The sequence below is a fragment of the Xenorhabdus sp. TH1 genome (genome assembly GCF_037260955.1).
GTDB lineage: Bacteria > Pseudomonadota > Gammaproteobacteria > Enterobacterales > Enterobacteriaceae > Xenorhabdus > Xenorhabdus griffiniae.
The window spans coordinates 1,702,023-1,759,693 of the sequence record NZ_CP147734.1; the positions used below are offsets into that span (position 1 = coordinate 1,702,023).

The 57,671-nt window shown below is 52.8% G+C and carries 5 protein-coding genes (2 of these 5 cut by a window edge); all 5 read right to left on the reverse strand.

Going from position 1 to position 57,671, the window contains the following annotated elements:
* Positions 1-15,747, reverse strand: the 5' portion of a protein-coding gene (locus WDV74_RS07820; RefSeq protein WP_338885385.1) for a non-ribosomal peptide synthase/polyketide synthase. The gene continues 6,918 nt to the left of window position 1, outside the view; only the first 15,747 of its 22,665 coding nucleotides appear in the window; it begins with the start codon at positions 15,745-15,747; its stop codon lies off the left edge, out of view.
* Between the two features lie 296 nt (positions 15,748-16,043).
* Complete coding sequence (panP, locus tag WDV74_RS07825; protein ID WP_338885387.1) at positions 16,044-17,717, reverse strand: pyridoxal-dependent aspartate 1-decarboxylase PanP; 1,674 nt, start codon at positions 17,715-17,717, stop codon at positions 16,044-16,046.
* Positions 17,718-17,763: 46 nt separating this feature from the next.
* Positions 17,764-32,328, reverse strand: coding sequence for an amino acid adenylation domain-containing protein (locus WDV74_RS07830; RefSeq protein WP_338885388.1), 14,565 nt, complete (start codon positions 32,326-32,328; stop codon positions 17,764-17,766).
* A gap of 11 nt (positions 32,329-32,339) precedes the next feature.
* A complete protein-coding gene (locus WDV74_RS07835; RefSeq protein ID WP_338885389.1) occupies positions 32,340-39,017 on the reverse strand; it encodes an amino acid adenylation domain-containing protein in 6,678 nt (2,225 codons plus the stop codon).
* Positions 39,017-57,671, reverse strand: partial view of a non-ribosomal peptide synthase/polyketide synthase gene (locus WDV74_RS07840; RefSeq protein WP_338885390.1) — the 3' portion only. It continues 4,112 nt past the right edge of the window; 18,655 of the gene's 22,767 nt are visible here — the last part of the coding sequence; the start codon falls outside the window, past its right edge — the gene reads right to left on this strand; the stop codon is at positions 39,017-39,019. Before WDV74_RS07840 ends, WDV74_RS07835 begins: the two co-directional genes overlap by 1 nt.

Below are 57,671 nucleotides of genomic sequence, written 5' to 3' on the forward strand. Positions count from 1 at the left end.
GCGCAGTTCAGTGGGGTTGAGTGTGACGTCCGGTTGTGGAATAAGGTAAGCCACCAGACGCTCATCGCCGTTTTCCTCTTCGCGGGCGATCACTACCGCTTCCCTCACGCCTTCACAGTCAACCAGCCGGTTTTCAATTTCGCCCAGTTCAATGCGGAAACCACGTATCTTGACCTGAAAATCATTGCGGCCAAGGTATTCGATATTGCCATCGGGCAGCCAACGACCGAGGTCACCGGTCTTGTACAGGCGGGCATTTGGCGCGGTTGAAAAAGGATCGGGAATAAAACGTTCTGCCGTCAGTTCCGGCCGGTTGAAGTAACCGCGGGACACACCCGCACCGCCAATGTAAATCTCACCGTTCACCCCAAGAGGCACTGGCTGTCCCTGGGCATCCAGGATATAAATCTGGGTATTGGCGATCGGTTTTCCGATGGGAATGTTGTCAACAATACTTGCCTGATGACGGGTATCAAACGTGATGCAACCCACCACCGTTTCAGTGGGGCCATATTCGTTGATAATGCGTGATCCTGGTGACAGATCACGCCAAAGTGCAACGACGGATTGAGGAAGTGCCTCCCCGCCGACGATGAAGCAACGGGCAGGACATGTCCGTTTTTCCGCCAGTAATCCCTTGCCTATTGCCGCGAAATGGGTTGGGGTGACATTAACCAGTGTGGTGGGTGCCATTGAGGGGGATAACAATGCGGGCACCAATTCAGTCAGCGTCTGTCCTTCACGGATAAGGTGCAGTTTGCCGCCGCACAGCAGGGGTAAATAGAGGCTGGAGACGGTGGCGTCAAAAGCAAACGGGGATGACACGATGCTATCGGTCGGTCTGGTTGTGACATAATAACTCAGCCCCCATTGCAGGTAATTTCTGAACCCGGCGTGTTCAACCATGACGCCTTTGGGTTGACCCGTTGAGCCAGAGGTATAAATCACATAGGCCAGGTGATGTGGAGCCAGCCCTAGCGTTTGTGGATCAGGGTTATCTTCCATACCCTTGTCGAAAACCAGATCATCAAGTAACACAAGCGGCAGGCGGTTGCCTAGCTTGTCAAGTAGTGACGTCTGGGTCAGTAATACCACTGGTGTCGCATCATCCAGCACATAGGCCAGCCGTTCGGGCGGATAAGTGGGGGAAAGCGGGACATAAGCCCCACCGGCCTTGAGGACAGCCAGCAGGCCAATCACCATTTCCGGGCTACGTTCGACACAAATGGCTACCCGATCATCGGGACGTACCCCCAGCCCAATCAGGTGATGGGCTAACTGATTGGCACGGCGGTTTAATTCACCATAGCTCAGCGTCTGGTTTTGATAGACGACAGCGATCGCGTCGGGACATTGTGCGGCCTGCGCTTCAAACAGCAGGTGGATAAACACCTCCTGTGACAAATCCATTTGAGTGGCATTGAAATCCACCAGCAGTTGTTGCCGCTCCGCCGCCGGTAAGATGGAGATATCCCGTATTGCTTGTTGCGGGTTGTGAACCAAGGCATCGACCAAACCGCGGATAGCTGTCGCCAGATAGGCGTTGATGCGTTCTGGCATAATTTCGGTTATGGTCAAGGTAGTGAGTAGGAAATCGTCCCCTAAATCATCGACTGATAAGGAGATAGGATAGTTAGTGCTCTCTTCTGCGGACAAAATACGTATGCCTGTCCAAGTGGCATCAACCTCTTCTGTTGCATTTAAAGCGCTATGACGATAATTCAGTAAGGTACTGAACAGCGGCATGGGTTGCTCCACACCACTGCACTGTTGTGCCAGCACTAATGGGGCTTGTTCATGCTCCAGCAAGGCGGTCAGATTGTGATAGGTATCCTGCACGATGTCTTGTACCGTGTGTCCATCCAGCGAGATGCGCAGGGGCAGGGTGTTAATAAACATGCCCAGTATTTGGTCCGCCCCGGCACCACCTTGCAGACGTCCCGATAGCACGGAGCCAAATACCACGTCATCACGACCACTGGTCTGAGCCAACACTTGCGCCCATGCCACATGGAATAGCACACTGGGGCTGACGCCTAACCGACGCGCCTGCGTGCGAATGGCTTTGGCCAGATCAGGGGTGATAGGGAGACGAGCCTCAGCCACGCAGTCGTTGTCAGGATGCACCTTGAGCACCCCAAAGGGTGCGGTGGGTTCATCAATATCCGCCAGTTGGGTGCGGAAATAAGCCTCATGATCAGCGGTCGGGGTAGCCAGGGTTTGAGCGATAAAGTTGCGGTAAGGCAGTACCGCTGGCAGCCTCTCCGTCTTGCCCTGCAAGATAAGCGCGATTTCCGCCAAAATCAGCTCTAAGGTCAGATGGTCACTGACCAGATGATGGAAGCGTAGCGCCAGCAGCCATTCATCCTGTGCCGGATTCGGGGCGATATCGGCGGCAAACAGGGGCGCCTGATTTAAATTGATACGGTGCTGGCGTGGATCGGTATGGCGCTTGAGTTGGGTGACAACGTCACCCGTTGTAGTGGGGGTGAAGATGTTAACCTTAAGCGGTGCCTGACGCCAAACCACTTGCACCGGTTGTGCCAGTTCTCGCCAGCAAACGGCGGTACGCAGAATATCATGGCGGTCGATAACCCGTTGCAACGCCGCTAAAAAGGCATTGAGGCGCTCACGGGTATCGAACGCGAGCACGCTTTGCAGCAGATAATTATCCCCCTGGGTCTGTAACAGATGATGGAACAAAATCCCTTCCTGTAACGGCGCGAGGGGATAGATATCCTGCACATTGGCGCCGCCACCCGGAACAGTCGTCACGATGGCATCAATTTCAGTCTGGGACAGGGAAACCAAAGGCAGCATGGCGGGGGTAATGTCTGTGCACTCTTCAGCGATGAGATTGGGGGGCACGACAAAGGTGTTGGCATCACGCCGGACAGTCTGCGCCATATCAATCAGGACAGGGGCGACGAAAACACTGCGAACGTCGAGCTGCCAGCCCAGATTGCGCAGTTCTTCGATCAGGCTGACAATCATCAGTGAATGGCCACCGAGTTCGAAGAAGTGGTCATGGCGCCCAACTCGCTCCAGCCCCAATAATTTTTGCCAAATCTGGGCGAGGGTAATTTCCATCTCACCGACAGGGCTTGCATAATGGCGTACCACAATGGCGGATGAATCGGGAGCAGGCAAAGCCTGACGGTCAAGTTTGCCATTGGGCGTTAAAGGGAAAGAGGCCAACGTGACAAAAGCGCTGGGTAACATATAGTCGGCAAGGTGTTGGGCGAGTTGCTGGCGCAGTTCAGCCGGCACCAGCTCCACGCCCTCCCGTGGTCGCAGATAGGCTACCAGCCGTTTCTGATTTGGCTCATCTTCACGGGCCAATACCACGGCTTCGCGCACGCCATGACATTGTTCCAGTTTTGCCTCGATTTCCCCCAATTCAATGCGGAAGCCCCGCAGTTTGACCTGAAAATCATTGCGGCCAAGGTATTCGGTATTGCCATCGGGCAGCCAGCGACCGAGGTCACCGGTCTTGTACAGGCGGGCATTTGGCGCGGTTGAAAAAGGATCGGAAATAAAACGTTCTGCCGTCAGTTCCGGTAGGTTGAAGTAACCGCGGGACACACCCGCACCGCCAATGTAAATCTCACCGGCTACCCCAAGAGGCACCGGCTGTCCCAGGGCATCCAGGATATAAATCTGGGTATTGGCGATCGGTTTTCCGATAGGAATGTTGTCAACGATACTTGCCTGATGGCGGGTATCAAACGTGATGCAACCCACCACCGTTTCAGTGGGGCCATATTCGTTGATAATGCGTGATTCTGGTGACAGCTCACGCCAAAGTGCAACGACGGATTGGGGAAGTACCTCCCCGCCGACGATGAAGCAACGGGCAGGACACGTCCGTTTTTCTGTTAGTAATCCCTTACCTATTGCCGCGAAATGGGTTGGGGTGACATTAACCAGAGTGGTGGGTGCCATTGAGGGGGATAACAATGCGGGCACCAATTCAGTCAGCGTCTGACCTTCACGGATAAGGTGTAGTTTGCCGCCACACAGCAGGGGTAAATAAAGGCTGGAGACGGTGGCATCAAACGCAAACGGGGATGACACGATACTGTCGGTCGGTCTGGTCGTGACATAATAACTCAGCCCCCATTGCAGGTAATTTCTGAATCCGGCGTGTTCAACCATGACGCCTTTGGGTTGACCCGTTGAGCCAGAGGTATAAATCACATAGGCCAGGTGATGTGAAGTCAGCCCCAGCGTTTGTGGATCAGGGTTATCTTCTGTCCCCTTGTCGAAAACCAGAGCATCAAGTAACACATGTGGCAGGCGGGTGCCTAGCCTGTCAAGTAGTGACGTCTGGGTCAGTAAGACCACCGGTGCGGTATCGTTCAGCACATAGGCCAGCCGTTCGGGCGGATAAGTGGGGGAAAGCGGGACATAAGCCCCTCCCGCCTTAAGGACAGCCAGCAGGCCAATCACCATTTCCGGGCTGCGTTCGACACAAATGGCAACCCGATCATCAGGACGTACCCCCAACCCAATCAGGTGATGGGCTAACTGGTTGGCACGGCGGTTTAATTCACCATAGCTGATCGTTTGTTCCTCAAATACAGTGGCGATAGCTTCAGGATGTTGTGCGGCCTGCGCTTCAACTAGTTGGTGGATCAACGCGTCTTGTGGGAAGTTCTGCTGGGTGGCATTGAATTCCATCAACAGTTGCCGCCGCTCCGATTCTGGCAGCAGGGGCAGGGCACCAATAAGTTGTGTCTCATCCGCCACCATAGCGGTCAACACATTTGTCAGGTAACCAACCAAACGCTCAATGGTCGTGGCATCGAATAAGTCAGTGGCGTAGGCCAGTTCACCGACCAGGCGGCCGTCCTCATTTTCGGCCAATGACAAGGTCAAATCAAAGTGAGCACTATAGTGTTCCTGCTCAATGTGGGTGAGTTGTAGCTCAGGTAACGCTAACGCTTGTCGTGAGATATGTTGTGGCGTGTTGTTTAAGGCCAGCATCACTTGGAAGATGGGGCTGTAACTCAGGTTGCGTTCAGGCTGGAGCGCTTCCACCACCTGTTCAAAGGGCAGATCCTGATGAGAATAGGCCGCGAAAGCGTGTTCCCGCACTTGGGCGAGCAAGTCAGCAACACTACTGGAATTATCCAGCGTGATACGTAAGGCCAGTGTATTGACGAAGAACCCGATTAATCCTTCCAGTTCATGATGTGGGCGGTTAGCAATCGGGGTGCCGATGACAATATCCGCCTGTCCACTCAGCCGAGCCAATACGATACTCCAGGCACTGAGTACGGTCATAAATAAGGTGGTGCGATGGCGCTGTCCAAGACGCTTAAGCGAAGTCAATAAGTCTGCATCAACATTGACAGGGAGCCGGCTACCAACATAGGACTGCACCGCTGGGCGGGGTCGGTCGGTTGGCAATGTCAATAAAGCCGGCGCACCTTCAAGCTGGGAACACCAGAAGTCGCGTTGTTTCGCAATGGCACTTTCTTGTAACCATTCTCGCTGCCAGACGGCATAGTCGGCGTACTGAATCGGCAAGGGTGGTAAGGGATCATCTTGGCTGTCGAGGGCGGCGCGGTAAAGGGCGCTGAATTCACGCAGCAATACGCCGATGGACCAGCCATCAGAGATAATATGATGCTGGGTGAGCAGCAAGATATGTTCCTCATCGGCCAGTTGCAGCAAATGCCCCCGCAGTAGCGGGCCTTGAGTCAGGTCAAACGGTGTTTGGGCTTCGAGATCGGTTAATTCCGCGATACGGTTGCTATGGGCGTCTGGCGTTAATGCGCGCAAATCCTGGTAAGACAGGGGAAAACCCCTATCAGCCGGATCGATTTGCTGGCAAGGCTGGCCGGAAACCAGCACAAAGCGGGTACGCAGGCTTTCATGGCGGGCGACCAGAAGGTCAAGGGCACGGGTTAAGGCTGGGCGATTAAGTTGTCCGGTCAAGCGCAACGCCATCGGGATATGGTAGGCCAGGCTAGCCGCTGGATCGAGCTGAGCGAGGAACCATAAACGTTGTTGAGCAAAGGACAAGGGCAGTGGTTGGTGACGGTCAGCGACAGGGATGGTGGCCTGTGTGGTGGTTGACGCATCAGCCAGCGAGTGAGCCAGATCGCGCAAAAGCGGTTGGTCAAAGAGTTGCTGCAACGGTAACTCGCGTGCCAATTGTTGACGAATGCGGGCTGCCAATTGGATGGCAAGCAGGGAATGGCCACCGAGTTCGAAGAAGTGATCGTAACGGCCGACATGTTCCAGTCCGAGCAGATCTTGCCAAATCTCGGCCAGGATGATTTCTGTTTCACCCACGGGGGCTTCATAGCGGCGCGTGACCACTGCGGATAAATCCGGTGCCGGCAGAGCCCGACGATCCAGTTTGCCGTTGGGGGTGAGCGGGAAAGCATCCAGCGTGATAAAGGCACTGGGTAACATATAGTCAGCCAGATGCTGGGCGAGTTGTTGTCGTAACTCAGCCGGAACCAGTTCAATGCCTTCTTGCGGTAGCAGGTAGGCTACCAGTCGCTTTTGTCCGGGTTCATCTTCGCGAGCCAATACCACGGCTTCACGCACGCCGTCACATTGGGTCAGTCTGGCCTCGATTTCGCCCAGTTCGATACGGAATCCGCGCAGTTTAACCTGAAAATCATTGCGGCCGAGGTATTCGATATTGCCATCGGGCAACCAGCGACCGAGGTCACCGGTTTTGTACATGCGGGCATCTGGCTCTGAAGAGAACGGATCAGTCAGGAAGCGTTCGGCGGTGAGTTCAGGACGATTCAGATAACCGCGGGCAACGCCGTCACCGGCGATATGGATCTCCCCCGCTACACCGACAGGAACTGGTTGTCCTTGCGTATCCAGAATATAAATCTGGGTATTCGCAATCGGGTGGCCTATCGGGAGCTTACTATCAACATCCTGATCTGCCCTGGTTGGAATTTCATAGTTGGTGGCAAACGTGGTGGTTTCCGTTGGTCCATACACATGCAGTAAGTGTCTGGGAGGGAACTCAGTTCTGAGGCGAATGGCCGGACGGATATCCGCCTGTTCCCCGCCAAAAAGGACATACCGTAAGCCGGATAAGGCCGGCCCAATCAAGTTTGCATATTGGTTAAACAGGGCGGTAGTCAGAAAGAGGGCACTGACCCCTTCCGTTGACAGACGCTGGCCAAAAAGGGTCGGTTGCAGCAAGGTTTTCTCCGGGATGAGCAGAATACGCGCCCCATGAACCAGACCCGCCCACACTTCCCACGTGGCGGCATCAAATGAGACATTGGCGCAATGGGCAATACAGTCGTCAGATCCTATATCGGCAAAACCATTATTGATGATAAGGCTAACGACATTGCGGTGCTCAACCATCACGCCTTTGGGTTGTCCGGTTGAACCTGACGTGTAAATCACATAGGCCAGATGACGGGGTGTCAGCCCCAATGCCAGTGCGTCAGGATTATTCGTTGGCTGGGTGGCCCATATCGGCTGCTTATGGTCAAATAAAGGATCAAGTAAGACCGTCGGTACGGTATTGGGCAGCTTGTTGAGTTGGGTTTTCAGGGTCAATAACACCACCGGTGCGGCATCATTGAGCATATAGGCCAGCCGTTCAGTCGGGTAGTCTGGGTTGAGTGGGGCATAGGCGCCACCGGCCTTAAGAATAGCCAGTAAGCCGATCACCATCTCCAGACTGCGTTCGACACAGAGGGCGACCCGATCATCTGGACGTACCCCCAATGTAATCAGGTAATGGGCTAGCTGATTGGCACGGCTGTTTAACTCACCATAGCTGAGCGTTTGCCCCTCAAAAACAACGGCAATCGCGTCGGGATGCTGGGCAGCCTGCACCTCAAACAGGTGGTGGATCACCGCCTCTCGCGGGAAATCGGCTTGAGTGGCGTTGAAGTTTATCAGCACTTGTTGCCGTTCTGCTTTCGGTAAGATAGGGATAGCCCGAAGCGCTTGTTGCGGGTGATGAACCAGGGCATCGATCAAACCGCTGATGGCTGTGGTCAGGTAGGTATTGATACGTTCGGGCGCAATATCCGTGACGGTCAGGGCGGTCAGTTGGAAATCATCCCCAAAGTCATCGACTGACAGGGTAATAGGATAATTGGTCTGTTCCTCAGCCGAAACCAGGCGCAGGTGCATTGCTGTCCATATGGTATCATTGGTTTCCCCTTTATCAGCCTGGCTATGGCGATAATTGAGCAGGGTGCTGAACAGCGGCAATGGTGGTGCCACGCCACTGCACCGTTGGGCCAGCGCTAACGGGGCCTGCTCATGCTCCAGCAAAGTGGTCAGATTCTGATAGGTCTCCTGCACGCTTTCCTGTACCGTGCGCTCGCCCAGAGAAATACGCAGGGGAAGCGTATTGATAAACATCCCCAGTATGCGATCAGCCCCTGCACCGCCTTGCAGACGACCTAACAGTACGGAGCCAAATACCACGTCATCGCGGCCGCTGGTGTGGGCCAATACCTGCGCCCAGGCCACATGGAACAGCACACTGGCACTGACACCCAGCCGACGCGCTTGAGCGCGGATTGCTTTTGCCAATGTGGGGTCAAGCAGCAGGCTATGTTCGTTGATGGCACTGTTATCGTTGGGTACGCCGAGTATCCCAAAGGGGGAGGTGGGTTCATCAATATCCGCCAGTTGGCTATGGAAATAGGCTTCATGTTCTGCCGCTGGTGTGCTTAATGTTTGGACAATAAAGTTGCGGTAGGGTAGCGTGGGCGGCAATGTTTTAGCGTTACCCTGTAATATCTGGACAATCTCGGCGAAAATCAGATCTGAGGTCATATGGTCATTGACCAGATGATGGAAGCGCAGGGCCAGCAACCACTCATTTTGTGCGGGATCATGGGCGATATCGGCGGCAAAGAGGGGCGCCTGGTTCAAATTAATACGATGCTGGTGTGGATCAGTGTGAGCCAGTAACTGCGCTGGAATATCATCCGTCGAGATCGGGGTGAGTTCATCGACAGTCATTAATGCCTGACGCCAGACCACCTGCACCGGCTGCTCCAGTCCTTGCCAATAAATTGCGGTGCGCAGGATGTCATGACGATCAATAACTTGCTGCAAAGCTGCCAGAAAAGCATCAAGATATTCGCGAGTATCACAGGCAAGTACAATCCGTAATAAATAGGCATCACCTTGTGTCTGTAACAGATGATGGAACAGGATCCCTTCCTGCAACGGGGCCAGTGGGTAAATATCCTGTACATTACTCGCCCCGCCGTAAACGGTATCAACGATGGCATTAATCTCAGCTTGGGAAAGCGAAACCAATGGCAACATATCAGGAGTGATAGCCGTACAGCGTTCAGGAATAAGATTGGGTGGCACGATAAAGGTATTGGCATCACGCTGGATAGCTTGAGCCATATCGTTCAGGATTGGGGCGGCGAATACACTGCGAACATGGAGTTGCCAACCCAGATTGCGCAGTTCTTCGATCAGGCTGATAATCATCAGCGAATGGCCGCCGAGTTCAAAGAAATGGTCATGGCGGCTGACTTGTTTCAATCCCAATAGTTTTTGCCAAATTTGCGCCAAGGTAGTTTCTCTTTCACCAATGGGCGCAACATAGCTGCGAGTAACGACTGCCGATAAATCGGGGGCAGGCAAGGCCTGACGGTCTAGTTTTCCGTTTGACGTTAGAGGAAAGGCGTCCAGTGTGACAAAGGCACTGGGTAGCATATGGTCAGCAAGGTGTTGGGCGAGTTGCTGACGCAATTCAGCGGGCACCAATTCAGCTCCTTCCTTTGGCAGCAGATAGGCGATAAGTCGTTTCTGATTTGTTTCATCTTCGCGAGCAATGACCACCGCCTCACGTACCCCGCCACATTGCGTGAGTTTAGTTTCGATTTCCCCTAACTCAATACGGAAGCCTCGCAATTTGACCTGAAAATCATTGCGACCGAGATATTCGATATTGCCATCGGGCAACCAGCGGCCGAGGTCACCAGTCTTGTACATCCGCGCATTGGGGGTGGCAGAGAATGTGTCAGCGAGGAAGCGTTCAGCGGTGAGTTCAGGGCGATTGAGATAACCACGCGCCACACCGACACCGGCGATATAAATTTCCCCCGCCGCACCGCGCGGAACGGGTTGGCCGTGTGCATCCAGAATATAAATCCGGGTATTAGCGATTGGGCGGCCAATCGGTGGCGGATTATCCTCTGTGGAGGAAACACAGGGATAGAGTGTGGCACAGACCGTGATTTCCGTTGGCCCATAGGCATTAAGCATTTGCCGCCCAGGTGACCAGCGTTTGACCAGAGTTGACGGACACGCCTCTCCCCCCACCAGCAAGGTTTGCAGGGTATCGGGCAGGGAATCCATCGCGGCTAACGCAGTGGGTGACAAGAGAACATGGCTGATAGCCTGCTCGGTTAAGTAGCTGGATAGTAGGGCTCCGGGCAGCAGATCGGCTCGTTTGGCCAGATAGAGACGTCCACCTGCCATTAAAGCCATACAAGATTCCCAAATACAGGCATCGAAACTGTTTGAAGCGAACTGTAAGACGCGACTATCTGGGGTCAGTGCCAGCACATGTTGTTGGGTGGCGATCAAGTTGCACAGGCTAAAATGTTCGATCATTACCCCTTTCGGTTGACCGGTCGAACCAGAAGTATAAATCACATAGGCCAGATGATGTGATGCCAAACCCAATGCCTGCGCGTCTGGATTGCCGGTAGGTTGAGTTGACAGGCACGGTTCAGGGTTATCCAGCAAGACGGTGGGTAGGGTATTAAACTGAGCGAGCCACTTTGACTGGGCTAGTACCGATTGGGTCAGTAAAGCCACGGGTGCCGCATCTTCCAGCATATAGAGCAGTCGTTCGGCCGGATAAGCGGGATCAAGCGGCACATAAGCCCCGCCGGCTTTAAGGATAGCCAGTAAGCCGACCACCATCTCCAGACTACGCTCGGTACAGAGGGCAACTCGATCATCAGGGCACACCCCCAACGTAATCAGATAATGGGCTAATTGATTGGCACGGTAGTTTAATTCACCATAGCTCAATGTCTGGTCTTCATAGATCACTGCAAGGGTATCGGGATACTGTGCGGCTTGCGCTTCAAACAATTGGTGAATTAGCGCGTTTTGCGGGAAATCGGTCTGAGTGGCATTAAAATCCACCAGCAGTTGTTGCCGTTCTGATGCGGGTAGCATTGGTAACGTGGCAATGAGTTGGGCGTCATCTGCCACCATGGCGGTTAGCACATTGTTGAAATAACCAGCTATCCGCTCAACCGTGGCGGCATCGAATAAATCGCTGGCATATTCCAGCTCACCGACTAAACCGGCTTCGGTTTCGGTCAGTGACAAGGTCAGATCAAAGTGAGCGCTGGGGTGCATTTGTTCAATGGGCGTACATTGGATCTCGGGCAATGCCAACGACTGGGCGGGGGTGTTATTTAAGGCCAGCATCACCTGAAATATTGGGCTGTAGCTAAGATTGCGTTCGGGCTGGAGCGCTTCCACCACCTGCTCAAAGGGCAAATCTTGATGGTCATAGGCGGCCAGTGCCCGCTCCCGAATTTGGGCCAGTAAATCGGCCACACTGAGATCATTATTGAAGGTAATACGTAAAGCCAGTGTGTTAACAAAGAAACCGATTAACCCTTCCAATTCATGATGCGGACGGTTAGCGACAGGGGTGCCGATAACGATATCATCCTGCCCGCTAAGTCGGGCCAGTACCAGACTCCAGGCACTGAGTACCGTCATAAACAAGGTGGTGTGATGGCGCAATCCCAGTTTTTTCAGTGAGTCCAATAAGCCTGCTTCAATGTGCACAGGGACTCGGCTGCCAACAAAGGATTGTACTGCCGGACGCGGCCGGTCGGTTGGGAGGGAGAGTAAGGCCGGTGCGTCTTCAAGCTGGGTGCACCAGAAATCACGTTGTGCCGTGAACGCCGCCTCTTCCTCTTGCAGCCAGTGGCGCTGCCAGACGGCATAGTCGGCATACTGGATCGGCAGGGGCGGTAAGGGTGCGTCTTGACCATCAAGGATAGCGCGATAAAGCACATTGAGCTCATGCATCAGCACACCGACGGACCAACCATCAGTGATAATATGATGCTGGGTAAATAGCAATATATGCTCTTCATCGGTCAGTTGCAGTAAATGACCCCGTAGCAGCGGGCCTTGGGTAAAGTCAAAAGGCGTTTGAGCATCGCGTGCCGTTAATTCCGCAATACAATTGCTCTGTGCTTCAGCGGGTAATGAACGCAGATCCTGATAAGTCAGGGTAAAACCGATATCCGCCGAATCGATGTGCTGGCAAGGTTGGCCGGCAACCAGCGTAAAGCGGGTACGCAAACTTTCATGGCGGGCGATTAATTGGTTGAATGCACAAGTTAAGGCTGGGCGATTAAGCGGCCCAGTCAGGCGCAATGCTACAGGAATATGGTAAGCCAGGCTGGCAGCCGGATCGAGTTGACCGAGGAACCAGAGCCTTTGTTGAGCAAAGGACAGGGGCAATGGCTGGCTGCGCTCAGCGACCGGGATCACGATCTGTGCCATTGTCGAAGCGCTTGTGAGCGTTTGAGCCAATTGCATTAAAACCGGTTGCTCGAAAAGTTGCTGTAACGGCAACTCGCGCGCTAATAATTGGCGAACCCGTGCCACTAATTGGGTAGCCAGCAGGGAATGACCACCGAGCTCGAAGAAATGATCGTGACGACCGACTTGTTCCAGGCTCAACAACTCTTGCCAAATTTGAACCAGAGCGGTTTCTATTTCACCGATGGGCGCTTCATAGCTGCGAGCGACGATTGCTGATAAATCAGGTGCAGGCAGAGCGTGACGGTCGAGTTTACCATTGGGCGTCAATGGAAAGGTGTCCAAGGTAACAAAGGCACTGGGTAACATATAGTCAGCGAGGTGCTGAGTCAGTTGCTGGCGCAGTTCAGCCGGCACCAGTTCAACTCCCTCCTGTGGACGCAGATAGGCCACCAGCCGTTTCTGGCCGGGTTCATCTTCGCGCGCCAGCACGACCGCTTCGCGTACGCCGTCACATTGCCTCAGTTTGGCTTCGATTTCCCCCAGTTCGATACGGAAGCCCCGCAACTTGATCTGAAAATCATTACGGCCAAGGTATTCAATATTACCCTCGGGCAGCCAGCGGGCCAGGTCGCCGGTTTTGTACATGCGGGCATCTGGCTCTGAAGAAAACGGATCGGGCAGGAAGCGTTCGGCGGTCAGTTCAGGTCGGTTCAGGTAACCGCGGGCTACGCCGTCACCGGCAATATGGATTTCACCTGCTACCCCGATAGGAACGGGTTGACCCTGCGTATCCAAAATATAAATTTGGGTATTCGCGATGGGGTGGCCAATGGGGAGCTTTCTGCTTTTACCTTCAACGTCCTCGTTTTCCATAACAGGAATTTCATAGGCGGTGGCAAACGTGGTTGTCTCGGTTGGCCCATACACATGCAGTAAGTGTGTGGGGGGATGCTCGGTTCTGAGACGAATAGCCGGACGGTTATCCGCCTGTTCACCGCCGAACAGGACATAGCGTAAGCCAGAGAGGGATGGCCCAATGAGATCCGCGTATTGGTTAAACAGGGCGGTGGTCAGGAACAGGGCACTGACACCTTCCGATGACAGACACTGACCAAACAGCGTGGGCTGGAGCAAGACTTTTTCCGGGATAAGCACAATGCGCGCACCATGCACCAGCCCCGCCCACACTTCCCAGGTGGCGGCGTCAAATGAGACATTGGCGCAATGGGCAATACAGTCGTCAGGGCCAATCTCAGCAAAGCCACTGTTAATGATAAGACGCAGGACATTGCGATGTTCGACCATCACACCTTTAGGTTGCCCCGTTGAGCCGGAGGTGTAAATCACATAAGCCAGATGGCGTGATGTTAGCCCCAATGCATGGGCTTGCGGGTTGTGAGTCGGTTGTGCCTCGAATAACGTTTCCTGCGCATCAAGCACGATGACCGGCACCGTAGCAGGGACGCTGTCGCGCAATCTGTCGCATTGTGCGGTTTGGGTGAGTAACACCACTGGGGTGGCATCGTCCAGCATATAAGCCAGCCGTTCGGTAGGATAGGTCGGATCAAGCGGCACATAGGCACCACCGGCCTTAAGGATGCCCAGTAAACCCACGATAGCGTCCAGACTGCGCTCAGCACAAATTGCTACCCGATCATCCGGCCGCACGCCCAACTCAATCAGATAATGGGCCAGTTGGTTGGCACGGCGGTTAAGCTCGTCATAGCTCAGGGATTGCTCGGCAAACACGACAGCGGTTGCATTGGGTGTTTTAGCAATTTGTGCTTCGATCAATTGATGGATCAATGTCTCTTGGGGGAAATCCGTCTGTGTGGCGTTGAAATCCACCAGTAATTGTTGCTGCTCTGTTAGCGGTAATAGCGGTAAGCATCGGATCGGGGTTTCCAAAGACGTCAGGGCGGCTTCGATTAACACCATAAGACGTGACTGGAGGGCTGTCGCTTCAGCACGGCTCAGATAATTGGGGGAAAAATTAAACTCAAGTGTGACCAGTTTCTGCTCATCCTCGCTGTTAGCGAAAGCATATTGGTGAAGCGCAATAACAAGCGGGAATGGGGCGCCACGTTGTATTTTTGAGTATTTGAGTGTGGCATTGGGGATATCGGCGTTCACGTCTATCTGTTCAAATGACAGCATGATATCGAATAACTGGGTTCGTCCGGTCTGCTGCTGGATTTGTGTGAGCTGGTTGATTTCCGAGAGTGGCAAACGTTGATGTTTGTAGCAACGCCTTAATTCTGTTGCTGTTTTCCCCATCACATCAAGGAAAGTGTCATGGGGCGAAACGGTGATCCCGACTGGGATCACCGATGAAAACATCCCTGCCGTATGTTTTTGTTGGCTGTTTTTACGGTTATCTACAGGAATGCCAATAACAATATCTTCATCTTCTGTCAGTGAGTAAGCCGTGCGTGAAAAATAGCAGGCCAGTGCGGCATACATAAAATGCAGGACAGACAATCCATGTGTAGCGACGGTGTCTTCTATTCGCTGGAAAAGCGTTTTATCCAGTGGCCAGGTTAGCGGCTCGGCATGTTCATCATCTGCTGTTTTCTCTAAATTTGCGGGCTGAATTAAGGCGGGCGGTAAATTTTTATAGCGCTCTGACCAGAATTGCTGATCTTGCTGATAACGTTTTGAGTTTAAATAGGCGTTATCTTCATGAATAAAGTCGAGATAAGAGGGCGCCGCTTTTGGCAATTTCTTTCCTCTGCTGAGCCGAGTATACGTATTGGCTATTTCTGCGGAAATCAGTCTTAACGTCGTCGTATCGCCAATAAGATGATGACAGCAAAACTGGCAGTACCAACGGTTATCACTTACCCGTAACAGGGCAAAACGCCATAGTTCACTGTACAAATCAAACGGCCGCTTGAAGGCAGTACGGATATATTGTTCAGCTTGTTCTTCTGCGTTGTCATGATCTGAAAAATCGTGGATTGTCACGGATACAGGCAAAGCATCGGTGAGTGCTTGCTGTGGTAATTCCTCAGTTTTAACGAGTCGTAAACGCAATACATCATGGCGACAAACAACGGTCTCAATAGCGCGTACTAACAGTGCGTCATCCAACTTTCCCTCAACAAGGAGCACTGAACCTAAGTTATAGCAGATACTATGGGGGCGGCAGAGCTGGCTGAGCCAGACGACTTGCTGGGAAGAATTGAGTGGGAATTTTATATTATTGCTACTATTGCGTGACATAGGCATTGCTTAACTCCTGCTTGTGATACTAATTAGCTGGACTAATCAATTTAATTTGAGTTATGTAACAGAGCTGCACGCTAGAATATGATTGGTTAACTAACTCTTTCATAAACGGATGCTTTGTTTTTTTAATTTTTGTTATAAAAAGAAGGGATTTGTGTATTTTTGATTTTTTGTATAAAAAATATTGATATAAGTATGGTGATAGGGAGTTTGCCATTGACAACACGATATGAAACCTGATTTCTCCCCGCTTAGCGGGGAGATATAAGACGCATCTTGAAGTGAGATTGGTATACTCAACAAATTAAGTTGTGTAGCGTTTGCCAAAACGGGCTTTGTTGTGCTAGCTGACGCTGCTCTTCAAGCATATTTTCGAGTATTGCCAACGTGGTCAGAGGATTTGCCAGCACGACCCGCAAAACGGTTGTGGGCTGTCGATCCCACTGCACGGGTTTGAGACTGGTATGTGAGACAAAAGATTTTCCGGCGGACCACTGCACCGCTTGGATATTCTGGTTCAGTGCATTAATTGCTTCATGCAATTGCTGTTTCACCTGGCCTGAACTTTCCCGTAGTGCCTGTAATACCTTTGGCGGCACGTATCGGTAGGTCAACAGGCAAAGCTGTGGTTCACTGATCAACTCGAAATCTTCTTGCTGGCGGATGAGATTGGCGAATTGTTGTGCTTTCTCGATGCTTGCATCGATCAGGCCAGCCAATCTTTGGCGGCCAAGCAAGTGGAAGTTACTATGTAACATCAGCGACATTGCACTGCGTGAACCTTCCAAAGTATGGCGCCCCAGATCCTTTGACCCCTTGCGTACAATATAATTAGCATGTTGGGCGATGGCGTTGGTCAGGGTAGGCTGACGGAACAACACCATACCTGCTCCCATAGGCACATACATTTGTTTATGTGCGTCGATCGTGACGGTATCAGCACGTTCGATACCCGTAAATAAGTGCCGGTAGCGTTCGGACAACAAGCTCGCTCCGCCCCAGGCGGCATCGACATGAAAATGACACTGTTCCTGTTCAGCGATATCCGCCAGAAGATCCAGCGGGTCAATGGCACCGGTTTCTGTGGTGCCAGCTATTCCGACAATCGCCATAGGCTTGATATTGCGCTGGCGCAGCTTTTGCAATTGTGTGAGCAGAGCATCAATGCTGATCCGCCCCTCTCTGTCGGCATCCACTTTTACCAGGGCATCCTGCCCTAATCCAAGAATATCCACCGCTTTTTTCAGCGAATAGTGTCCGAGTTCCGATACCAAAATAGCTAAGCCACTATAGCCATAATGTATCAGCCCCCTGGCTAATCCCTCACGTGCCAGACCAGCAAACTCCCCGTCGGCGGGCATAAGCTGGTTTCGGCACGCCCACATGGCGGTTAAATTAGCCACGGTTCCACCAGAACAGAAGGTCGCCAGCGCATGATCACTGTTGTGAAGCCACTGTTTATAGAAAGTTTCATCACCGTGATATACCAGCTTGTGCATCATACCCAGAACCTGCCGTTCCAGCGCAGTTAAAATATGCGATGTTTCCAGTTTGACCAGATTCTGATTCAGGGCTGTTACTATCTTGCCAAGAGCAGGCAAATGTTTGGGGAGAGCCGATGTCATGTGACCGACAAAGGCCGGTGATGATACAGGCACAACCTGATTGAGGATATTTTCGCTCAGATACTGGGTATATGCCCCAGCATCAACCGGAGATTCTGGGATAATCACGGAGGAGAACTGACTTTCAAGTTCCGTTAGTTCGCGCATGGGTTTGTTTAATTCGCGCAGACAATAAGCGACAGGGTCACTAGCAATTTCCGTTTCCAGTCCGGCCAGATCTTCGTCACCGACACCGAAAATAAACTGGTTGAGCAGTGCTTGCCATTCTTGCTCATCCAGACAGTGCGTGTTAAGTGTTTTTTTATCCGTTTCGTCGTGATCCAGGTTGTCAGGAAAATACAGCATAGTTTGCCTCTTTAGAGTCATTAATAATATCGGTCATGTTTTTCTCTCACTTCTGCCATAGGCGGGTTACCCATTGCCCGACATGGGGGGCGGATAGTAGGGTCATATGATTGCCGGGCACAACCATCGTATTGAGTTCTGCCACCAGAAGACGCCATTGGGTTTCGCGACTTCTCCTTTCATCCTTATCGCCTTCCTCAGCGTTAACCAGATGGACAAGTCCCTTATAACGGGCGCGAGGAATATAACGGGTGTTCAGGTTAGCTTGCATAACGCGAATAATCCCTTGCAACAGCGATATTGGTGTTTTGGCCGGGAACAGGCCGGCCTTAACCAACGCACTGTGCAGATATTGAATTTGTTCATCCGCGGCCAGGTTAGCAAAATCTTGCCGGGCGAGCGGAAGCGGCTGATTTAATATCATATTATAGATATCGATTAACTCCATGATTGTCTCAATACGGTTGACTGACTTGAGAGCTTTTCCTTGCTGGTCAGGTTCATCGGTATCAATAAGAATCAGAGTGGATACCTGTTCTCCTTCCGCTTGCAATTGCAAGGCGATTTCAAAGGCAATCCAACCGCCAAAAGAGTGGCCTAGCAGGTGATAGGGACCATAAGGTTGGAGTTGTCGGATTTTCTGGATATAAGCACGGGCTGCGCCTTCGACACTGCGGTAAGGGGAATGATGTTCAATCGTGAACCCACGCGCCTGTAAAGCGTATACCGGAAGTTGTGCTGGGAACGATAGGGCCAGTTCGAGCAGGCTGGACGGGCTGGCGCCGGCACCCGGCAGGCAAAAGAGCGGCGATACGGATGGCGTGCCCTGCTGGATCATAACCAGTGGGTCGAAGGAAGGCATATCCGGTAAATTTTCAGTGATTGAATCCACGATTTGGTTGAGCAGAGGCGAATGCATTATGGAAAAATGCGTCCCGCCGATAGGGTGGAGCACCGAATCGTGGCCGACAATGCCATGCCAGCCGCGCCAACTGTCGCCGTTAACTAACTCTTCCGCCGTATAGAGGTGGACAGGTAAGGTGGATTTTTGCGCGATGTATCCTTGACCAAGCTGTGTAATCATCTCGGCGGTATAGAAACGCAGAAGAATATCTTCGCGCGTGATACCCGCCGACAGCCATTGGCGTTCGATACAGTGATCAAGCACTTGCTCCAGATTACTGAGGCTGTGCAGCTCTGCTAACGCTTCCTCATCGCCAATCATTTTTTGAGTACGCAGTGCATTAATGATTAAGTCTATTCGCCTTGCTTCCTCGTCTACGTCTACAGAGAAGTCATCACTGTCTTTATGGGTATGATAATAGGAATCGATCATACCAAGAAACGCGACTGTCTCACCGTCACGGGTTAATTGTTGGGCTATTTCATAGGCAATCAACCCGCCAATCGACCAACCCATCAGACGATAAGGTCCCTGGGGTTGGAGGCGGCGAATGGCCTGAATATGGCAGGCGGCAAGTGCTTCAATCGATATTGGAGGGTGTGCCAATGTATGGATGCCAAGCGCCTGTAAAGCATAGACGGGAAGCTCAGGGGGGAGTAAGGCAGCCAGGGGAGAATACACCAGGGGATCGCCGGAAGTTTCGTGCACTAAGAATAAAGGGAGCAAGGAACCTGCCGGGCTGAGTGGGACAGGGTTTGCATCAAATGGGGATACAGGCATGACGAAGTGCTCCTTAGTAGCCAGGGCCAGATCACATAAGGTTGGATGGGCGAACAGGGTAGCCAGTGAGACCTGCATATTTTGTTCACGCATACGATTCAACAACTGTATAGCGAGCAGCGAGTGCCCGCCAAGCTCAAAGAAATGATTGTGACGACTGATTTTTTCCAGTCCTAACAAATCCTGCCAGATTTGGGCCAGAGCGGTTTCTGTCTTGCCGATAGGCGATTCATAGCCACGCACTGCGAAAGCGGACTGATCGGGAACAGGTAACGCCTGTCGGTCGAGTTTGCCGTTAGGGGTTAGCGGAAAAGTCGTTAACGAGACAAAGGCGCTGGGCAGCATATAGTCGGCAAGATATTGGGCAAGTTTCTGGCGCAGTGTGGTTGGCAGCAACTCAATTCCTTCCTGCGGCCGTAAATAGGCGACCAGCCGTTTTTGACCGGGCGTATCTTCACGAACAATCACCACCGCTTCGCGTACCCCGTCACATTGGCTGAGTCTGGCTTCGATTTCTTCCAGTTCAATGCGGAAGCCACGCAGCTTGATCTGAAAATCAGTGCGGCCGAGGTATTCAATATTGCCATCGGGCAGCCAGCGGCCGAGATCGCCGGTTTTGTACATGCGGGCGTTTGGCTCTGAAGAGAACGGATTAGTGAGAAAACGTTCGGCCGTCAGTTCAGGGCGATCCAAATAACCGCGAGCCACACCAGCGCCCGCGATATGGATTTCACCAGTAACACCGATGGGAACGGGTTGACTATGTGCATCCAGGATATAAATCTGGGTATTGGCAATCGGGCGGCCGATAGGAATAGAACGAGTTGCATCAATAAGAGCAGTCATTTCGTAGGTTGCAGCAAACGTCGTGGTTTCCGTTGGGCCATAGCCATTAATGAGATGTGCAGGTTGGGATTTAGCCAATTGCACCTGCTGTATCTTCCTGGGATCGAGCACATCGCCGCCAATAAGCAGGTAGCGCAATTGCCCTAACAGGGGCTTGAGGCTATCGGAATAGGCGTTGAACAAGCCCACCGTTAACCAAAGGGCGGTAACGTGCCCCTTAATTAGGGTAGCGCAGAAATGAGCCGGCTCGAGTAGCACAGATTGTGGAACGATGTACAGACATCCTCCATTGAGCAGGGCAGACCAGATTTCCCAAGTTGAGGCGTCAAAAGCGATATTGGCACAATGAGCGACACAGTCGTGCGCACCGATATCTGCGTAAGCATTATTAATCACCAGCCGATTGATACTGCGGTGCTCGACCATCACCCCTTTCGGCTGGCCGGTTGAGCCAGAAGTGTAGATCACATAGGCCAGATGGCGTGACGTGAGACCCAGTGTATGTGCTTGCGGGTTGTGGGTCGGTTGCGTTGCCAAACATGGATCTGGTGCATCAAGCAATACTTTGGGTATGGTGTTGTCCAGTCGGTTAACCTGTGTTGTTTGCGTTAGCAAGGCCACGGGTCTTGCATCCTCAAGCATATAGATCAGCCGTTCAGTCGGATAGTTTGGATCGATAGGGACGTAAGCCCCGCCAGCTTTAAGGATACCCAGTAAGCCGACGATTGTGTCTAAACTGCGTTCAGCACAAATCGCTACCCGATCATCCGGGCGCACACCCAGCGTGATCAAATAATGGGCTAGGCGATTGGCGCGGCGGTTGAGTTCACCATAGCTCAGTGTCTGGCCTTCATAGACAATAGCAAGAGTATCAGGATGCTGTTCTGCATGAGTTTCAAACAGTTGGTGGATCAGGGCATCTTGCGGAAAATCCGTTTGAGTGGCGTTGAAATTTATCAATAGCTGTTGCTGTTCTGATTCCGGCAGCATCGGCAAGGCAGCAATGCGTTGTGTTTCATCTGCCACTATCGCCATCAGTATATTGGTTAAGTAACTGACCATACGCTCAACAGTTGCAGCATCGAACAGCGCGGTAGCATAGGACAAGGCGCCGGTTAAACCTGCTTCAGTTTCTGCCAGTGATAATGTCAAATCAAAATGAGTGGTGTGATACGTCTGTTCAAATGGTGTGAGCTGTAGTTCAGGCAAGATGAGAGTTTGGGCTGGCGTGTTATTTAAGGCCAGCATCACCTGGAAGAGCGGGCTGTGGCCCAGGCTACGTTCAGGTTGAAGGGCTTCTACCACCTGCTCGAAAGGCAGATCCTGATGGGCGTAGGCGGCCAGCGCCCGTTCGCGAACTTGTGCAAGCAGATCAGCCACACTGAGTTCATCATTGAATGTAACGCGCAAGGCTAGCGTATTGACGAAGAACCCTATCAACCCTTCAAGCTCATGATGCGGGCGGTTAGCGACTGGAGTACCAATAACGATATCATCTTGTCCACTGAGTCGGGCCAGCACGATACTCCAGGCACTCAATAGGGTCATAAACAGCGTGGTGTTATGGCGCTGTCCAAGCTCCTTTAGTGACGTCAATAAGGTGGTATCAAGCTGGAAAGAGATTTGGTCACCGATATAAGTTTGTATGGCTGGGCGTGGCCGATCGGTGGGTAACGTCAGTAAGGCCGGTGCGCCTTCAAGCTGAGTACACCAGAAATCACGTTGTGCAGCGAGGGTGGTTGCTTTTAACTGTCCATGTTGCCAGACCGCATAATCAGCATATTGAATGGATAGTGGTGGTAAAGGATCTTCATTGCCATCAAGTGCCGCACAGTAGAAAATCCCCAATTCTCGTACCAGCACGCCAATAGACCAACCGTCGGTAATAATATGGTGTTGTGTGAGTAGCAGCACGTGTTCCTTATCCGCCAGTTGCAGCAGTTGACCGCGGATCAGGGGGCCTTGAGCAAAATCGAAAGGCGTTTGGGCTTCAAGGGTCGCGAGTTCAGTTACCCGCTTGATATGCAAAGCGGGATCGAGTTGACGCAAGTCCTGACAGGACAGGGCAAAACCGATATCCGCCGGGGCGATTTGCTGGCTGGGTTGGCCTGCAATCAGCACAAAGCGGGTGCGCAGACTTTCATGCCGAGCCACCAGACGATCAAACGCCGTCATCAGGGCATGGCGATTGAGTGAACCGGACAAGCGTAGCGCCGCAGGGAGATGGTAGGCTTGACTCGCTGCCGGATCGAGCTGACCGAGGAACCATAACCGCTGTTGGGCAAAGGATAAAGGCAAGGGCTGGCTGCGATCAGCTGGGGAGATCACGGCTTGTGTGAGCGTGGCCGTTTCCGTTAGCGTCTGGGCCTGCGCCAGCAGGACGGGTTGAGCAAACAGGGTTTGTAACGGTAATTCCCGTGCCAGTCGCTGACGGATACGGGCGACAAGCTGGACGGCAAGCAGAGAATGCCCGCCCAGCTCAAAGAAATGATCATGGCGGCCAACCCGTTCCAGCCCCAGCAAGTCCTGCCAGATTTTAGCCAGTGCGGTTTCTGTGTCACCGACAGGCGCTTCATAGCGGCGCGTTGCCACGGCTGACGCATCCGGTGCAGGCAGGGCTTGACGGTTAAGTTTGCCATTGGGCGTGAGTGGGAAAGTTTCCAGTATCACAAAAGCACTGGGTAACATATAGTCGGCCAGGTGTCGGGCGAGTTGCTGACGCAGTTCAGCCGGCTTCAGTTTAGCGCCCGCCAGCGGCCGCAGATAAGCCACCAGCCGTTTCTCGCCAGGCTCATCTTCGCGGGCAATCACAACGGCTTCGCGCACCCCGTGACACTGCATCAGCTGTGTTTCGATTTCCCCCAGTTCAATACGGAATCCCCGTAGTTTGACCTGAAAATCATTGCGGCCAAGATATTCGATATTGCCATCAGGCCGCCAACGGCCGAGGTCGCCGGTTTTGTACATGCGGTCATTGGGATTTGGGGAAAACGGGTCAACAAGGAAACGCTCAGCGGTCAGTTCCGGCCGGTTTCGATATCCACGGGCCACCCCAGCGCCGGCGATATAGATTTCTCCGGTCACGCCCAAAGGTACGGGCTGGCCGCTGCCATCAAGGATATAAATACGGTTGTTGGCAATCGGGCGACCGATGGGGGGCAGTGTTGGCCATTGCGCTATCGCCTTATCCAATGAATATGCCGTGACAACGTGGCTTTCTGTCGGGCCATAGTGATTATGTAACCGGCAATCAGCCCGTTGCAGGAAACGCGCAATGGCCGGTGTAATACGCAATTGCTCGCCGGCGGTGATGATATGCGCCAGGCAGGAAAAATCCTCTTCACTGTCACTGGCGGCTTCAGCCAGATGCTGGAGCGCAATATAGGGCAGAAAAACGCGGTCAATCTGTTGTTGCTGAATCAGCCGGAGGAGCTGTTGCGGCGCCCGCCGTTGGGTTTCATTAACCAGAACCAGACAGCCGCCTTCACTCAGGGTGGTAAAGATTTCCTGAAAAGCGACATCAAATCCCAGCGCGGCAAATTGCAGGGTTTTGCCCGTGCCGGCGGGGTGTGAGTGCCATTGCAGTAAGTTTGACAAAGCGGCCAGCGGCATTTCTACGCCCTTGGGTAATCCGGTGGAGCCAGACGTGTAGATCACATAGGCCAGATGGTGGGGTGTCAGCCCCATATTCTGCGTGTCAGGATTGTCAGTCGGTTGTTCTGCGAGAGACATTGCCGGCGCATCAAGCAGCAGGGTGAGATAACCGGTGTCTGTACTGTCCAGGGTGTTAGCTAACGTGCCCTGGGTCAGCAGAACCACGGGCGCCGCATCGTTGAGCATATAGGTTAGCCGTTCAGTCGGGTAGGCCGGATCGAGCGGGACATAGGCGCCGCCAGCCTTAAGGATAGCCAGTAAGCCGACCACCATATCCAGACTGCGCTCGACACAAATCGCCACGCGCTTGTCTGGACGGACGCCCCGCGCAATCAAATAATGGGCCAACTGATTAGCGCGCCGGTTCAGTTCGCCATAACTCATCGTTTGTTCTTCAAATACCACAGCGGGCGCATTGGGTTGTTGCGCGGCCAGTGCTTCAAACGGGGGATGGATTAAGGTCTCTGGCGAGAAATCCATCTGTGTGGCATTGAAATCTGCCAGCAATTGTTGTTCCGATTTTGGCATTATCGGCAGAGTGGCAATGCATTGTGTTTCATCAGTAACCATGGCCGCCAATATATTTTTCAGGTAATCAACCATCCGCTCAACCGTGGTTGAATCGAATAAATCAGCAGCATAGGTTATAGCGCCGGCTAAACCTGATTCGGTTTCAGTAAGTGATAATGTGATGTCAAAATAGGCACCATGGTGAGCCTGCTCAATTGAGGTGAGCTGCAAATCAGGTAATACCAGATTCTGGGCGGGTGTGTTATTCAAGGTCAGCATTACCTGAAAAATGGGACTGTAGCTTAAGTTACGTTCAGGCTGGAGTGCCTCCACCATCTGTTCGAAAGGCAGATCCTGATGAGCATAGGCGGCAAGTGCTCGTTCGCGAACTTGTGCGAGCAGCTCCGTGACATTGAGGCCAGCATTAAATGTGACACGTAAGGCTAGCGTATTGACAAAGAAACCTATCACGCCTTCAAGTTCATGGTGTGGGCGATTGGCGACTGGAGTGCCGATAACGATATCGTTCTGACCACTGAGTCGAGCCAATACGATACTCCAGGCACTCAATAGGGTCATAAACAAGGTGCAGTTATGGCGTTGTCCAAGTTCTTTAAGTGATACCAATAACGCGGCATCAAACTGGAAAGAGATCTGGTCACCCGCATAGGTTTGTATGGCTGGGCGCGGCCGATCGGTGGGTAGCGTCAGTAAGGCTGGCGCGTCTTTAAGCTGGGTACACCAGAAATCACGTTGTGTTTCCAGAGGCGTTTCTTTTAGCTGAGCATGTTGCCAAACCGCATAATCCGCATACTGGATGGGGAGGGGTGGTAACGGATTTTCTTCGCTCTCAAGCTCTGCACGGTAGAAAACACCCAGTTCTCGTACCAGCACACCAAGCGACCAGCCGTCAGTGATAATATGATGCAGGGTCAGCAGCAAGATATGCTCTTCGTCTGCCAGTTGCAGCAGTTGACCACGAATAAGTGGCCCTTGGACGAAATCAAAAGGTGTTTGGGATTCGCGCTCGATAAGCTCGGTAACACGGCGGGTATGCAAGGCCGGATCAAGCTGGCACAGGTTGTGGCAGGACAGGGTAAAACCGAGGTCAGCAGGTTCAATGTGTTGGTAGGGTTGTCCTTCAATCAATATAAAGCGAGTGCGCAGGCTTTCATGGCGGGCAACCAGACGGTCAAGGGCAATCACTAACGCATGACGATCCAGTGAACCGCTCAGGCGTAGTGCCGCAGGCAAATGGTAGGCCTGGCTCGCCGCCGGATCGAGCTGACCGAGGAACCATAAACGTTGTTGAGCAAAGGAGAGAGGCAGTGGCTGGCTGCGATCCGCAATGGGAATAACGGTATGAGTCGTTGTAGCCATGTTAGTTAACGTATGCGCTAATGTCATTAGAATCGGTTGGTCAAAGAGCGTCTGTAACGGTAACTCCCGTGCCAGCACCTGACGGATACGCGCAACAAGTTGGACGGCAAGCAGAGAGTGTCCACCCAGCTCAAAGAAATGATCATGACGGCCAACCTGTTCCAGCCCCAGTAAGTCTCGCCAGATTTGTGCCAACGCAGTTTCTATTTCACCGACGGGGGGTTCATAGCTGCGCGTCACGACGGCAGCAGCATCCGGTACAGGGAGCGCCTGCCGGTTGAGTTTGCCGTTAGGCGTTAATGGAAAAGTCGCTAACGTGACGAAAGCACTCGGCAGCATATAGTCGGCAAGGTGGTGAGCGAGTTGCTGACGCAATTCAGCAGGCAGCAGTTCAGCACCATCCTGTGGACGCAGATAGGCAACCAACTGTTTTTGCCCTGCTTCATCTTCGCGGGTGATCACAACCGCTTCGCGCACCCCATCACACTGCATCAGTTGTGCCTCGATTTCGCCCAATTCAATGCGAAAGCCCCGCAGCTTGACCTGAAAATCATTGCGGCCGAGGTATTCGATATTACCATCGGGCAGCCAGCGGCCGAGGTCACCGGTTTTATACATACGTGCGTCTGGCTCTGAAGAGAATGGATCGGCAAGAAAACGTTCGGTAGTCAGTTCCGGTTGGTTGAGATAACCGCGGGCCAGGCCGACGCCCGCGATATAGATTTCCCCTGTGACACCAAGGGGGACGAGTTGTCCGTGAGGATCCAGAATATAACTTTGGCTATTGGCGATGGGGCGGCCAATAACGGAAACTTCCGGTATACCTGCCTGAGCAGAATATTCATACCAGGTGGCATCACCATTGATTTCAGATGAACCATAAAAATTCAGGAGACGGAGCCAGGGGTAATCTGTCACTACCTGTCGGGCTAACTCAGGTGCAAGCCGTTCTCCGCTGCAAATCAACGTCCTGACTGATTTGAGATGAATTCGATTATCATGATCCTGTATCAAAAGTTTCAATAGTGAAGGTACAACGACCAGATAGTTAACATTAAAACGCTGCAAACCTGCACTGAACTGGATGGGATCTTTCACTTCATGGTTATTGAAAACCACCAGTTTGCCCCCTGCCAACAGTACACCCAACGTTTCAGTGATTGAATCAACAAAGCTGATACTGGTTTTCAGCGCCCCGATTAATGGCGGAATTGCGATGTCTCGGACGAACCACAAGAGCCGATTGCATAGGGCTAGATGACTACTCATGACTCCTTTGGGCAGGCCAGTGGAGCCAGAAGTATAAACAACATAGGCCAGATGATGGGGAGTCAGGCCAGATATTTCTGGGTTGTGATCTGGCTGCATTTCCATGCTGTCATCTTGGATATCAAGCAAGAGGAGAGGAATAGCATCGGTTGACTTAGTACCTGTAAAAATATCAAGCCAGGCTAGTTGGGTCAGTATCGCTACCGGTGCTGAATTCTCAAGCATATAAGCCAGCCGTTCGGCTGGATAAGCCGGATCAAGCGGCACATAAGCCCCTCCCGCTTTCAGGATAGCCAGTAAACCAACCACCATCTCTGGGCTGCGTTCGACACACATGGCGACACGATCGTCTGGGCGTACACCCAACATGATTAAATGATGCGCCAGACGGTTGGCACGGCGATTCAGCTCACCATAGCTGAGTGACTGCTCACCGTATACTACGGCGATATCAGCGGGGTGTTGTACTGCTTCGATTTCAAACAGTTGGTGGATCAGGACATCCTGCGGAAAATCGGCTTGTGTGGCATTGAAGTCTGTCAGCAGTTGTCGTTGCTCCAGAGCAGGCAGGATCGGCACGTGCAGAATGGGTTGCTGCGGATTATGGATAAGTGCATCAATAAGACCGCTGATAGCCGTGACCAGATAATGAGTTATACGTGCCGGGTCAATACTCGTCACAGTTTGGGCAGTTAAGTGGAAACCAACGCCCATATCATCTACCGATAGCGTGATTGGATAGTTGGTTCGCTCTTCCGCCGCCAGGATGCGGATACCCGCCCAGACCGAACTGGCGGTTTCCATCTCACCAGATTGACTATGACGATAATTCAATAACGCACTGAACAGCGGCATCGGTTGGGGCACGCCACTGCATCGTTGTGCCAGCGATAACGGTGCCTGTTCATGTTCTAATAACCGAGTCAGATTGTGGTAGGTAGCCTGTACCACTTCTTGCACGCTAAATCCGGTCAGCGTAATCCGTATCGGCAGCGTGTTGATAAACATGCCTAATATTCGGTTGGCTCCTGTGATCCCTTGTAAACGTCCCAATAATACCGAGCCAAAGACCACATCGTGGTGACCACTGGTTTGAGCCAACACTTGCGCCCACGCGACATGAAACAGGACGCCAGGACTGATGCCTAAACGGCGAGCCTGAGAACGAATCGCCTTTGCCAGAGTGGGATCAAGCGACAGGCTGTGTTCGTTGAGAGTCCGATTATCGCTTGCTACGCTGAGTACCCCGTAAGGCGCGGTTGGCTCAGTAATATCAGCCAGTTGGTCACGGAAATAGGCTTCATGCTCTGCTACTGGCACACTTAATGTCCGGGCAATAAAGTTGCGATAAGGCAGAGCAGTAGGCAGCATGGCGGCATTTCCCTGCAACACGTGGGCAATCTCAGCGAAAATCAGCTCCAGTGTCATATGGTCACTGACCAGATGATGAAAACGCAAAGATAACAACCATTCGTCGTGTACGGGATCTTGGGCGATATCTGCGGCAAACAGCGGCGCACGGCTTAAATCGAGGCGATACTGGCGTGGATCTGTGTAGTTACGTAATTGTGATGGCATTGGTTGGGATAAAACGTCGTCTTCCGTGGACGGGGTGAAGACATTGATATGCAGCGATGCCTGACGCCAAACCACCTGAACGGGCTGGGCCAGATCTTGCCAATAGGCGGCAGTTCGCAGAATGTCATGGCGATCGATAATGTGTTGCAGCGCGGCTAAAAAGGCATCAAGCCGTTCGCGGGTATCGAAAGCGAGCAGGCTTTGCAGCAGATAATCATCACCTTGTGTCTGTAATAAGTGCTGGAAAAGAATGCCTTCCTGTAACGGCGCCAGTGGATAGATATCCTGCACATTGGCGGCCCCTCCTGACACAGTCGCGACAATGGCATCAATCTCGTCCTGGGACAACGAAACCAGTGGCAGCATATCTGGCGTAATGGAAGTACAGCCTTCGGGGATAAGCTGGGGTGGCGTTTCAAAAGCGCAGGGATTGTCTTGAGATGTCAGAATGGTTTGCGCCAGCTCACTTAAGATTGGGGTCGCAAACACACTGCGCACGTCAAGTCGCCAACCAAGGTTATGCAGTTGTTCAATCAGGTTGACGATCAGCAATGAGTGTCCGCCGAGTTCAAAGAAATGGTCATGACGACCGACTTGTTCCAGTCCCAGCAAATCTTGCCAGATCCGGGCTAAAGCGGTTTCTACCTCTCCGACCGGCGTTGCATAGCCGCGAGTGATCACCGCAGATGTATCGGGGACAGGCAGGGCCTGCCGGTCGAGCTTGCCATTAGCATTCAGCGGGAAGGTGTCCAATGTCACAAAAGCGCTGGGTAACATATAGTCGGCCAGGTGTTGGGCGAGTTGCTGGCGTAATTCGGCCGGTATCAGTTCGGCACCCGCCAGTGGCCGCAGATAAGCCACCAGCCGTTTCTGCCCTGGCTCATCTTCACGGGCAATAACCACCGCTTCACGTACACCGTGACATTGCATCAGTTGTGCCTCGATTTCCCCTAATTCAATGCGGAATCCACGCAACTTGACCTGAAAATCATTGCGGCCGAGGTATTCGATATTGCCATCGGGCAGCCAACGGCCGAGGTCACCGGTTTTGTACATACGGGCGTTCGGTTCTGAAGCGAAGGGATCGCTTAAGAAGCGCTCGGCAGTGAGTTCAGGCCGATTCAGGTAACCGCGGGCCACACCGGCACCGGCGATATAAATTTCGCCGGTAACCCCAAGGGGAACAAGTTGTCTGGCCGCGTCAAGGATATAGATGCGGGTATTGGCGATGGGGCGACCAATATGAGAAACAACATTTGTCATCCGATTCATGCGGATCCAGGTCGAATACGTTGTCGTCTCCGAAGGGCCATAGAGATTACAGATATCCTCTACACCAGAATAGGCAAACAGATGTTCGACAATATGGGGTTTCAGCGCTTCACCCGCCAGATTAATGGCTTTAACGGTGGGGGGAATGGCATTTGTCTCGCTCAAATGCGCGATGGCCGACGGCACCGTATTAATCAGACTGATCGCCTGTTCTGTAGCGGAAGATTTGGCAGCGATTAACGACAGGGTATCAGCAACAATATGAACCGTACCGCCAGAAATCAGTGGCGCAAAACATTCGTACACGGACAAATCAAAATTAAACGAAGTCGCAAACAGAGTATGAGCCAATACTTCGGGGCGAAAAGTCCGTTGAACCCAGGTCAGGAAATTCACGGTATTGCGATGCGCAATGGCAACCCCTTTGGGTGATCCAGTCGAACCTGATGTGTAGATCACATAAGCCAAATGATTTGATGTTAAACCCAATGTTTGGGCGTCGGGATTGGCTATCGATTGACTTAAGCGGTCTTGATTGTCATTGCTGAGTAGATTGTCGATAAAGACCGTAGGGGCAGCGCTGGCCAATCTGTCGGTGAATTTTTTCTGCGTGATGACTACGACGGGAGTCGCATCCTCAAGCATATAGGCCAATCGGCTGGTTGGGTAAGCGGGATCGAGCGGGACATAAGCGCCCCCCGCTTTAAGAATAGCCAGTAACCCCACCACCATTTCTAAACTGCGTTCGACACAGATAGCGACTCGATCATCTGGATTTACCCCTAATGTAATCAAATGATAAGCCAGATGATTGGCATAGTGGTTCAATTCCCCATAGCTAAGAGACTGATCGCCACATACGACCGCGGTTGCATTGGGCGTTTGTGCAGTTTGCATTTCGACCAGTTGATGGATCAGGGCTTCCTGGGGGAAATCGGCTTGAGTGGCGTTGAATTCCACCAACAATTGGTGCCGCTCCGAGGCTGACAATATTGGCAGGCTGGCAATAGTCTGTTCGGTTTCGCTTGTCATTGCCACCAGTACCCGTTTCAAATAGCCGACCATCCGTTCTATCGTCGAGGAATCAAACAGATCAACGGCATATTCCAGCTCACCGAACAAACCAGATTCGGTTTCGGTCAGCGATAAGGTCATATCGAAGTGGGTACTGTGGCGTGCTTGTTCAATTTGGCTGAGTTGCAAGCCAGGTAACGTCAGGGTCTTGGCGGGCGTATTGTTTAGAGCCAACATCACCTGAAAGATTGGGCTGTAGCTTAGGCTACGATCAGGCTGGAGTGCTTCCACGACCTGTTCAAATGGCAGATCCTGATGGGCGTAGGCGGCAAGTGCCCGTTCCCGCACCTGGTCAAGCAGATCCGTTACATTAAGGTCATCATTGAGAGTGACACGTAAGGCCAGCGTATTGACAAAGAAACCAACCAGCCCTTCAAGCTCACGGTGTGGGCGGTTAGCGACTGGCGTGCCGATGACGATATCATCCTGTCCACTGAGTCGGGCGAGTACAATACTCCAGGCTGCCAGTATAGTCATAAATAGAGTTGTGTGATGCCGTTGTCCAAATGACTTAAGTGATGCCAGCAAGGTCGCATCAAACTGAACAGGCACCTGTTTACCTGCATAAGTGGGTACGGAAGGACGTGGCCGATCGGTGGGTAATGTCAGCAAGGCTGGGGCGCCCTTAAGTTGCGTACACCAAAAATCGCGTTGTTTAGCAAGGGCAGTGCTTTGTAACCACTCACGTTGCCAGACGGCGTAGTCAACATACTGAATGGGGAGTGGCGGCAGCGGATCATCCTGGTTGTCAAGAGCCGCACGATAGAGTGCGCCTAGTTCGTGCACCAGTATTCCGATAGACCAGCCGTCAGAGATGATGTGATGCTGGGTCAGCAATAACACATGTTCTTCATCCGTGAGTTGTAGCAATTGGCCGCGGATCAGCGGGCCTTGGGTTAGGTCAAAAGGTGCCTGTGTTGCAAGGGCGGTCAGTTCGGCGAGACGGCTAGCCTGCGTTTTGGTGTCTAATCGACGTAGATCATGGCAGGACAGGGCAAAACCGCTGTCAGCCGGATCGATATGCTGACAAGGTTGTCCTTCGTTCAGAACAAAGCGGGTACGCAGACTTTCATGACGGGCAACCAGATGATTGAGTGCGTTAGTCAGGGAGTCACGGTTAAGTTGACCTGTCAGGCGCAGCGCTATTGGAAGATGATAGGCCAGACTGGCGGCAGGATCGAGTTGGTTAAGGAACCACAACCGCTGTTGGGCGAAGGACAATGGCAGAGGACGCGCACGGACGGCTTGTTTGATGGGTGGCCGCTTCTGATGATGCTTGTTATGTTGTAATTGTTCTTTAATTTTCTTTTGTAAAACAGCACGTTTCAGATTCTCGCGGTTCATGTTATGCCTTATCATTTGTTGTTGTCTCCGCCTAAAATTGCCATTAATTCTTCGGTTGACATTAAATCCAGCTCGTCCTCAAGTAATTCAATATTGCTGTTCCCTATAGCATCCAATTGGGTAGTAAGGATGATGTCGGCCTGCTCTGCCAATTGAGGAGAAAGAAACAACGAGGAGATAGGGATATCGACCAGAAATTCATCTTGTATGCGTGTTGCTAATTGCGCGATCAGCAATGAGTGGCCGCCAAGTTCAAAAAAGTTATCGTGGCGACCAATTCGTTCTAATCCCAGCAAGTCTTGCCAGATTTGGGCCAGCATGATTTCTTCTTCATTGATCGGTGCTTCATAGTGGCGTATGACCATAGCGGATGCATCAGGGGCAGGAAGTGCCTGACGGTCGAGTTTGCCATTGGGGGTCAGCGGGAAAGTATCCAATATGACAAAGGCGCCAGGCAGCATATAGCCAGCAAGATGCTGGGCCAGTTGCTGATGCAGTTCTGTCGGCACCAGTTCAACACCGGTTTGGGGGATCAGGTAGGCGACCAGACGTCTCTGGCTCCCTGTGTTGTCGAGAAGCGTATCTTCGCGCATAAGAACGATGGCTTCGTGCACGCCATCGCATTGCATTAACTTAGCTTCAATCTCGCCGAGTTCAATGCGGAAACCACGCAACTTGACCTGAAAATCATTGCGACCAAGATATTCGATATTGCCATCAGGCAGCCAACGCCCGATATCACCGGTTTTGTACATACGGGCATCGGGGTTCTGGGAGAACGGATCGGCAAGGAAGCGTTCGGCAGTCAGTTCAGGCCGGTTCAGGTAACCGCGAGCCACGCCGTCACCGGCAATATGGATTTCACCTGCTACACCGATGGGAACGGGTTGACCACGCGTATCCAGAATATAAATCCGGGTATTGGCAATTGGGCGGCCAATAGGGATAGAGCGGGTTACATCCACGGGGGAAGTGATCTCGTAGGTAGAGGCAAATGTTGTCGTTTCCGTCGGGCCATAGCCGTTAATCAGGTGGACGGGTTGAGACGCAGCCCGTTGTACCTGTTGTATTTTCCTCGGATCGAGCACATCACCACCGGTAAGCAGGTAACGTAACTGACCAAACAAGGGTTTGAGACTATCGAGATATTCGTTGAACAAACCCACCGTTAACCAGAGGGCGGTGACTTGCCCCTTGATCAATGAATTGCAGAGACGTTCTGGATCGAGCAGCACGGATTGCGGAACGATATGCAGGCGTGCCCCGTTGAGCAGGGTAGACCAAATTTCCCAGGTCGAGGCATCAAAAGCGATATTGGCACAATGAGCAACGCAGTCGGACGTACTGATATCTGCATAAGCACTATTGATAACCAGCCGATTGACACTGCGGTGTTCGACCATCACCCCTTTGGGTTGCCCCGTAGAGCCAGAGGTATAGATCACATAGGCTAGATTTTGTGATGTCAGGTTCAGTACCTGTGGATTAGGGGAGGGAATCGGGTGTGTCTCTTGGCTATCAAGCACGATGATAGGCACTGTTGCAGATACACTGCGGTGTAACCTGTCGAACTGTGCTGTCTGGGTCAGTAATACCATTGGAGCGGCATCTTCGAGCATATAAGCCAGCCGTTCGGTGGGATAAGCCGGATCGAGCGGAACATAAGCGCCGCCAGCCTTAAGAATGCCGAGTAATCCCACAATAGTATCCAGACTACGTTCGGCACAAATTGCCACCCGATCATCCGGCCGCACTCCCAGAGCAATCAAGTGATGAGCCAGACGATTAGCCCGTTGGTTCAGTTCACCATAGCTCAGTGTTTGGTTTTCACAGACGACAGCGATGGTCTCTGCATGTTGTTCAGCCTGTGTTTCAAACAGTTGGTGGATTAGCGCACCTTGCGGGAAATCAACTTGAGTAGCGTTAAAATCGGCCAGCACTTGTTGCCGCTCTGCCGTTGGTAAGATTGGTACGGCCAAAATCATCTGTTGTGGATGATGTACCAACGCATCGATCAGGCCACGAATGGCTGTCAGCAGGTAATGGGCTACACGAACTGGATCGATATCTGCCACAGTGTGGATGGTCAGGTGAAAACCAACGCCTAAGTCATCTATTGATAGTGTGATTGGATAGTTGGTTCGTTCCTGTGTGGCAACAACGCGCATATCAGACCAGATATTAACCGCGTTCGCGTCATTGGCTTGGGAATGACGGTAATTGAGTAAGGAGCTGAACAGCGGCATGGGTTGCGCGACACCACTACAACTTTGTGCCAATGCCAATGGTGCCTGTTCATGTTCCAGTAGCGACATCAGGTTATCGTAAGTGGCTTGTACCACGGTTTGTACACTGCGATCAGCCAGGGAAACACGTACTGGCAAGGTGTTGATAAACATCCCCAATATTTGGCCGGCACCGGCACCGCCTTGCAGACGCCCCAATAGTACGGAGCCAAAAACGACGTCGTCACGACCACTGGTATGGGCCAATACCTGCGCCCAGGCCACATGAAACAGGACACTCTGATTGATCCCTAAGCGCCGAGCCTGGCTGCGAATGGTTTCCGCCAGTTCAGTAGGAAGAGAAAGGCGGGCTTCGGTGATGGCATTACCATCGCTTAATGTTTGGTTATCCGGTATTGACAGCACACCGAATGGTGCTGTCGGTGCATCAATATCGGCGAGTTGAGCACGAAAATAGGCTTCGTGCTCTGTGGCGGGTGCGTTCAGGATTTGGGCGATAAAGTTGCGATAGGGCAGTGCCGCAGGCAGTGTTTGTTGTCCCTGCAATATTTGCGCTATTTCGGCAAAAATCAGATCCAGTGTCATATGGTCGCTGACCAGATGATGGAAACGCAGGGCCAGCAGCCATTCGTTCTGTAGTGGATCATGGGCGATATCGGCAGCAAACAGCGGGGCATGATTCAAATTAATGCGGTGCTGGCGTGGATCCGTGTCAGCCTGTAATTGCGCCGGAATATCGTCTGGCGTGGCAGGGATGAATTCGTGGATAGTCAGCTGTGCCTGACGCCAAACCACCTGAACCGGCTGTTCCAGTCCCTGCCAATAAACGGCCGTGCGCAGGATATCATGGCGGTTAATAACCTGTTGCAAGGCCGCCAGAAAGCTCGCAAGACGATCGCGAGAATTGAACGCGAGCAGGCTCTGCAACAGATAGGTATCCCCCTGTGCCTGCATTCGGTAATGGAACAGGATCCCTTCCTGCAACGGGGCCAGTGGATAAATATCCTGTACATTACTGGCTCCGCCGGAAACGGTAGCAACAATGGCATCAATTTCAGCTTGAGAAAGCGAAACCAATGGCAACATATCGGGGGTAATGGCCGTACAATCTTCCGGGATCAGGTTGGGGGGGACGACAAAGGTGCTGCCCCTCTGCTGGATAGCCTGAGCCATATTAGCAAGGACAGGTGAGGCGAACACGCTGCGCACTTCGAGTTGCCAGCCCAGATTACGCAGCTCTTCGATCAGGCTGACAATCATCAGCGAATGGCCGCCGAGTTCAAAGAAATGGTCATGGCGGCTGACTTGTTTCAGGTTTAAGAGTTTTTGCCAAATCTGTGTCAGGGCGATTTCTCTCTCTCCAACGGGCGTGGCATAGCGGCGGGCGACGACGGCCGATAAATCCGGTGCCGGCAGCGCCTGACGGTTAAGTTTGCCATTGGGGGTGAGCGGGAACGTGTCTAACATAACAAACGCACTGGGTAACATGTATTCAGCAAGATGCTGGGTCAGTTGCTGGCGCAGTTCAGCCGGCACCAGTTCAACTCCCTCCTGTGGCCGCAGATAGGCCACCAGCCGTTTCTGGCCGGGTTCATCTTCGCGCGCCAGTACGACCGCTTCGCGTACGCCGTCACATTGCCTCAGTTTGGCTTCGATTTCCCCCAGTTCGATACGGAAGCCCCGTAACTTGACCTGAAAATCATTGCGACCGAGGTATTCGATATTACCCTCGGGCAGCCAGCGACCGAGGTCACCGGTTTTATACATGCGGGCATCGGGTTCTGAAGAAAACGGATCAGGCAGGAAGCGTTCGGCGGTCAGTTCAGGCCGGTTTAGGTAACCGCGGGCTACGCCGTCACCGGCAATATGGATTTCACCGGCTACCCCGATAGGAACGGGTTGACCTTGCGTATCTAAAATATAAATTTGGGTATTTGCGATGGGGTGACCTATGGGGATTTTTCTGTTTTTACCTTCAACGTCCTCGTCTTCCATAACAGGAATTTCATAGGCGGTGGCAAACGTGGTTGTCTCGGTTGGCCCATACACATGCAGTAAGTGTCTGGGGGGATGTTCGATTCTGAGACGAATAGCCGGACGGTTATCCGTCTGTTCACCGCCGAACAGGACATAGCGTAAGCCAGAGAGGGATGGCCCAATGAGATCAGCGTATTGGTTAAACAGGGCGGTGGTCAAGAACAGGGCAGTGACACCTTCCGATGACAGACACTGACCAAACAGCGTGGGCTGGAGCAAGACTTTTTCCGGGATAAGCACAATACGCGCCCCATGCACCAGCCCCGCCCATATTTCCCAGGTGGCGGCGTCAAATGAAACATTGGCGCAATGGACAATACAGTCGTCAGGGCCAATCTCAGCAAAGCCACTGTTAATGATAAGACGCAGGACATTGCGATGTTCGACCATCACGCCTTTAGGTTGCCCTGTCGAGCCGGAGGTGTAAATTACATAGGCCAGATGGCGTGATGTTAGCCCCAATGCATGGGCTTGCGGGTTGTGAGTCGGTTGTGCCTCGAATAACGTTTCCTGCGCATCAAGCACGATGACCGGCACCGTTACAGTGACGCTGTCACGCAATCTGTCGTATTGTGCGGTCTGGGTGAGTAACACCACCGGGGCGGCATCGTCCAGCATATAAGCCAGCCGGTCGGTGGGATAAGCCGGATCGAGCGGCACATAGGCGCCACCGGCCTTAAGGATGCCCAGCAAGCCCACGATGGCGTCCAGACTGCGTTCAGCACACATCGCCACCCGATCATCCGGCCGCACGCCGACAGTCATCAAGTAATGGGCCAACTGGTTAGCCCGATGATTTAACTCACTGTAGCTCAGGGTCTGGTCTTCATAGGTGACCGCAATGCGGTCGGGATGCTGTGCCGCTTGTGCTTCAAACAGCGAGTGGATCAACGCGTTTTGCGGGAAATCGGCCTGAGTGGCATTAAAATCCACCAGCAGTTGTTGCCGTTCTGAGGCGGGCAACAGGGGTAACGTGGCAATAAGTTGGGTGTCATCCACCGTCATGGCGATCAGTGCTTTGTTGAAATAACCGACTATTCGCTCAACCGTGGTGGCATCGAATAAATCGGTGGCATATTCCAGCCCCCCGATTAAACCGGCTTCGGTTTCACTCAGTGATAAGGTTAAGTCAAAATGTGCACTGCGATGTTCCTGGGCAATCGTCGTCAGTTGCAACCCCGGCAGGGTCAACTCTTGGGCTGGGGTATTGTTTAAGGCCAGCATTACCTGAAACAGCGGGCTGTAACTCAGGCTGCGTTCCGGCTGGATCGCCTCCACCACCTGCTCGAAGGGCAGATCCTGATGGCTATAGGCGGCCAGCGACCGCTCCCGCACCTGGGCCAGCAAATCTGTCACACGGAGGTTATCATGGCAGGAGATACGCAAGGCCAGCGTATTAACAAAGAACCCCATCAGTCCTTCCAGTTCCTGGTGTGGACGGTTAGCGACAGGGGTGCCGGTAACAATATCCGCCTGGCCACTGAGCCGGGCCAGTACCAGACTCCAGGCACTGAGCAGCGTCATAAACAATGTGGTGTTGTGACGTTGTCCAAGCGCTTTCAATGAAGCCAATAAATCCGCATCAACGTGCACAGGCACGCGGTTGCCTGCATAGGTTTGTACTGCCGGACGTGGCCGGTCGGTTGGGAGAGTAAGTAAGGCCGGTGCGTCAGCAAACTGGGTGCACCAGAAATCACGTTGTGCCGTGAAGGTGGTGCCTTGTAACTGCTCCTGTTGCCAGACCGCATAATCAGCATACTGGATCGGCAGGGGAGGCAAAGGATCAGGTTGGCCGTCAAGAGCCGCACGGTAAAAGATGCTCAGTTCTTGCACCAGCACACCGACAGACCAGCCGTCAGTGATAATGTGATGCAGGGTCAGCAACAGCACATGCTCGTCGTCGGCCAGTTGCAGCAGTTGGCCACGGATCAGCGGGCCTTGGACAAAATCGAAGGGCGCCTGTGCCTCGCTATTGGCGAGTTCGGCAACATGCTGGGTACGCAAGGCGGGATCGATCGGGCGCAGGTCGTGGCAGGTCAGGGCAAAACCGATATCAGCCGGATCGATATGTTGGCAGGGCTGGCCTGCTACCAGAATAAAACGGGTACGCAGGCTTTCATGGCGGGCAATCAGGCGATCCAGTGCTGCTTTCAGCGCCGGGTAGTCGAGCTGGCCAGTGAGGCGTAATGTCACCGACAGATGATAAGCCTGGCTGGCCGCCGCATCGAACTGGCTGATAAACCACAGCCGCTGCTGGGCAAAAGAAAGCGGCAGGGGCTGATGTCTGTCCGCGGGTTTGATTAAGGTTGGCTGCTGTTCCCCCTCGCGGGCTTTCAGTTGTTCTGCAAGTCTTTTTTCCAGAACTGCACGTTTCAACTCATTGATATTCATATTAAACCTTGTCATTATTTACTGTCCCCGCCTAAAATTGCCATCAATTCTTCTGCCGACAATGAGTCAAGATCGTTTTGAATTGACTCAAGCTCGTTTTCCGCTACCGCATTCATTTGCGCTGAGAGAATGGCAGTGGCCTGCTCTGTTAATGTGGGCGAAGTGAATAACGCTGTCAGAGGGATACTGACCAAAAATTTATCTTGTATGCGGGTTATCAATCTGACGACCATCAGTGAGTGGCCGCCAAGTTCAAAGAAATGGTCGTGGCGACTGATACGCTCTAGTCCTAATAGATCTTGCCAGATTTGCGCCAACGCGGTTTCTATCCCACCTTGTGGCGGTTCGTAACCTTGGGTGACCACAGCCGCCAGATCCGGTGCAGGCAGGGCCTTGCGATCCAGTTTGCCATTGGGGGTCAGGGGGAAGGCTGTGAGCGTGACAAAGGCACTGGGTAACATATAGTCAGCGAGATATTGAGCAAGCTGCTGGCGCAGCTTCGCGGGCGCTAATTCAATCCCTTCCTGCGGTAACAGGTAAGCGACCAGCCGTTTCTGGCCGGGTTCGTCTTCGCGCGCCAACACAATTGCTTCGCGCACACCATCACATTGGCTGAGTCGGGTTTCGATTTCTCCCAGCTCGATACGGAAGCCGCGCAGCTTGACCTGAAAGTCATTGCGGCCGAGGTATTCGATATTGCCATCGGGCAGCCAACGACCGAGGTCGCCAGTTTTGTACATGCGGGCATCGGGTTGCGAAGAGAACGGATCGGGCAGGAAGCGCTCGGCGGTGAGTTCAGGCCGGTTCAGATAACCGCGCGCTACGCCGGCACCGGCAATATAAATTTCCCCCGCTACACCATAAGGAACGGGTTGACCTAGCATATCCAGAATATAAATCTGGGTATTCGCGATCGGGCGACCGATAGGAATGGAACGGCTCACATCAACGGGTGAGGTAATCGCATAGGTTGTGGCAAATGCAGTGGTTTCCGTTGGGCCATAGCCATTAATCAGGTGTGTTGGCTGGAACTCGGCTAATTGCACCTGCTGTATCTTTCTTGGATCGAGCACATCACCGCCGACAAGCAGGTAGCGTAGTTGCTCAAACAGGGGGCTGAGGTTATCGAGATATTCGTTGAACAAGCCGACAGTCAGCCAGAGGGCACTGATTTTCCCCTCAATCAGTGAATCGCAGAAATGCACCGGATTCAGCAGAATCGATTGTGGGATCACATGCAGGCGTGCGCCATTAAGTAAGGCAGACCAGATTTCCCAGGTCGAGGCGTCAAAAGCAATATTGGCGCAGTGGGCGATACCGTCGTTGGGACCAATGTCAGTAAAGCCATTATTGATAATCAGGCGAAGAACATTGCGGTGCTCGACCATCACGCCTTTGGGTTGTCCCGTCGAGCCAGAGGTATAAAGCACATAGGCCAGATGGTGTGACATCAACCCCAAGGCGTGTATGTCTGGGTTATGGGGCGGTTGCTCCGTCAAAATTAATTCCTGGTCGTCGAGTATTACTATCGACATGGACATAGGTACAAAACGGGACAGCTTGTCGGCGAGTGTTGTCTGAGTCAGCAACGCCACGGGTTCTGAATCTTCAAGCATATAAGCCAGCCGTTCGCTCGGATAGGTGGGATCGAGCGGGACGTAAGCGCCGCCGGCTTTGAGAATAGCGAGCAGGCCGACGATGAGATCCAGACTACGTTCGATACAGATGGCAACCCGATCATCTGGGTGCACGCCTAATGAAATCAGATGGTGAGCTAACTGATTGGCACGGCAGTTAAGTTCACCATAACTGAGCGTTTGTCCGTCAAATACGACAGCAAGGGTATCGGGATGGCGTGCCGCTTGAGCTTCGAACAATGAGTGAACCAGCTGGTCTTGCGGAAAATCGGCCTGCGTAGCGTTGGCATCTACCAGTAGTTGCTGGCGCTCTGTGGCGGGCAGGATTGAGATATCCCGAACCAGCCGTTGTGGATCATGAACCAGAGCATCGATTAAGCCACTGATGGCGGTGACCAGATAGTTGGTTACGCGGGTTGGGTCGATACCGGCTACTGTCTGGGCGATGAGCTGGAAATTGACGCCTAAATCATCCACTGACAGGGTGACAGGATAGTTAGTGCGCTCTTCTGCGGCTAAAGTACGTATACCCGCCCAGAGAGTATCAAGCCCTCCGGTTTCAGCAGATTGACCATGACGATAATTCAATAAGCTACTAAATAACGGCATCGACTGCGGCATACCGCTGCAACGTTGTGCCAATGCCAATGGAGCCTGTTCGTGTTCCAGTAACATCATCAATCCGTGGTGGGTGTTGTGGACGACTTCCTGAACAGTGTAATTCGTCAGGGAAACCCGCATTGGCAACGTATTGATGAACATACCCAATACTCGCTCGGCTCCCGCACCGCCTTGCAGACGGCCTAATAGCACGGAGCCAAATACCACGTCATCACGGCCGCTGGTCTGTGCCAACACTTGCGCCCATGCCACATGGAACAGCACACTGGGGCTGACGCCTAAACGACGCGCCTGAGTGCGAATGGTTTTGGCCAGATCGGGGGCGATAGGGAGACGAGCCTCAGCCACGCAGTCATTGTCAGGATGCACCTTGAGCAGCCCAAAAGGTGCCGTGGGTTCATCAATATCCGCCAGTTGGGTGCGGAAATGAGCCTCATGGTCAGCGGTCGGGGTAGCCAGAATTTGGGCGATAAAGTTGCGGTAAGGCAGTACCGCTGGCAGCCTCTCCGTCTTGCCCTGCAAGATAAGCGCAATTTCCGCAAAAATCAGCTCCAGTGTCAGATGGTCACTGACCAGATGATGGAAGCGGAGTGCCAGCAGCCATTCATCCTGTGCCGGATTCGGGGCGATATCGGCGGCAAACAGGGGCGCCTGGTTCAAATTGATACGATGCTGGCGTGGATCGGTATGACGCTTGAGTTGGGTGACAACGTCACCCGTTGTAGTGGGGGTGAAGATGTTAACCTTAAGCGGTGCCTGACGCCAGACCACTTGCACCGGTTGTGCCAGTTCTCGCCAGCAAACGGCAGTACGCAGAATATCATGGCGGTCGATAACCTGTTGCAGCGCTGTTAAGAAGGCATTGAGGCGCTCACGGGTATCGAACGCGAGCACGCTTTGCAGCAGATAATTATCCCCCTGGGTCTGTAACAGATGATGGAACAAAATCCCTTCCTGTAACGGCGCGAGGGGATAGATATCCTGCACATTGGCGCCGCCACCCGGAACAGTCGTCACGATGGCATCAATTTCAGTCTGGGACAGGGAAACCAAAGGCAGCATGGCGGGGGTAATGTCTGTGCACTCTTCAGCGATGAGATTGGGGGGCACGACAAAGGTGTTGGCATCACGCCGGACAGTCTGCGCCATATCAATCAGGACAGGGGCGACGAAAACACTGCGAACGTCGAGCTGCCAGCCCAGATTGCGCAGTTCTTCGATCAGGCTGACAATCATCAGTGAATGGCCACCGAGTTCGAAGAAGTGGTCATGGCGCCCAACTCGCTCCAGCCCCAATAATTTTTGCCAAATCTGGGCGAGGGTAATTTCCATCTCACCGACAGGGCTTGCATAATGGCGTACCACAATGGCGGATGAATCGGGAGCAGGCAAAGCCTGACGGTCAAGTTTGCCATTGGGCGTTAAAGGGAAAGAGGCTAACGTGACAAAAGCGCTGGGTAACATATAGTCGGCAAGGTGTTGGGCGAGTTGCTGGCGCAGTTCAGCCGGCACCAGCTCCACGCCCTCCCGTGGCCGCAGGTAGGCCACCAGCCGTTTCTGGCCTGGCTCATCTTCACGGGCTAATACCACGGCTTCGCGCACGCCATGACATTGTTCCAGTTTTGCCTCGATTTCCCCCAATTCAATGCGGAAGCCCCGCAGTTTGACCTGAAAATCATTGCGGCCGAGGTATTCGATATTGCCATCGGGCAGCCAGCGACCGAGATCGCCAGTCTTGTACATCCGGGCAGCCGAATTCAGGAAGAAGGGATCAGTGAGGAAGCGCTCGGCGGTGAGTTCAGGCCGGTTCAAATAGCCTCTGGTGAGACCGTCACCGACGATATAGATTTCGCCGGCCACGCCGAGCGGAACCGGTTGACCGAGGGGGTCAAGAATATAGATCCGCAGATCAGCCAGTGGCTGACCAATCAAGCTGCCCCGTCCTGAATAGATATCGGTTTCGGTCAGTTCGCGATAGGTAGCATGAACCGTAATTTCGGTGATGCCATACATATTGACCAGACGGGTTTGCGCGGTCGGATTGCGGGTCACCCACGGGACAAGTGTATGTAATTCCAGCGCCTCACCGCCAAAAATAATGCACCGCAAGGCGTGCTTAGCCACACCCTGGGCGGCAATCAGTGAACGGAAAGCACTGGGGGTCTGGTTTAAGATCGTGACGTGTTCACGGCACAATAGCGAATAGAATAGCTGCGGTGAACGGGCACACTCGGCTGAAATAACGACCAACCGACCGCCGTAAGCCAAAGCACCCCACAATTCCCAGACGGAGAAATCGAAAGCAAATGAGTGGAACAACGTCCAGACGTCTTTATCATCAAACTGGAAACGGGATTGGGTTGCGGCTAACAGGCGGATGACATTGGCGTGTTCAACCATCACCCCTTTCGGTGTTCCGGTCGATCCCGACGTGTAAATCACGTAGGCCAGATGGCGGGATGTCAGCCCCAGTGCCTGTGCGTCTGGATTATCGGTCGGCTGCATTGTCAGGAATGCTGTCTGGCTATCACAGATATTATCCAGCAAGACCGTAGGTAAGGCGCTGTCTAGCTTGTTGCGTAACGTTGCTTGAGTCAGTAAAGCCACAGGCGCCGCATCTTCCAGCACATAGGCCAATCGCTCGGTGGGGTAGGCCGGATCGAGCGGCACATAGGCACCACCTGCTTTGAGAATTGCCAGTAAACCGACCACCATCGCCAGGCCACGCTCGATACAAATCGCGATCCGATCGTCCGGACGCACGCCAGACGCAATGAGATAATGCGCTAACTGATTGGCACGGCGGTTTAACTCACCATAGCTGATCGTTTGTTCCTCAAATACAGCGGCGATAGCTTCAGGATGTTGTGCGGCCTGCGCTTCAACTAGTTGGTGGATCAACGCGTCTTGTGGGAAGTTCTGCTGGGTGGCATTGAAATCCACCAACAGTTGCCGCCGCTCCGATTCTGGCAGCAGGGGCAGGGCACCAATAAGTTGTGTCTCATCCGCCACCATAGCGGTCAACACATTTGTCAGGTAACCAACCAAACGCTCAATGGTCGTGGCGTCGAATAAGTCAGTGGCGTAGGCCAGTTCACCGACCAGGCGGCCGTCCTCATTTTCGACCAATGACAAGGTCAAATCGAAGTGAGCACTATAGTGTTCCTGCTCAATGTGGGTGAGTTGTAGCTCAGGTAACGCTAACGCTTGTCGTGAGATATGTTGTGGCGTGTTGTTTAAGGCCAGCATCACCTGGAAGATGGGGCTGTAACTCAGGTTGCGTTCAGGCTGGAGCGCTTCCACCACCTGTTCAAAGGGCAGATCCTGATGAGCATAGGCCGCGAAAGCGTGTTCCCGCACTTGGGTGAGCAAGTCAGCAACACTACTGGAATTATCCAGCGTGATACGTAAGGCCAGTGTATTGACGAAGAACCCGATTAATCCTTCCAGTTCATGATGTGGGCGGTTAGCAATCGGGGTGCCGATGACAATATCCGCCTGTCCACTCAGCCGAGCCAATACGATACTCCAGGCACTGAGTACGGTCATAAATAAGGTGGTGCGATGGCGCTGTCCAAGACGCTTAAGCGAAGTCAATAAGTCTGCATCAACATTGACAGGGAGCCGGCTACCAACATAGGACTGCACCGCTGGGCGGGGTCGGTCGGTTGGCAATGTCAATAAAGCCGGCGCACCTTCAAGCTGGGAACACCAGAAGTCGCGTTGTTTCGCAATGGCACTTTCTTGTAACCATTCTCGCTGCCAGACGGCATAGTCGGCGTACTGAATCGGCAAGGGTGGTAAGGGATCATCTTGGCTGTCGAGGGCGGCGCGGTAAAGGGCGCTGAATTCACGCAGCAATACGCCGATGGACCAGCCATCAGAGATAATATGATGCTGGGTGAGCAGCAAGATATGTTCCTCATCGGTCAGTTGCAGCAAATGACCGCGGATCAGCGAACCTTGGCTAAAATCAAAAGGTGTTTGTGCTTCGAGATCGGTTAATTCCGCGATACGGTTGCTATGGGCGTCTGGCGTTAATGCGCGCAAATCCTGGTAAGACAGGGCAAAACCCCTATCAGCCGGATCGATTTGCTGGCAAGGCTGGCCGGAAACCAGCACAAAGCGGGTACGCAGGCTTTCATGGCGGGCGACCAGAAGGTCAAGGGCGCGGATTAAAGTCGGGCGATGAAGCTGGCCGGTCAAGCGCAACGCCATCGGGATATGATAGGCCAGGCTAGCCGCCGGATTGAGCTGCGTGAGAAACCATAAACGTTGTTGAGCAAAGGACAGGGGCAACAGCTGGCTGCGGTCAGCGACAGGGATGTTTGTCTGAGCGGTTGTTGCCGTATCAGTTAGCGCGCGAGCCAAATCGCGCAAACGCGGTTGCTCAAAGAGTTGTTGTAACGGCAACTCGTGGGCCAATTGTTGACGAATGCGAGCCACCAGCTGGACAGCCAGCAGGGAATGGCCGCCGAGTTCGAAGAAGTGATCGTAACGGCCGACATGTTCCAGTCCGAGCAGATCTTGCCAAATCTCAGCCAGGATGATTTCTGTTTCACCCACGGGGGCTTCATAGCGGCGCGTGACCACCGCGGATAAATCCGGTGCCGGCAGAGCCTGACGATCCAGCTTGCCGTTGGGGGTGAGCGGGAAGGCATCCAGCGTGATAAAGGCACTGGGTAACATATAGTCAGCCAGATGCTGGGCGAGTTGCTGTCGTAACTCAGCCGGAACCAGTTCAATCCCTTCTTGCGGCAGCAGGTAAGCCACCAGTCGCTTTTGTCCGGGTTCATCTTCGCGGGCCAATACCACGGCATCACGCACGCCGTCACATTGGGTCAGTCTGGCCTCGATTTCGCCCAACTCGATACGGAAGCCACGCAGTTTGACCTGAAAATCATTGCGGCCGAGGTATTCGATATTGCCATCGGGCAACCAGCGGCCGAGGTCACCGGTTTTGTACATGCGGGCATCAGGCTCTGGAGAGAACGGATCGGCCAGGAAGCGTTCAGCGGTCAGTTCAGGGCGATTCAGGTAGCCACGGGCAACCCCAGCACCGGCAATATAAATTTCACCGGCAACCCCAGAAGGGACAGGCTGGCCTTGTTGATTCAGGATATAGATCTGGGTATTCGCGATCGGGTGGCCGATGGGAATTTTTCTGCCTTTACCTTCAACGTTTTTGTCTTCCAGAACAGGGATTTCATAGGCGGTGGCAAATGTGGTTGTCTCAGTTGGCCCATACACATGCAGTAAATGTTTGGGTGAATGTTCGGTTCTAAGGCGAATGGCAGGACGGGTATCACCCTGTTCGCCACCAAAAAGGACATAACGCAAACCAGACAACGCTGGCGCAATTAAACTCGCATATTGGTTAAACAGTGCCGTGGTCAGGAATAACGCACTGACACCCTCCGTTGACAAGCACTGACCAAAATCAGTGGGTTGTAACAAGGTTTTTTCTGGAATTAACAGAATACGTGCGCCATGAACCAGGCTCGCCCACACTTCCCACGTGGCGGCATCAAATGAGACATTGGCGCAATGGGCAATACAGTCGTCAGGGCTAATATTGGCAAAGCCATTATTGATGATAAGGCTAACGACATTGCGATGTTCGACCATCACCCCTTTAGGCTGGCCGGTCGAACCCGATGTGTAAATGACATAGGCTAAATGACGTGATGTCAGTCCCAGTGCTTGGGCGTTTGGGGTATCCGTCGGTTGTGTCGCCAGCAAGGTTTCATGGTGGTCACATAAAGAGTCAAGCAAGATCGTCGGCACGGTGTCAGGCAGCTTGTTGACTTGTGCCGTCTGGGTCAATAAAACAACGGGAGCTGAATCCCTGAGCATATAGGCTAACCGTTCAACCGGATAGGTTGGATCGAGCGGGACATAGGCACCGCCTGCCTTGAGGATCGCCAGTAAGCCGACCACCATCTCCAGACTGCGTTCGATACAGATAGCGACGCGATCATCTGGACGCACCCCTAGCGCAATCAAATGATGAGCCAGACGGTTGGCATGTTGGTTCAATTCTGCATAGCTCAATGTCTGGCCTGCGCAAATCACGGCGGTGGCATGGGGACGTTGTAATGCTTGAGCTTCAATGAGTTGATGGATCAGGGCATTTTGCGGAAAATCCACTTGGGTTGGGTTAAAGCCTACCAGCAGTTGTTGCCGCTCTGGTTCCGGCAAGATTGGAACATCTAGGATCAATTGTTGTGGGTTGTGGATCAGGGCTTCGATCAGGCCGTTAATGGCCGTTTCCAGATAGGCGGTGATGCGTTCTGGCGCAATTTCTGTCACGGTCAGGGCGGTTAATTGGAAATTATCCCCTAAATCATCGACTGACAGGGTAATGGGATAGTTGGTCTGCTCTTCAGCCGCAACCAGTCGCATATCTGTCCAGATTGTGTCAATGGTGTCTCCCTTGTCAGTCTGGCTATGGCGATAATTCAGCAAGGCACTGAACAGTGGCAATGGTTGCGCCACGCCACTGCACCGTTGTGCCAGCGCTAATGGGGCCTGTTCATGCCCCAGCAAGGTGGTCAGGTTATGGTAGGTATCCTGCACGATTTCCTGTACGGTACGTCCGGCCAGAGAAATACGAATTGGCAACGTATTGATAAACATCCCCAATATACGATCAGCACCTGTATTACCTTGCAGGCGGCCCAATAACACGGAGCCAAACACCACATCATCACGACCGCTAGTCTGGGCTAATACCTGCGCCCAAGCTACGTGGAACAGGACGCCTGGGCTGACACCCAAACGGCGGGATTGAACACGAATGGCTTCCGCCAGTTCAGGAGTGAGTAAAAGCCTGGATTTGGCGACAGAGACAGGTTTAGTGTCGTTTGGCGCGTTTTTAGGAATAGCGAGTACACCGAACGGCGCCGTGGGTTCATCAATATCGGCGAGCTGTTCGCGAAAGTAATCCTCATGCACTGAACTCGGTACATTTAGGATCTGGGCGATAAAGTTGCGATAGGGTAGCGTGGTAGGCAGAGCCTCCACATTTCCTCGTAATCTTTGGGTAATCTCAGCGAAAACCAGATCCAGTGTCATATGGTCGCTGACCAGATGGTGGAAACGCAGTGCCAGCAACCACTCATTTTGTGCCGGATCAAGGGTCATATCAGCCGTAAATAAGGGGGCTTGAGTCAGGTCGATACGATGTTGGCGCGGATCGGTATGAGCCTGTAACTGCTCCGGAATATCGTTGGTCGAGATTGGGATGAATTCACGGACAGTGAGCGGTGCCTGACGCCAAACCACCTGAACCGGTTGCGCCAAATCTTGCCAGTAAACCGCCGTGCGCAGGATGTCATGACGATCAATAACTTGCTGTAAGGCACCTAGAAAAGCCTCAAGACGTTTACGGGTATCGAAGGCAAGTATGATTTGCAATAAATAGGTGTCGCCTTGTGCCTGCAACAGATGATGGAACAGGATGCCTTCTTGCAAGGGCGACAATGGATAGATATCCTGTACATTACTTACCCCATCAGAAACAGTATTAACGATGGCATCAATCTCAGCCTGGGACAGGGAAACCAGCGGCAGCATAGCGGGCGTAATAGCGGTACAGCCTTCGGGTATCAGGTTGGGTGGCACGATAAAGGTATGGGTATCACGCTGGAGATTCTGGGCCATATCGATCAGGATGGGCGCGGCGAATACACTGCGAACGTCAAGTTGCCAACCCAGCTGGCGCAGTTCTTCGATCAGGCTGACTATCATCAACGAGTGACCGCCAAGTTCAAAGAAGTGGTCGTGGCGGCTGACTTGTTCCAATCCCAATAGCTCTTGCCAGATTTGTGCCAGGGTGGTTTCCGCTTCACCTATCGGGGATTCATGGCGGTGCATCACGATAGCGGATGCATCGGGTTCAGGCAGCGCCTGATGGTCAAGCTTGCCGTTTGGCGTTAACGGGAAGGATGCCAGCGTGACAAAGGCGCTGGGTAGCATATAGTCAGCGAGGTGCCGGGCAAGTTGTTGGCGCAGTTTGGCTGGCGCCAATTCAGCGCTTTCCTCTGGCAGCAGATAGGCAACAAGTCGTTTCTGGCCTTGATCTTCGCGAGCAACCACCACCGCTTCACGTACCCCATCACATTGCGTGAGTTTGGTTTCGATTTCCCCCAATTCAATGCGGAAACCACGGAGCTTGATTTGAAAATCATTGCGGCCGAGGTATTCGATATTGCCATTGGCGAGCCAGCGCCCGAGATCCCCCGTTTTGTACATCCGTGCGTTGGGGTTGGAAGAGAACGGATCAGCGAGGAAGCGTTCGGCAGTGAGTTCGGGACGATTAAGATAACCGCGGGCAACTCCCGCACCAGCAATATAGATCTCCCCTATGACACCCAGCGGGACAGGCTGATAATGGGTATCAAGGAGATAGATTTGGGTGTTGGCTATGGGGCGGCCAATCGGCGGTGGATTATCGGTTGAGCTATCTTCTGCGCAGGAACAGGCATAGAGCGTAGCACAGACCGTGATTTCCGTCGGCCCATAGGCATTGAGCATTTGTCGTCCTGATGACCAGCGTTTAACTAAGGTTGATGGACAGGCCTCTCCTCCCACCAGCAAGGTTTGCAGGGTATCGGGCAGGGAATCCATTGCGGCCAACGCAGTGGGCGACAGGAGAACATGGCTGATGGCCTGCTCGGTTAAGTAACCGGACAGTATGGCTCCAGGCAGCAGATTGGCCCGTTTGGCCAGATAGAGACGCCCGCCGGCCATTAAAGCCATACAACATTCCCAAATACAGGCATCGAAACTGTTTGAAGCAAACTGTAAGACGCGACTAGCTGGGGTTAGCGCCAGCGCATGTTGCTGAGTCGTGATCAAATTGCACAGGCTAAAATGTTCGATCATTACCCCTTTCGGTTGACCGGTCGAACCGGAAGTATAAATGACATAGGCCAGATGGTGTGACGCTAAACCCAATGCCTGTGCGTCTGGATTATCAGCAGGTTGGGTTGTCAGGTACGGCTCGGGATTATCCAGTAAGACGGTTGGCAAGGCGTTAAACTGGGCGAGCCACTCTGATCGGGACAGTGCCGATTGCGTGAGTAACGCCACCGGAGCAGCGTCTTCAACCATGTAAGCCAGCCGTTCGGCCGGATAAATGGGATCGAGCGGCACATAAGCCCCGCCCGCTTTGAGGATAGCCAGTAAGCCGACTACCATCTCCAGACTACGCTCGGCACAGAGGGCGACGCGATCGTCTGGACGTACCCCTAGCGTAATCAGGTAATGGGCTAATTGATTGGCGCGGTGGTTTAATTCACCATAGCTCAGCGTTTGGTCTTCGTAGACTACGGCAGTGGCATCGGGACACTGTTCTGCCTGAGATTCGAACAGTTGATGGATCAACGCCGTTTGCGGAAAATCCATCTGCGTCGCGTTGAAGTCCACCAGCAGTTGTTGCCGTTCTGAGGCGGGCAGCATCGGTAAAGTGGCAATGGGTTGGGTTTCATCCGCCGCCATAGCCGTCAGCACATGGGTTAAGTAACCGACCATACGCTCAATGGTTGCGGCGTCAAACAGATCGGCTGCATAGGCCAAATCACCGACCAGACCGGCCTCGGTTTCGGTCAGTGACAAGGTTAAGTCAAAGTGAGCGCTGGGATGTGCCTGTTCAATGGGGATGCATTGGATATCGGATAATGCCAGCGCTTGGGCGGGGGTATTATTTAAAGCCAACATCACCTGGAAGATCGGGCTGTGGCTGAGATTGCGTTCAGGCTGGAGCGCTTCCACCACCTGTTCAAAGGGCAGATCCTGATGAGCATAAGCGGCGAGCGCCCGCTCCCGAACCTGAGCCAGCAGGTCAGTGATAGTGATGGGATCATTCAGGCTGACGCGTAAGGCCAGTGTATTAACGAAGAAACCGATTAATCCTTCAAGTTCATGGTGTGGTCGGTTAGCGACAGGTGTACCGATAACGATATCATCCTGACCACTCAGCCGGGACAATACAATACTCCAGGCACCCAGCACAGTCATAAACAAGGTAGTGTTATGGCGCTGTCCAAGCTTTCTTAATGACGCCAATAAAGCGGCATCAAACTGTACAGGCACTCGACCACCGACAAAAGTTTGTGTCGCCGGACGCGGTCGGTCGGTTGGGAGAGACAGTAAGGCTGGTGCGTCGGCAAGCTGGGTACACCAGAAATCGCGTTGTGCAGTGAGGGTGGATTCTTGCAACCATCCACGTTGCCAGACCGCATAGTCGGCGTACTGGATCGGCAATGGCGGCAAGGGGACATCTTGGCCGTCGAGGATGGCGCGATAAAGCACACTGAGTTCATGCATGAGTATACCGATGGACCAGCCGTCAGAAATAATATGATGCTGGGTAAGCAGCAATACGTGCTCTTCGTCTGCCAGTTGCAGCAAGTGACCGCGGATTAGCGGGCCTTGGGTAAAGTCAAAAGGCGTTTGTGCTTCAAGGGCGGTCAAATCAGCAATATGGACGGAGTGCGTTTCTGGTGCCAGCGAGCGTAAGTCTTGGTAAGACAGGGCAAAGTTAATGTCAGTCGGTTCGATGTGCTGATAAGGCTGGCCGGAAACCAGCACAAAGCAAGTACGCAAGTTTTCATGTCGGGCGATCAATTGGTTAAATGCACGGATTAAGGCCGGACGATTAAGTTGACCGATCAGGCGTAATGCCAAAGGAATATGATAGGCCAGGCTGGCCGCTTGATCGATCTGACTCAGGAACCACAATCTTTGCTGAGCAAAGGACAGAGGTAACGGCTGGTTGCGATCAGTAACAGGGATTGTTATCTGGGCTATAGCTGAAGTGCCATTAAGTGTTTGAGCCAGGTCTGTCAATATGGGTTGATCAAAGAGCTGTTGGAGTGACAAATTTCGTGCCAAATCTTGGCGTACATGTGCGACGAGTTGGACGGCAAGCAGGGAATGGCCACCCAATTCAAAGAAATGATCATGGCGGCCTACTTGTGCCAGTCCGAGTAACTCTTGCCAAATCTGAGCCAGAGCGATTTCTGTCTCACCGACGGGGGCTTCGTAGCCGTGAGCGACTACGGCTGACAGTTCAGGCGCAGGCAGGGCCTGACGGTTGAGTTTGCCATTGGGCGTCAGCGGGAAGGACGTCAACGTGACAAAAGCACTGGGTAACATATAGTCAGCGAGATGTTGAGCGAGTTGCTGGCGCAGTGCCGCGGGTTCCAGTTCAAATCCCTGTTGCGGTAACAGATAGGCCACCAGTCGTTTTCCATCTTCGCGGGCGATCACGACCGCTTCACGTACGCCGTCACATTGGCTCAATCTGGCTTCGATTTCTCCCAGCTCGATACGGAAGCCACGCAGCTTAACCTGAAAATCATTGCGGCCGAGGTATTCAATATTGCCATCGGGCAGCCAGCGGCCGAGATCACCGGTTTTGTACATGCGGCTATCTGGCTGTGAAGCGAAGGGATCGGTCTGGAAACGTTCGGCAGTCAGTTCAGGTCGATTCAGGTAACCACGGGCTACGCCGGCACCGGCAATATAAATTTCCCCTGTCACACCGCGAGGGACGGGTTGGCCGTGTGAGTCCAGGATATAAATCTGGGTATTGGCAATCGGGCGGCCGATAGGAATGGAACGCGTCACATCAACGGGGGAACTCAGCGCATAGGTAGTAGCAAATGTTGTGGTTTCTGTTGGCCCATAGCCATTTATCAGGTGAACGGGTTGAGATTCAGCCGATTGCACCTGTTGTATCTTCCTTGGATCGAGTACATCACCGCCGATAAGCAGATAGCGCAATTGTCCAAACAGGGGCTTGAGGCTATCGAGATATTCGTTGAATAAACCCACAGTCAACCAGAGGGCGGTGACGCGTTCCTTGATCAGCGCATCACAGAAATGTGCCGGCTCGAGTAACACTGATTGTGGCACCACATGCAGGCGGGCGCCATTGAGCAAGGCGGACCAAATTTCCCAGGTCGAGGCATCAAAAGCAATATTGGCACAATGGGCGACACAATCATTCGAATCAATATCAGCAAAGCCACTATTAACGATAAGACGAAGAACATTACGATGTTCGATCATCACACCTTTAGGTTGGCCGGTAGAGCCAGAGGTATAGATCACATAAGCTAAATTCTGTGATGTCAGACCTAATGCGTGTGTATTGGGATTGTGAGTGGGTTGTGCCGCCCAAAACGGTTCTTGGGTATCAAGCAATACGGTAGGTATCAGGTTGTTTAATCTGCTAACTTGTGCTGTTTGGGCCAGCAGAACCACAGGCTCTGCATCTTCAAGCATATAAACCAGTCGTTCAGTCGGGTAGCTTGGATCAAGTGGCACGTAAGCCCCGCCAGCCTTGAGAATAGCCAGCAAGCCAACCACCGTTTCCAGACTGCGTTCGGCACAGATGGCAATTCGATCGTCTGGACGTACACCCAGCGCAATCAGGTAATGGGCCAACTGATTGGCTCGGCGGTTAAGTTCGTCATAGCTCAGGCATTGCTCTGCAAACACGATGGCTATTGCATCGGGATGATGTTTCACCTGGGTTTCGAATAGCTGGTGGATCAAGGCATTTTGTGGAAAATCTGCTTGCGTGGCATTAAAGTCCACCAACAGTTGTTGCCGCTCTGACGCGGGTAAAATTGATAGCTCTTGGATTAATCGTCGTGGTTTGTGAGCCAAAGCGTCAACCAATCCACTGATAGCGGTCGCCAGATAAGTAATTATGCGCGTCGGATCAATACTTGCCACCGTTTGTGCGGTCAGGCGGAAACCGACGCCCATATCATCTACCGATAAGGTTATCGGATAGTTAGTCCGTTCCTCAATGGCAACGATACGCATATCTATTTGAGGTATTTCAATGACATTAGCTTCGTCGCCTTCGATAATTTGGCTGTGACGGTAATTGAGTAGCGTACTGAACAGGGGTATTGACTGTGCCACACCGCTACAACGTTGGGCCAGTGCTAATGGTGCTTGCTCGTGTTCCAGCAGTGTCGTTAAATTGTGATAGGTAAGCTGTACCAGCTCCTGCACGCTATGATCGGCTAGGGAAATTCGTATCGGCAAGGTATTGATAAACATCCCCAATATTCGGGAAGCGCCTGCACCTCCCTGTAATCGGCCTGATAATACGGAACCAAAGACCACATCATCGCGGCCGCTGGTTTGTGCCAGCACATGCGCCCAGGCGACATGAAACAGGACACCTGAACTGACTCCCAGACGGCGAGCTTGAGAACGTATCGCTTCCGCCAGAGCAGGATCGAGCGAGAGATGGGCTTCGACGTTCGGTTCATTATCATCCTGCATTGAGAGTACACCGAAGGGGGCTGTCGGTGCGTCGATATCCGCCAGTTGAGAACGGAAATAAGCTTCATGCTCAGTACCCGGCACACTTAAAGTCTGAGCGATAAAGTTGCGGTAGGGCAACGTTGCCGGCAGGGTATCAGCATAACCCCCTTGTATTTGGGCAATTTCGGCAAAAATCAGCTCAAGTGTCATATGGTCACTGACCAGATGATGGAAACGCAGAGAGAGCAACCATTCATCCTGTGCCGGATCATGGGCGATATCAGCAGCGAATAGCGGAGCACGGCTCAAATCGAGGCGATGCCGACGCGGGCTGGTATGCTCCTGTAGCTGGGACAGGACGTTATCTGCCGTGTCAGGAACGAAGGTATTGATATACAACGGTGCCTGGCGCCAGACTACCTGGACTGGCCTTATCAATCCTTGCCAGCAGGCCGCGGTGCGCAGGATATCGTGGCGGTCAATGACGTGTTGGAATGCGGACAGGAAGGTGTCAAGACGCTCACGAGTTTCAAAAGCAAGCAGGGTTTGTAACAGATAAGTGTCACCTTGTGTTTGGCGCAAGTGATGGAACAGAACCCCGTCTTGTAACGGTGCCAATGGATAAATATCCTGTATATTGCTGGCACCGCCAGGCGTTGCGGCAACGATGGCATCAATCTCGGTTTGGGACAATGAAACCAGTGGCAGCATATCAGGCGTAATGGCCGTGCAATCGGTAGGGATACGGTTAGGCGGCACCACGAACGTGTCGATATCACTTGTAATTGCCTGTGCCATCTCAGTCAGGACAGGTGCAGAGAACACACTGCGAACATCAAGCTGCCAGCCCAGGCTGTATAGCTGTTCGATCAGGCTGACAATCATCAATGAATGACCGCCAAGCTCAAAGAAATGGTCATGACGGCCGACTTGTTCCAATCCCAAGAGATCTTGCCAGATCTGCGCCAGAGCGATTTCTACCTCGCCATGTGGCGCTTCATAACCACGTGCGATCACTGAAAACGCATCAGGGGCGGGAAGGGCTTGACGGTCAAGTTTACCATTGGCAGTCAGCGGGAAAGTGTCAAGTACCACAAAGGCACTGGGTAGCATGTATTCAGCGAGGTATTGCGCAAGTTGTTGGCGCAGTTGTGCGGGAAGTAGCTCAACGCCGTTCTGAGGTCGCAAATAGGCGACGAGTCGTTTTTGTCCCCCCGTGTTTATCTCTTCGGCATTTCCATAAACAGTATCAGTATCTTCACGGGCAATCACTACTGCTTCTTGCACACCATAGCACTGCATCAATTGGGCTTCGATTTCGCCCAGTTCAATGCGGAAGCCACGTAGTTTAACCTGAAAATCATTGCGGCCGAGGTATTCGATATTGCCATCGGGCAACCAACGGCCGAGGTCGCCGGTTTTGTACATGCGGGCGTCGGGATCTGAGGAGAACGGATCAGTGAGAAAACGTTCTGCGGTCAGTTCAGGGCGATTCAGGTAACCACGGGCAACCCCAGCGCCGGCAATATGTATTTCCCCAATAACACCAAGTGGTACAGGCTGGGTATGTACATCCAAAATATAAATCTGGGTATTGGCAATTGGGCGACCAATATGGTTGGCAAAGCCGGTTGCCCGATTCATCCGCGTCCAGGTCGAATACGTCGTGGTTTCAGAAGGACCATACAGGTTGCACGCATTCTGTACGGCAGAGTGAGAAAATAAATGTTCAACAATGTGTGACTTTACTTTTTCTCCCGCTAAATTGACCGTCCGAATATCCATGGGTAGCGCATTGGTTTCCACCAGCTGAGCGATAGCCGATGGCACGGTGTTGATAAGGCTAAGTGATGGTTTTGGGTTGGTTGAACTTGTATTGACCAGTGACAGTATGTCAGTAACAAGGTGAACCGTACCACCAAGGAGCAGAGGGGCAAAGCATTCGTATACCGACAAATCAAAATTCAGGGAAGTAGCAAAAAGGGTGTGTGCCAACTCCTCCTGACTAAACGTCTGTTGTACCCAGGTCAGGAAATTCACAGTATTGCGGTGTTCGATTGCCACGCCTTTAGGCAAACCTGTAGAGCCTGACGTGTAGATCACATAGGCCAGATGGCGTGAGGTGAGTCCCAGTGCTTGTGCGTCGGGATTATAAACTGGCAGAAAAGGTTCTTGGTTGCTGAGGACGTTATCGAGTAAAACGGTGGGTATCGTACCAGGTAGCCTGTCAACAAGTTTTGTTTGGGTCAGTATTACTCGCGGCGCTGAGTCTGCAAGCATATACATCAGCCGTTCGGTTGGATAGGCCGGATCAAACGGCACATAGGCCCCACCCGCCTTAAGAATACCCAGTAAACCCACCATCATGTTCAGGTCGCGTTCAACACAAATTGCTACCCGATCATCCGGACGTACCCCTAAAGCTATAAGATGATGAGCCAGTCGATTAGCCTGGCGGTTCAATTCATCATAACTGAGTGTCTGAGCTTCACACACTATCGCTGTAGCCGTGGGGCTGTTGATCACCTGCGCTTCAAACAGTTGGTGGATCAGGGCGTCTTGCGGGAAGTCTGCTTGAGTGGTGTTAAAACTCACCAACAGTTGTTGTCGCTCTAAAGCTGACAATATCGGCAAAGTCGCAATGGCTTGGGTTGCGTCGGCTGCCATTGCTGCCAGTGCTCGTTGTAGATAGCCGACCATACGTTCAACAGTTTCGGCATCGAACAGATCAGAGGCATATTCCAGTCCGCCAACCAAACCAGAGTCGGTTTCAGTTAACAACAACATTAAATCGAAATGGGCGCTATGGGTCGCCAGCTCAACTCGGGAGATCTGCAAACTGGACAGTGTTTGGCCTTGAACCGGCGTATTATCTAAAGCCAGCATGACCTGAAAGATTGGGCTATGGCTCAGGTTACGTTCAGGTTGTAATATTTCCACCACCTGCTCGAAGGGCAGATCCTGATGAGCATAGGCGGTTAGCGCTCGCTCCCGAACCTGTGCCATCAGATCAGCCACACTGAGATCGTCATTGAATGTAACGCGTAAGGCCAGTGTATTGACGAAGAAACCAACCAACTCCTCAAGCTCACGGTGCGGGCGATTGGCGACA

Bases quoted from the DNA above. Each gene is read 5' to 3' on its own strand.
- panP (WP_338885387.1), bottom strand. From the start codon at position 17,717: ATGCTGTATTTTCCTGACAACCTGGATCACGACGAAACGGATAAAAAA.
- WDV74_RS07835 (WP_338885389.1), bottom strand. From the start codon at position 39,017: ATGACAAGGTTTAATATGAATATCAATGAGTTGAAACGTGCAGTTCTG.
- WDV74_RS07830 (WP_338885388.1), bottom strand. From the start codon at position 32,328: ATGAACCGCGAGAATCTGAAACGTGCTGTTTTACAAAAGAAAATTAAA.